The organism is Nocardia miyunensis NBRC 108239, assembly GCF_001613065.1.
GTDB lineage: Bacteria > Actinomycetota > Actinomycetes > Mycobacteriales > Mycobacteriaceae > Nocardia > Nocardia miyunensis.
Map to the genome: position 1 here is coordinate 1 of NZ_BDBQ01000110.1, position 49,721 is coordinate 49,721.

Below are 49,721 nucleotides of genomic sequence, written 5' to 3' on the forward strand. Positions count from 1 at the left end.
CAGGGGTACCCGAGATCAGCGATTGCCGGGCTCATGCCCATTGGAATCGCCAGGCCGGGCGTTTGACCAGACTTGCCGCATAGCTGTTGAGCGCGACCTCCTCCTGCCAGATGCTCGGACAGAATCCCGCATGCTCCAAGGTGATTCGCCGCGCCTCGGAGATTGTCGACGGTGGTGCGGCCACCGACAGTTCCAGCGTGGTGGCGCCGAGGCGGACCACTCGGATGCCGAACCTGTCCTCCCAGGTGCGCAATACCGCGGAGATCTTCTCGACGTCCCAGGTGTAATCCATCGCGCCGGTCCAGCCGATCAGCGCCGGAGTGTCGGCGCTGCGGACGCTGGGAACCAGTGCGAGCCGGGCCGTGTCGGCTCCCTCGGCGGCGAGGCGGGTCGCCGCGTATCCGGGATGTACTGCCAATCGCTTCGCCGGTGCGAATCCGGGCCATCCGCTGCCCGAATAGTCGAAGTACTCCCGGATGAGCTGGTCGCCCGGGACGCGTTCGATGGCGTCGACCGTCGGGGCGGCGCCCAGCAGTTGGACGTCCACCGATTCATCGAGCAGCAGCGGGTACAGACCGGTCCGTGAGTGGTCGTCGAACATCGGCTCCCACCACTTCCGGAGCGCGGGCCCGGCTTCCTGGGACACCCACATGACCGGCCTGCCGCGCCCGCCCTCGGCGCAGACGACGTGTCCGGCCGGGAAGTCCGTGGGCAAGGTGTTGAACGAATAGTTGGAGCACATGGCGTATGACCCCCTGGAGTCTGTCGGCTACTCGATCGAATCTGTCCGGCGAAGCTAATCCGGACCACCGACAGACATCACCTCCGGAATGCATATCCAAGGTGAGAGATATGTGCAGGCTGGCCGTGGTGATTGCGGACGGCTCATGCCAGGTGGTGACTCGGGGGTTTCGGCTCAGCGGACCGATTCGATGTAGCCGTCGGGGCGGGCCAGGAGCTCGGGAGCCCCTCCAATCGGACATTGGTCGGCTGGACGGCATCGTCGGGGATTGCCGCCAAAGCCGCTGCGGGGCGTACGACCGTGCGCTGATGGCATGTCTGCGTCACGACGGCCGGGCAGGCCATGTGGCGCTTCAGGCGGCCGTGGGATTGTCCGAGCCGAGCATTCGTCGGCGGATCGATCGGCTCCGGGCGACCGGTGTGCTCTATTTCGACGTGCAACTCGATCCCGGTCGACGCACCATCGCGTTGCTGTGGTTGACCACCGCACCCTCGGCACTGGACGACGCCGGACGGGCGCTCGGGCGGCACCCCGAGGTGGCCTCGCCGCGGCGACGACAGGGGCCAGCAACCTCGTCGCCGCGGTCGTGTGCACCACCGCGGATGATCTCTACACCTACCTCACCGATCGGATCCCCAGCTTGCCAGGGCTCCACCATGTCGAGACGGTTCCTGTCATCACTCAGGTCAAGCAACGCATTCCTTGAAGCCGGTGCGTGGCTCACCGAACGTGTACCGCGGTACCCGAAGGGACAGTGGCACGCCCGGCGGCCGAGGTCCGTTCGGTCCGCTGACGCCGGGCGGGGCACGGCTATGCCGGGCGGACGGCCTGGTAGTAGACGATATGGCCCATGCGGGGGTGGGGTTCGGAGCTGACGAGGGTGTGGTCGAAACCCGCGGATTCCAGGAGGCGGGGGAGAGCGAGGTTCGCCTTGACGTGGCCGTTGCGGAGCATCTGGCGGGACAGGAAGGTATTCGCCCGGGTGGTATCGCCGCCGATGTCCAGTATCTCGAGGCGGCCGCCGGGGCGTAGGACGCGCAGGGCCTCGGTGAGGGCGGCGGCTTTGATATCGGTGGGCAGGTGGTGCAGCATCAGAGCCGACAGGACTCGGTCGAATCCGCCGTCCGGGTGGGGGAGGTTCTGCGCGTATCCGTGTTCGAAGCGTAATCCGGCCGAGCCCTTGGCTTTTCGCTCCGCGCGGGCCAGTGCTCGCGGATCGGGGTCGGAGCCGATCACGTCGGCCCGGGGCTGGGCTCGTATTGCTTTGATGACGAGATTGCCGGTACCGCAGCCGATTTCGATCACACGATGTCCGGGCTCGAGTTCGGCCTGCTCGATGAGGCGGTCGTGGAGTGCGGGAGTGCCCACTACCCGGGAGATCAGATCGAAGGCGGGCAGCAGCAGATCGTGCCCGGCCGCGGGGAGATAGTCGTGTCGCCCGAGAACCGAATGTGGATGATTTTCGCTCATGAGTCCCATGGTGAGACTGGTTGCGGTGCGGAAGTGGGGTGATTATCGACAGGAATTGGACTATTTTCGGTTGATGAGCGAGCCTACGCGGGTGGTGCGCCATCAGCGCGGCGTGCCCGTTTACGACTACCGAAGCGATCCGGCCACACCGCCGGTGTCGACCATGCGGTATCCCGGCTCCGCGCCCAGCCGACAACGGCACATCCACGATTTCCCGGCGCTGTGGTACGTGTCGACGACCGGCGCGGTCCACGTGGTCGCGGCGGGGCAGGTGGTCGACGGCGCGATGATCGACACTCTCGGCTCCGGTGTCGGAGTGTTCTTCGATCCGGGGGCGCTGGGCGATGACGCGCGGGCGCCGTGGCCGGTATGGCGTTCGCATCCGCTGCTCTATCCGTTCCTGCACGCACAGCGGGACGGACTGTTGGAGCTCACCGTGCCCCGGGCACGACGTCCGTTGTGGGACAGCACGATCGAGGCCATCGAGACCGAGCTGTCGCAGCGGCAGGACGGTTACCGGCAGGCGGCCTGCGCGCACCTGACGCTGCTGCTCATCGATCTGGCGCGGCTGGCCGCCGATGTGGTGGGTGACCTGCGCCGCAGCGGTGAGCCCCTGCTGGCCGAGGTGTTCGAGGTGATCGATGAGCGTTATGCCGACCAGTTGTCGCTGCGCGATGTCGCGCAGGCGGTCGGCATGACGCCCGGCTACCTGACCACGGTGGTCCGTCGTCGCACCGGCCGCACTGTGCAGGACTGGATTCTGCAGCGCCGCATGGACCAGGCGCGCCGACTGCTGTCCGGCACGGATCTTCCGATCGCCGAAATCGCCCGTCGCACAGGTGTTTCCGATCCTGGATACTTCAGCCGCCAGTTCCGCCGCACCTTCGGCACGCCGCCCCGAGCCTGGCGTGCGTCGCCGCCGCGCTGAACTGCCGAAACTACAACCAGGTGTCGAGAGTGGTTGTGGTGAGGAAGTGTTCGAGGTCGGCGCGCCAGGGGGCGGGAGTGGTCTTCTCCGGCTCGATGGCGGTGTACTGGCCTCGGTAGAACAGCAACGGCCTGCCGGAGTCGGTGGACTCCGACAGGGCCTGTACTCGGCCCATCACGACGTAGTGATCGCCGCCGTCGAGCACGTTGTCCACTGTGCACTGGATCGTGGCCAACGCGCCGTCCAGGGCGGGTAGGTCCAGGTCCGTTGTGTGCCAATCGATGCCGGCGAACTTGTCGGGTTCGCGGGAGCCGAAGCGGGCACAGACGGGCTGCTGTTCCTCGGCGAGCATGTTGACGCAGAAGCTGCCGTTGCGCTCGATCGCCTTCCAGGAGCGGGACTCCTTGGTGGGACAGAACAGTACCAGCGGCGGATCCAGCGACAGCGCGGCGAAGGACTGGCAGGCGAAGCCGATCGGCGCGGCGTCCTCACCGAAGGTGGTGATCACGGTGATGCCGGTGCAGAACTGCCCCAGCACATTCCGGAACTGGCGCGGGTCGATCGCGGGTTGCTCACTCGTGGTCATGCGCGGCCCTCTACTTGAATCCCACCGAGAAGTCGTGACCCCACAGGCTCACCGCGGTGGACTCCCGGGCGATCCAGGAGTGATCGTCGACTTCCAGTCCCTCGCAACCGTATTCGATGTCGAAGCCGCCCGGGGTCTTCATGTAGAACGACAGCATCTTGTCGTTGATGTGCCGGCCGAGGGTGGCGGACATCTTGACCTTCTTGCGGATCGCGCGATCCAGGCACAGCCCGACGTCGTCGGAGTTCTCCACCTCGACCATCAGATGCACGATGCCGGTCGAATTCGGCATCGGCATGAACGCCAGCGCGTGATGGCGCGGGTTGCAGCCGTAGAACCGCAGCCAGGCCGGATCGCCGTCGGCGGGACGCCCGACCGCCTGCGGGGGCAGCCGCATCGAATCGCGCAGCCGGAAGCCCAGCACATCCTGGTAGAACGCCTGTGCCGCAGCGTCATCGGTGCAGGTCAGCACGACGTGGCCGAGGCCCTGCTCGGCGGTGACGAACTTGTGCCCGTAGGGGCTGACGAACCGGCGGCCGAGGAACTGCGCGCCGTAGAACGCCTCGAGCGTGTTGTCGGAGGGATCCTGGAAACGGATCAGACCCTCGACGCGGCGGTCGGCGCGCTCTTCCTTGGTGCCTTCGGTGAAGGGCACCCCGGCCTTGGACAACGTCTCCCGAAGGCGTTGCAGCGCAGGGGCGTCGGTGACCTCCCAGCCGGAGACCTGCAACCGGTCCCGCTCGCCGGGCACGATCACCAGGCGGGCCGGGAAATCGTCCATGCGCAGGTAGAGGGCATCGGGATCGGGCCCGTCGCCCGCCATCATGCCGAGCACCTTGAGCCCGTACTCGCGCCAGGCCGCCATATCGGTGGCCTCGATGCGCATGTATCCGAGCGCACGAATACTCATATCACCTCTCCTGTGACTTGCGGGACAGCCCGAGCAGGAAATCCGTTGTCAGACGGTTGAATTCGTTGAACTTCTCCGCCTGGGCCCAGTGACCGCAGCCGCCGAACACATGCAGTTGTACCCGGGGAATGGACTTGACCGCCACCAGTGCGCCGTCGAGCGGGTTGACCCGGTCCTCGCGTCCCCAGATCAACAGTACGGGCTGGCGCAGCTTGTAGGCGTCGCGCCAGAGCATGCCCTTCTCGAAGTCGGCCGAGGCGAAGGATCTGCCCATCGCGCGCATGGCCGCGAGGGATTCGGGGGTGCGGGCGAGTTCGAACCGCTCGTCGATCAGTTCATCGGTGACGAGCTTCTGGTCGAAAACCATGATCCGGATGAACTTCTCGATGTTCTCCCGGGTCGGCTCGCCGACGAAGGTGCTCAGCGCCTTGACGCCCTCGGTGGGGTCGGGTGCGAACAGGTTGTTACTCACCCCGCCCGGACCCATCAGCACGAGTTTGCCCGCGCGGTCGGGGTAGTCGAGCGCGAAGCGCACCGCCGCGCCGCCGCCGAGCGAGTTGCCGAGAATGTGTACCCGGTCGGTGATTTCGAGCGTGTCGAGCAGATCCTTCAGCGCCGAGGCGCTGTGCACGAAGTACTGCGGATGTTCGGTCGGCTTGTCGGACCGCCCGAATCCGGGCTGGTCGACGGCCAGCACGTGGAAATCCTCGGCCAGCACGGGGATGTTGCGCGCGAAGTTGGCCCAGGACGACGCGCCCGGACCGCCGCCGTGCAGCAGCACGATCGTGGGACCGTTGCCCACGCCCGCCTCGTGGTAGTGCAGCTTCAGATCCGGCCGCACCTGCGCGTAGCGGGAGGTGGACTCGAAGGTGATCTCCGAAACCGTCGTCATCACACCATCCCGTCGGTGACCGGCAGGCCGAACGCGTGGGTGCCGTACATCATGTAGGCGCGCTCGGGATCGTTGGCGGCGTGCACCCGGCCGGCGTGCGCGTCACGCCAGAACCGTTGCAGCGGAGTGCCGTTCGCCAGTGCGGTGGCGCCGGAGCTCTCGAACATCTTGTCGATCGAGGCGATGGCGCGGCCGGTCGCGCGGACCTGGTCGCGGCGGGCGCTCACGCGCAGCTCGAACGGGATCTCCTCGCCCGCGACGAGCAGCTTGTATTCGTCGGCGACGTTGCCCGAGAGCTGCCGCCAGGCGGCGTCGATATCGCTGGCGGCCTCGGCGATGCGGACCTTGGCGAACGGGTCGTCCTTGGCCTTCTCACCGGCGTAGGCGGCGCGCAGGCGCTTGCCCTGGTGCTCGACGTGCGCCTCCAGCGCGCCATAGGCCATGCCGACGATCGGGGTGGAGATGGTGGTGGGATGGATTGTGCCCCAAGGCATCTTGTAAACCGGATCGGTGTTCTGCTGCAGCCCGGGCGCGGTCAGATCGTTCATGCTCTTGTAGCTCAGGAACCGGTGCCGCGGCACGAAGACGTTCTCCAGTACCAGGGTGTTCGAGCCGGTTCCCTTGAGGCCCACCACATTCCACACGTCGTCGATGCGGTAGTCGGTGCGCGGGACCAGGAAGCTGCCGAAGTCGACCGGTTTGCCGTCCTTGATCACCGGACCGCCGACGAAGGTCCAGTTGGCGTGATCGCTGCCCGAGGACCAGGCCCACGAACCGTTGACGATGTAGCCGTCGCCGCTCTCGGTCACCACGCCCGCGCCCATCGGGGCGTAGGAGGAGGAGATCCGCACCGAGGTGTCCTCGCCCCAGACCTCTTCCTGGGTCTGCTGGCTGAACAGCGCCAGATGCCAGTTGTGCACGCCGATGATGCCGGAAACCCAGCCGGTGGAGCCGCAGGCGCTGGCGATCTTGCGCACGGTGTCGTAGAAGACCACCGGGTCGCACGCGTATCCGCCCCACTGGCGCGGCTGTAGCAGCTTGAAGAAACCGGTCTCCTGTAGCGCCTTCATGGTCTCGTCGGGGATGCGGCGCAGATCCTCTGCCTCCTGCGCCTGTTCGCGCAGCTTCGGCAACAGCGCTTCGACCCGGTCGGTCACTTCTTGCGTCATCTCGGTGGCTGCTCCTGGCTCGATCGGTGCGGGGACCCGATGCCCCCGGGACTGATACTTACTCTGAGACTAGAACACGTTCTTGTTCATGTCGAGAACGGGTGTTCGCCGAGGGCGTGCACCGGCCCGTGCCTGGTAGTAGCGGGAATGACTGGCGCGCGGCCGGACAATTTTGTAACGTGTTCTAGTAATCGTAGAGGAGGGATCGCAATGGCAGTAACCCCACGGGGCGGTAAGGTCCGCGAGATCGATGTCGGCACCGCACCCACCCGGTATGCGCGGGGATGGCATTGCCTCGGCCTGGCCGCACCGTTCCGGGACGGCAAGCCGCACGCCATCTCGGTGTTCGGCACCAAACTGGTGATCTTCGCCGACAGCAACGGCGAGTTGCAGGTGCTGGACGCGTACTGCCGGCACATGGGCGGCGACCTGAGCATGGGCGAGATCAAGGGCGATTCGGTCGCCTGCCCGTTCCACGACTGGCGCTGGGGCGGTAACGGCCGCTGCACCGAGATTCCGTACGGACGACGGGTGCCGCCGCTGGCTCGCACTCGTTCGTGGGTGACGCTCGAGCGCAACGGACAGCTGTTCGTCTGGAACGACCACGAGGGCAATCCGCCGCCCGAGGACGTCACCATCCCGCACATCGAGGGCCCGTACACCGACGCCGACGGCAACGCGACCGAGACCCTCGACGACGGCTGGACCGAGTGGACCTGGAACTCGATGCTGATCGAGGGCGCCAACTGCCGCGAGATCATCGACAACGTGGTCGACATGGCGCACTTCTTCTACATCCACTTCGCCTATCCGACGTTCTTCAAGAACGTCTTCGAAGGGCATGTGGCCTCGCAGTTCCTGGAAACCAAGTCCCGCCCAGACGTGGGTATGGGCTCGCAGTACGGTGATTCGCTGCTCAAGTCGGTAGCCGCCTACTACGGTCCCTCGTACATGATCAATCCGCTGCACAACTTCTACGGCGGGTTCGAGGTCAAGAGCGTCCTGATCAACTGCCACTATCCGGTGTCGCAGGATTCGTTCGTGCTGCAGTACGGCATCACGGTGCAGAAGCCCAAGGGGCTGGACGACGAGTCCTCCAAGAAACTCGCCGCGAAGATGACCGAGGGCATCGGCGTCGGCTTCCTGCAGGACGTGGAGATCTGGAAGCACAAGTCCAAGATCGAGAATCCGCTGCTGTGCGAGGAGGACGGGCCGGTCTATCAGCTGCGTCGCTGGTACGACCAGTTCTACGTCGATGTCGCCGACGTCGATCCCAAGAGCACGCAGCGCTTCGAATTCGAGGTCGACACGACCAAGGCGAACGAGGCGTGGGAGGCGGAGGTCGCCGAAAACCTGCGTCGCAAGCGGGAATCCGACGAGGCGGCCGCCGCGGAGGCGGGTGTCTGATGACCATCTGGGCGAAAGCACCCGATTTCGCGGACCGTCCGGAGCGGCGGGCGCAGGTGCGCGCCCAGACGGTCGCGGACAAGCAGCGCTATCTCGAGGAGGGGATGGCGCCGGTCTCGTGCCTGACCTGTGGGACGAAAGTCCTTGTGCGCAAGTCCAGTTCGCAGCAGACCTCGGTGCAGTGGACGGTGAATCCGGCGGACCACTGCCCGGTGTTCCGGGAGCTGGCAGGCGGGCCGGGGCGCCCCGAGGGGTGCCCGAACCTGCATCGCGCGATCGAGCACGCCGTGCACGAGGGGATCATCGCCTTCGAGGAGTAGTCGCAGATCCATTGTGCGAGAACGCACCTCGCCCGTACATTCGGGCGAGGTGCGTTCTCGTATATGCGACGCGACGCGATTGTTTGTCGTGCGCCCGAGGCCGAGGTGGCTCAGTCGGCGCAGATGCTGCCCACCGGAGCGGCGCGGCGCGCCGAGTGAGTCGACCGTGTCGGAGGCGACGACCGTTCAGTCGAGATGAAAGTCTGCGAAGTCGAATCCGGGGGCGACGATGCAGCTGACCAGGACGTGCTCGTCGGTGGCGGGCTTGGCGGACTGGCTGACGCCGCCGGGGACGACGGCCTGAAGCAGTTGTCCGCCTTCGACATCCGGGCCGAGGGTGATCTCGTCGCCGCCGATGTTCAGCAGCAGCGGGCCGCCGCGCTGCCACAGCCAGATCTCGTCCGAGCGGACCGTATGCGGGGCGGAGTGTTCGTGCGGCAGGAGCAGGAAGTGGATCGCGGTCGCCGCCGAGCGTCGGCCGACGTAGCCTTCGGGGGCGAATTCGACTGGGCTGCGGTAGGTTTCGCGGAACCAGCCGCCCTCGGGGTGGGGTTGCAGGTCGAGGGCGCGGGCGAGTTCGGGGCGGTCGGTCACGGATGCTCCTGATCGGCGTATGCGGTCCATCGGGACGATCGTTGCGAAATGGTACGCGCGCAAGCGGGGCGGGCGGGTTTCACCCGAGGTCGTGCGGTCGGCTGTAGGCGAGGGCGACGTGGGTGAACAGGTCGACGCGCTGGCTGCGGGCGGTGCGGCTGCCGGGTTCGAGGAGGCATTGCGTCGCGGTGCCGTCGTGGACGGCGACGAGGGCGCGGCCCAGCGCCCGCGGATCGGGCACCGTGCGGCCCGCGCGGTCCAGCAGGGCATCCAGCACCGGCAGCAGGGCGGCGACGATCGCCTCCTCGCGCGCGGCCATCACCCGCCGCAGTGCGGGATTGCGCAGGGCGTGCGCGGTGAATTCGTAGGTGATGCGAAACCACTTGTCGTCCAAGGGAATCGCATCCAGAACTCGTTCGACTCCGGCATGCAGGTCGTCCACTTCGGCGACCTGGTCGAGGACGGCGGACAAGTCGCGCAGCATATTCGCCGAGCGCTGCTCCCACATCGCCAGGAACAACTCCTCGAGCGAGGTGAAATTCGAGTAGAACGCCCCGCGCGTATATCCGGCCCGCTCACAGATCTGCTCGACGGTGCAGCGCCCGAAACCCTCCTGCGCGAACGCCTCGAAGGCGGCATCGAGCAACCGCTGCCGAGTCTGCGCCCGCCGCTTGGTGACCCGAGGCGTACGCGTTGTCGACGCGCCGGTCTCGTCTGCCTGCACGGACATCGTCACCTCCTACCGCATCGGATACACGACCGTATCAAATTTGGATTCGCGCTGGTCGGTCGCGTGACAGCTCGGCACGTCGGTGGCGAAGGAGTGCAGGGCGGCGTACCGCGCGGGAAACAGGGCGTCTGCGGGCCACGCCGGCGGCACGGCATCCTCGGTGATGATCCACATACCGAGGCCGCCGCGGGACGAGCCGATCGCTCGTGATCGTTGTGGGGCCGCGGGTGTTCCCCGTACGGGTTAGTGTGTGCGGTATGAGCTGGCGGCGGCGTGGCGGCTCGGTCGGGGTGCTGACCGGCGCGGGGATTTCGACCGATTCCGGAATTCCGGACTTTCGCGGGCCGCGCGGGGTGTGGACCGAGGATCCGATCGCCGAATTGCTCTCCACCTACGACAACTACATGGCCGATCCCGAACTGCGACAACGTGCCTGGATCGCGCGCCGGGACAATCCGGCCTGGCAGGCGCGGCCCAATGCGGCGCATCGCGCGCTGGTCCGGCTGGGGGAATCCCGCACGGTCAACATCGTCACCCAGAACATCGACCGGCTACATCAGCGCGCCGGATCGCCGCCGGAATCGGTGGTCGAGATCCACGGCAACATGTTCGAGGTCGAATGCACCGTCTGTGATTTCCGCACGACCATGTCCGCGACGCTGGAGCGGGTGGCCGCAGGTGAGCCGGACCCGCCCTGCCCCGAATGCGGCGGCATCCTCAAGGCCGCGGTCATCATGTTCGGCCAGCAATTGAATCTGCGCAGTATGCTCACCGCCCAGCTCGTCGCCGAAACCTCGGAAGTCTTTCTTGCCGTGGGCACTTCCCTCCAGGTCGAACCCGCCGCGTCGCTGTGCGCCATCGCCGTGGAACACGGCGCGGACTTGATCATCGTCAACGCCGATCCCACCCCGTACGACCTCATGGCCACCGAGGTCATTCGCGACCCCATCGGCGACGCCCTGCCCCAACTCGTCGCCGACCTGCTCGCCGCCTCGTAGCCGGATCGCGGCAGGCGGCCGGGGCTCAGGTGACGTGAAAATCCGGACCGCACAACCGATATCGTGCGCCTGGATCACGTGACTCTTCGAGCCCCGCCCGCACGATGAGATCCGCATCGAGCGCATGTGCCGGCCGCTGGAGTACAGCCGGACTCGGCACAGTCCTGTCCGCTTCGAGCCAGATCGCCGACCGCGTCCGCCCGCACCGCTCGCGCGTCTCCCGGACGGTCCGCACAGATTCGTTGGCAAGCCGGCGCTGCGTATGCCTCGGCGGGTCCCCGGCTCACGCATCGGACGGCCCATGATCTCCGTTCACTCGGACCGCTCAGCCACCGGCCTCGTCCTCGGCGCCCTCGTTTTCATCGCATGAGTGCGATATCCGCTGATCGAAGCAGGTGGTGCCGGTCCGTGTGTCGAGCTGGGCGTCTCCGGTCCCGGTTCAGGCGAACGGGGATTCGGGGCGGGGCTGGAGTTCCTCGTCGAGGTAGATGTCGACTTTTTCGTTGTAGAAGCAGACCAGGCCGGTGACCTTCTGGCTTTCGGGCAGGGGCGTTCGGTAGATCCAGACGAGGTCCTTGTGTTCGGTGCCGTCGATTTCGAGGTTGAAATACCCGGCGGTGCCCTTGTAGGGGCAATGGCTCTGGGTGTCCGAGGGAGTGAACAGGTCCTGGCGGGTGTCGGTGAGGGGGAGGTAGTAGCGCGGCGGGAGGCCGGTCTCGAACAGGATGTGTGGCGAGTGCGAATCTGCCACGGTGACGCCGTCCACCACGATCCGCACGTGCCGTGAGCTGCTCAGGATGTCCACGCGGGTGTAAGGGTTGCGCGGGTGGACGTAGACGGGTTCGTCCTCCTCGAACCATTCGTCCATCGCGCTCCATTCGAGCCGGACCAGATCACGCAGCTCCGGGATCGGTGAATCCGGATAACGCAGGGCCGCAGCGGATTTGACGATTCCGTCGGCGACGACATCGTGAATCTGCCCGTCGCCGCGGCTGGGGGAATGCTTGGTCTCGCCGGTCGGCTTCAACTCGGCGCGCACATCGGCCAGCGGCACGTAGTAGGTGGGGTAGTACGGAATCTCCCAGACCAGAGTGGGATGGATGGTGTCGGCGATGAGCCGACCGGCGGCGTAAGCGCGCACACGCTTGTGTCCGGGTTCGGTCCCGACCCGGCCCCGATTCGTCTCGCTCATACTCGCCCAAGGTACTCCGGCGGTATGACATCCCGGTGCTGGTCAATCGGGCCGATCGGTGACGAGGAAGTCGCGGGCGGCGGTGAGGATCCGATCGGACACGTCGTCGCCCGCGGTGGCTCGGGCGAGCATCACCGCGCCCGCCATCACGGCGAGTTCGACCAGGATGTCCCGGTCGTCTTCGGGAGCGAGGCGGTGCAGGTCGTCGATCATGTTCCGCAGGCCGTCGCGGTATGCCTCGCGCAGGGGGCTGTCGGGGGCGGTTCGGGCGACGTCGCCCGCGAGGGCGGCGATGCCGCAGCCCTGTGCGGGGGTGTCGCGGTGGGCGGGGGACAGGTAGCGCTCGAGGAAGGCGCGGCGTGCGGCGCGTTCGTCGGGACCGGCCTCGAGCAGATCCGCTCGTTCGCGTTCCTTCTCCGCGCACGCGGTCGAACAGGCTTGTGCCACAAGGTCTTCCTTGGATCGGAAGTGCCTGTAGAAGCCGCCGTGGGTGAGTCCGGCCGCGGCCATCACCTCCGGCACCGTGACGCCGCCGACGCCCTCGCGGCGCACCAGTGCCGAGGCCGCGTCGAGGACCTCCTTGCGGTGGGTCTCGGCCTGGGCGCGCGATGCCCGTGGCATGGCATCCCCTCTCCGTCGTTCGTGTGTGACCTCTTCAGTCTTGCGCATTGGAATAGATGATGACAATAATCTAAATGAGCGCAGGATGCGCCCGACGTGCCCGAATCCGATCGGAAGGACATCGCATGACGACAATCGAAGGGGCGACCGCGCTCGTGACCGGCGGGCAGCGCGGTCTGGGTCGCGCATTCGCCGATGAGTTGCTGCGTCGCGGCGCGAGGAAGGTCTACGTCACCGCGCGGCGGCCGGTCCCGGCCGAGGACCCTCGCATCGAACCGCTCGCGCTGGAGGTCACCGACCAGGATTCGGTCGCCGCGGTCGCCGCGCGGGCCGATGATGTGAACATCGTGATCAACAACGCCGGAGTGCTGTACCCCGGGCCGCTGCTGACGGCCGAGATCGCCGATGTCGCAGCAACTTTCGACACGAACGTCTTCGGCCCGCTGCGCATCGTGCAGGCGTTCGCGCCGATTCTGGCGGCCAACGGCGGCGGCGCGCTGGTGGACATCCATTCGGTGCTGTCGTGGGGGTCCGGTGCGGCGGCCTACGGCGCGTCCAAGGCGGCGTTCTGGTCGCTGACCAATTCGCTGCGCACCGAACTGGCCGCGCAGCGCACCCAGGTGGTCGGGGTGCATCTGGGATTCGCCGACACCGATATGGTCAAGGCCCTCCCAACCGAGAAGATCAGTCCCCGGCAGGTTGCCGAGGCCGTCGCGGACGGTCTGGAAAAGGGTGAGAACGAGGTGCTGGTGGACGATCTGACCAAGCGCGTCAAGGCCGCGCTGGCCGGGCCCGTGGAAAATCTCGCATTGCCGATCGGTGGCTGATCGCCACCACGATCCGTGTTTCGCACAGTAAGGATTCACCCATGCCGCTGTGGCAGATCTACCATCCCGTCGGCGTCTATTCCGATCAGGCCAAGCAGGATTTCGCCGCCGATATCACCAGGCATTACACCGGTGTCGGGCTCCCGGCGTTCTACGTCGTCGTTCAATTCCAGGAACTCGGGGAATCCGATTTCCTGGTTGGTGGCAAACCATCGGCGAACACCGTGCGCATCGTCGTGTCACATCTGGCGAGGCATATCGACGAACCGCGGCGCCGCAGGCGGATGACCGAATTCGTCAACGCGATCATTGTGCCCTACACCGCTGATCGCGGACTGCACTGCGAATTCCACATCGAGGAGAGTGCGCGGGATCTGTGGATGATCGACGGGCTGTGGCCGCCCGATGCGGGCAGCGAAGCGGAGAAGGCCTGGGCCGCAGCGAATTCACCGATACCCCCCGACGCGTAATCCCCCGGGAAACGAAACGGCCGCCGCGGCATCTCGAACGAGAATGCCGCGGCGGCCGCGTCGGGTGCTACCGGGTCAGTTGCCCTGGAGCAGACGGAAGAAGGTGGCGTTGATCTGGTTGCCGTTGGGGCTGCCGATCGTGCCGCCGATGGCCGCGCCGATCGCGCAGCCGGGCAGGACGAAGAACCAGAAGCCCAGCAGGCAGCCGATGATCGCGCCGACCGCGCCGCCGTGCTGCACGCCCCAGACCCACTCGTTGACGAGCTGGTTGCCGGTGTCGGTGAAGCCGATCTGCTTCAGGGTCATCGAGCGGCCGTTGTTGCTGATGTCGGCCGCGACCGGAATGCTCTTGCCGTGCATCGTCATCGGGATGGACTCGGTGGTCTTACCCGCGGCATCGATGATGTCGATCGAGTGGGCGGCCGCGTTGGAGACGAACTTGCCCGCGGGGAGCGTCGCGGTGATGGTGTGCGCGGACGTGTCGTTCGTGGCGGAGACCAGCTGGGTCTGCACGTTCTGCGGCTGCTTCGGAGCCGGGGCCGCACCCGAGGTGCTGGAACCGATCATCACTGCGCCCGCGGTGAGGACGGCGAGGGCCACGCTGCGGCCGAGGGTCTGGATCGAAACTGACACGAGGATTCCTTCATCAGCTAAAGATTGTCGGGTTATGCCGAAAGGACATCTCGAAAAAATCTCCGCCCCTCGACATTGCGAACACACTATGTGGAAATCGGCCGCATGTAAATTGCCTTTGCGGCTGTGCCCGAATCGATGGGCGTACCAATCGACGTTCTCGTCCAACGGTTGTCGCAAATGTGCCATGAATTCGCTGAGGGCCGCTCCGAGATGGAGCGGCCCACGGATTCGCGCCTCACGAAAATGCCCGGATCAGTCGTCCCCGGCGCTGATCGCCTGTGCCTCCTCGACGCTGTGCGGCTCGGGATCGTGATCATCCACATGGGCCAGGTACGAACGCCCGGCCAGCAGGACGATCACGCCGACCGCGGTGCACGCCGCGCCGACCCAGAACGGCAGGGCCATGTGGTCCTCGCCGAGTTTGCCGGCCAGGTACGGGGCCGCCGCGCCGCCGACGAACCGGACGAAGCTGTACGCGGCCGAGGCGGTCGAACGCTCCACCGGTGCGGAGATCATCACGGCCTCGGTGATCAGGGTGTTGTTCACGCCCAGGAACAGTCCGGCCAGTACGGTGCCGACGATCAGCACGATCTTCTGGTCGGCGAAGATCGCCATCACCGCGAGGTCCGCGGCGAACAGGGCCAGCGCCAGTGCGATCATCCGCACGGTGCCGAACCGGCGTTGCAGCCTCGGCGCGAGGAACACCGAGGACAGCGCCAGCATCAGACCCCAGCCGAAGAAGATGAACCCGATCGCGTAGGTGCCCATGTTCAGCGGGAACGGGGTGTAGGCGAGCAGGGTGAAGAAGCCGTAGTTGTACAGCAGTGCGGTGATGCTCACCAGCAGCAGGCCGCGGTGCCGTAATGCCTTGAACGGCGCGGTGATCGAGGTGTGCTGAGCGGGTTTCGGAGTTTCCGGAAGCAGGGTGATGATCGCGACGAAGGCCACGGCCATCAGCACCGAGACGCCGAAGAACGGTGCGCGCCAGCTGATTCCGCCCAGCACGCCGCCGACCAGCGGTCCGGCCGCGATGCCGATGCCCAGGGCGGCCTCGTAGAGGATGATGGAGCGCGCGACGCCGCCGGTGGCCGCGCCGACGATGGTGGCCAGTGCGGTCGCGATGAACAGCGCGTTGCCCAGGCCCCACCCTGCCCGGAAGCCCACGATCTGCCCGACGGTGCTCGAGCTACCGGCCAGCGCGGCGAATACGACGATGATCGCCAGGCCCGCCAGCAGCGTCTTCTTCGCGCCGAAGCGGCTGGACACCACGCCGGTGATCAGCATGGCCACGCCGGTCACCAGCATGTAGCTGGTGAACAGCAACGTCACCTGTGAGGTGGAGGCGTGCAGTTGTTCGCCGATCGGTTTCAGAATCGGGTCGACCAGGCCGATGCCCATGAAGGCGATGACCGAGGCGAAGGCGACGGCCCAGACCGATTTGGGCTGTTTCGCTCGGGCCGGGCGGGTGGTGTTCGGTGCGTCGGCGGTGTCGGCGCGCGGAGACAGAGTGATGCTCATCAGAGACGCTCCTGGGGAATCTGCTTGTTACGCGGCCGATTTCAGGGCCGCGAGCAGCTCGCCGAGCTCGCCGCGCAGTTGCGCGAGCCGGGCGGCGTCGAAGCCGGGCAATCGTGTCGTGAGGGCGTTGCCGATCGCGCGGCGGGACACGGCCAACCGGCCGCGTCCCGCCGACGTCAGCGCGACGACCACAGCTCTGGAGTCGCCGGGATCTGCTGTGCGGCTGACCAGTCCGGCTGCCGCCATTCTGCCGATCAGCGCCGTTGCCGTCGGCTGGGAGCAGCCGTCGATCCGGGCGAACTCGCTGACCCGCAACGCACCCTGCTCGTCCAGGACGGACATCGCACGCAACATCGCGTTCGGGAGGTCGTCCACGCGGAGTGTGCGGGCCAGGCGGGTCAGCTGTGCCGCGGCCGCGACGATGTCGACCACGTGCTGCTCGTCCCCGGTGAGGGCTTCGGATTCGGCTGGCTGGTTCAACTGCACTCCTAACAATTTACATAGGCTAACTAATAAAGTACATAGGTTGCCTATGTAAATGGCTGTGAGATCCCCCACGGACGAGCCCGGGCTGGGCTTGTCGCGATGGGCCGGGAGCGTGCCGAACGGATCGGCTGTGGATGCAGATTTCGCGCATCGTCCCCAGGAGTGGCGGGTTCGTGCGGGCGGTGGCGGGCGGCGGCGTCTTCCGCCGTCCCTGATGTCGTCGACAGTTCGTCCGGTGGCAGCGGTGACGGTGGTGGTCAGTCGGATTCCGATGGGGCCCAGGGAGGTTCGGCGACGGGCGACGCCGTGCCCAACGACAGCGGCAACCCCGATTCGGGGGTGCATGTCGACCCGGACGGTCTCATACATCCCACCGCGGTAGTCACCCAAGCAGCATCCACCTACCACGCGGCGGACGGCCTTCGGGCTGTCATTCCCCGAGAACGACGACAACGACACCCCGGACGGGATCGGGCGGCCGGTCGGCGACGATGAAGTCCGCGAGGCGGCACAGGAAGCGGTCCGCTCCGGCATCTCGGTCCGCCCAGGAGTGATCGGCTCTGGCAGTGCCGCGATCGACGACGGGGCGCCGCACTCCATGAGGGTGGCATCGTGATCGACGAAACGCGTGTCGGGAACCCGCCCGACCAGGACCGCCGCTGAGGCGGTGCGTGCCGTCGAGCGGGACTGTGCCGGGGCGTTGGTTTCGCATCGCGATGGCTGGTTTGTGTCCAGGGGGCGATACGTCACCGACAGTGCGCTGGGAGCGACCGCCGTGGCCGATGGCCCACCGGCGTGCAGCCGGTTCGCCCAGGTCGGCTTCCGTTTACGAGCCTACGGCGTTCCGGCGGCACGTATCGGCGGGGTGAGCGTTCCCGTACGGCAGGAGCGAAAAACCTTGTTTGAACATGGGACGCCCGGGAATTGCGAGTTCATTGCATCCAACAACGTTGGGATACACCATGATTGCACTCGTCGGTTTGATCGTATTGATTGCTGCGGTGGTCGCCGGAGTCGCGGCAGTCACCGGAAATATCGGCCAAAGTCATCTTCTGGCAACGGATTTCACCATTTTCAACCAGCACTACACGGGCTCGGCGGGGGAGGTGTTCGCCGCGGGTATCGTCGTTGGCGCGGTCGGCGCGATCGGGCTGGCCCTGCTGCTGGCGGGGTCTTTGACGACGACCCGCCGGCACTGGGCGACCCGCCGCGAGCTGCGCCGGTCACGGCGTGAGGTCACCGCCACGCGGCGGGATCTCGACCGTGCCACGCCCGAGAAGTCCCGGACCGGGACGTCGCGCCGGGCTCAGCCACAAGGCTGACGCGCGGGGCCGCGGTGAGCGGCGGCCCCGAGATCTCATCCAGCTGCCGTCGCGGACGGCAGCTTCGGTAAAACGAGCGAGGGGTGTCCCCACGGCCGTGGGGACACCCCTCCCCCGTGTCCGGGCCGAACCTACGCCGGGCGGGCCAGTGGACGGGCCGGTCGGCCGAAGAGCTGGGCGTCGCCGTGGGCGCGTTTGAAGAACAGGTGGGCGTCGTGTTCCCAGGTGATGGCGATGCCGCCGTGCATCTGGACGGTTTCGCCGACGATCGCGGAGAAGGCGTGCGAACAGTGGATGCGGGCGGCGGCGATGTCCAGGGGATCGGCGATGCCCTGAGCTAGGTCGGCGATCACGGCGTAGGCGGCCGAGCGGGCCGATTCCACCAGGACGTACATATCGGCCATGCGGTGTTTGAGGGCCTGGAAGCTGCCGATCGGGCGACCGAACTGCACCCGGGACTTGCTGTATTCGACGGTCATCTGCAGGCACGCGTCGGCCGCGCCGACCTGTTCGGCCGCGATTGCGGCCCAGGCGATTTCGCGCAGGCGGGTGATCGTGGCGGCATCTCCGCCGAGGGCGCGGGCCGGTGCGGCGGTGAAGGTGATCTCGGTCAGTCGGCGGCTCGGGTCCATCACCGGTGCGGCGGTGCGGGTGAGTTCCGGTGCGGCGGCGTCGATTTCGTACAGGCCGTCGGCGGTGACCACGATCAGGGTGTCTGCCGTCGCCCCGTCGAGGACGTAATGTGCTGTGCCGGTGAGGTTTCCGTCTTCGGCGCGAACGCCGGGCTCGTCCCAGCCCGCCGCGCTCGCCCAGCAGAGCGCCAGTGTGCGGCCGCCCTCGGCGACGTCGGGCAGCAGCCGCTCGCACGCCTCGGTGTCGCCCGAGAGCAGCAGTGCCTGCACACCGAGTACCGCGGAGCCGAGCATGGGCGGCGTGTGCAGGGTGCGCCCGAGTTCCTCGACCACCGTGAGCGCCTCGACGAGTCCGGCCCCGATCCCGCCGTACTCCTCCGGAACGGCCAGCGCCGCGACCCCGACCTGCTCACACAGCAGCGACCAGAGCGCGGGGTCGTACCCGGCCTCGCTGTCGATCGCCCGGCGCAGCACATCGCGATCGCCGTGCTTGGTCAGCACCGCGCGCACGGTGCTCGCCAGTTCCTGCAGTTCGGCCGTGCTGCTCACGGTGTTCCTCCTGTGTTCTCGGCGTGGGAGACCGAATCTCGCCGTGCCGACGGCAGATCCGCCGCGCCGCCGGTGAGCGATGCGGTGATACCACGGCATCCGGTCTGCCGGATGGTCGGCGCGCTGGTGGCCAGGTCGGCGGTCGCAGCGGTGCCCGCCCGCTGTGCCGGGATCGGCGCGGCGGCTTCGGAGCTGACGGTCTCGCGCGGCGCGGTGATCCTCATGCGACACCCGGGGTGCGCAGGGCAGCTGCAACCCGCGCCCGATGGAAACCTGTTGTTCCCCAGGCAGATTGCAGAGCATTGACCTTGGTTATCCACAGGGACAGGTCGCATTCGGCGGTGTAGCCGATGGCACCGTGGACCTGAAGGGCGATGCGGGCGGTGCGGTAGGCGGCTTCGGCGCAGGCGATCTTGGCGGCCGAGATGTCGCGCGGGGTGGGCTCGAGTGCGGCGCGGTAGAGCAGCGGCTGAGCCATTTCCAGGCCGATCAGGGCGTTGGCCAGATGGTGTTTGATCGCCTGGTACTGGCCGATCGGCTTGCCGAACTGGTGCCGCTGCTTGACGTAGGCGACGCTGGTGTCCAGCATCGCCCGGCCCGCGCCGAGCAGGACCGCCGCGGTCGCCAGGGCGCCGGCGTCGAAGGCCGCCGCGGCGGCCGTACGTACCGAATCGCCTTCGGCGAGAAGCTCGCCGGGGGATACGGAGAACAACCGGCGGGCCCGGTCGACGGACCGGATGCTCGCCGTGCGATGCGCGGTGAACAGCCGGTCGCCGTCCACCACCAGGATCACCTCGGCGGCGTCGGCGTCCACCGCGGGGGCCTCGGGGTACAGCGCCAGGGTGCCCAGGGCCCGGCCCTCGGCGAGCGCGCCCAGCCAGCGTCCGGCCAACGCGCTGTCCGGAAGTGCTTGCAGCAGTGCGGGAATCGCGGCGGCGGTCTCGACCAGCGGTCCGGGCACGGCGGCGCGGCCGAACTCGGTGAAGGCGACCACCGAGTCGATCGTCTCCGCGCCCATGCCGTCGTGCGCCTCGTCGATCGCCAGGCCCAGGGCGCCCGCACCGGCGAGCTGGCGGATCAGCCCGCGCCCGCCGTTGTGGTCGCCCTCGCCCCAGGCGCGGATGATGCCGGGCGTCCCGGCCGCATCGCTCATCTTGCGCAGGCTGTCGGCGAAGTCGCGCTGTTCGGGGGAAAGTGCAAATCTCATCGATCGGTCCAATCCGGGTCGGGCGAGTTCAGCGGGGCAGGCCGAGCAGGCGTTCGGCGATGATGTTGCGCTGAATCTCGTTGGTGCCCGCGTAGATCGGGCCCGCGAGGGAGAACAGGTAGCCGTCGGTCCAGGCGCTCTCCTGTTCGGCGGCGGGGCCGAGCAGTTCCAGGGCCGTCTCGTGCATGGCGATGTCCAGGTCGGACCAGAACACCTTGTTGACCGAGGATTCCGCGCCGAGCTTGCCGCCCTCGGACAGCCGGGTGACGGTCGCGAGCGTGTTGAGCCGATATGCCTCGGCCCCGATCCAGGCGTCCACCACGCGATTTCGCGACGCGGTGTCACCGGACTCGGTATTCGAACGCCACAGTTCGATCAACCGGTCCGCGGTCGCGCTGAACCGTCCCGGACTGCGCAGCGACAGGCCGCGCTCATTGCTGGAGGTCGCCATCGCCACCCGCCAGCCGTCGTTCGGCTCCCCGATGACGTCGCGATCCGGCACGAAGACGTTGTCCAGGAAGATCTCCGCGAATCCGGGCTCACCGTCCAGCTGCGGAATCGGCCGCACCGTGACCCCGTCCGCGGACAGCGGGAACATCACGTAGGTCAGCCCGCGATGACGTTCGGCCTCGGGATCGCTGCGGAACAGCCCGAAACCCCAGTCCGCGAAGGAGGCTCGCGAACTCCAGGTCTTCTGCCCGTTGAGCACCCAGCCGCCCTCGACGCGTTTCGCGCTGGACCGGATTCCGGCCAGATCGCTGCCCGCCTCGGGCTCGGACCACGCTTGGGCCCAGATATCTTCTCCCCGAGCCATTCTCGGCAGGATTCGCTCGTGCTGCTCGGGCGTGCCGTGTTCGAACAACGTCGGCGCGAGCAGGAAGATGCCGTTCTGGCTGACCCGTCCGGGCGCGCCGGCCGCGTAGTATTCCTGCTCGAACAGAACCCATTCCAGCAGCGAGACATCGCGTCCGCCGTATTCGCGCGGCCAGGCGACCACCGACAGCCGGGCATCGGCCATGGTGGCCTCCCAGCGCCGGTGCGCCTCGAAGCCCTCCTTGGTGTCCATCGACGGCAACGGCGTCGCCGGGACGTTGGCGCGCAGGAAGTCACGCACTTCCAGCTGGAATTGCTCTGCGGCGGAATCGAGTTCGAGATCCATCTACATCGCCCTGTTCTCTGCGGTGCTTGCGTCACGCCGGGTGGCACCGGCCTTCATCGACTCGGCGTTCATGCCGCCGAGTGAATCCGCGCCGACCTCGGCATTGTGGGCGTGCGCGAAATGGTGCAGTCCGAAGACCGAATCCATTCCCGAGCGCAGCCCCATCTGGTCCTCGCACTGGTTGACGGCCTTCTTGGTCAGCGCCAACCCGAATTGCGGCATGGTGGAGATCTTCTCGGCCAGGGCGAAGGTCTCGGCCGCCAGTTCCTCGTTGGCCACGACCCGGTTCACCATGCCCCACTCGTATGCCTGCGCCGCGCTGAAGCGGTCGCCGGTGTACAGCACCTCCTTGGCCCGGCGCGGTCCGAGCACCCACGGGTGGGCGAAATACTCCACACCCGGAATACCCATGCGCACAACGGGATCGGAGAAGAACGCGTCCTGCGCCGCGACGATCAGGTCGCAGACCCAGGCCAGCATGAGCCCACCGGCGATGCACGCGCCCTGCACCATCGCGATGGTCGGCTTGGGAATCTCACGCCAGCGGCGGCACATGCCGAGATACACCTCGACCTCGCGGGCGTATCGCTGGTCGCCGCCGGGGCGGTCGAGGTGGTCCCACCACAGCGCGGCCTTGTTCTCGTACCGCACGTGGTGGTCGCGGCCGGGCGTGCCGATGTCGTGCCCGGCGCTGAAGTGTTTTCCGTTGCCCGCCAACACGATTACCTGCACGTCGGCGTCCTCGACCGCGCGCGTGAACGCCGCGTCCAGGGCGTAGGTCATCACCGAGTTCTGCGCGTTGCGGTAGTCCGGCCGGTTCATCGTGACGACCGCGATCGGACCGCGCCGCTCGTAGGTGACGACCTCACCCTCGTCGGGCACCGCGCCCGGAGCCTGTGCGCCGGTCACGAATTCTCCTCGCGTAGTTGCCGTTTGAGCACTTTTCCGGCGGCGCTGTAGGGCAGCTCGTCGCGGAATTCCACGAAGCGCGGGACCTTGAAGTTGGCGAGTGTCCGCTTCGCGTGGGCGATCACGTCCTCGACGGTGAGGGCCGAGCCCGGACGGCGGACGATGAATGCCTTGCCGACCTCACCCATGCGCTCGTCCGGCGCGCCGATGACCGCGGAGTCCGCGACGCCGTCCAGACGGGCCAGGGCCTGTTCGACCTCGGCGGGATAGACGTTGAATCCACCGCTGATGTAGAGGTCCTTGAGCCGGTCGGTGATCTTCAGATAGCCGCGCTCGTCAAGGACGCCGACGTCACCGGTGTGCAGCCAGCCGTCGGAATCGATCGTCTTGGCGGTGTTCTCGGGATCGTCCAGATAGCCGAGCATCACGTTCGGGCCGCGCAGCAGCACCTCGCCGTGGTCGCCGATGCGGACCTCGAAGTCGGCGATCGGGCCGCCGGAGGTGTTGGCGACGGTTTCCGCGTCGTCGTCGGGCAGGCACATGGTGCCGAATCCGGCCGATTCGGACAGGCCGTAGGCGGTGACCACGACGTCGAATTCCAGTTCCCCGCGCATTCTTTCGATCAGCACCACGGGAACGGTCGCCGCGCCGGTGACCGCCACCCGCAGGCTGCTCAGATCGAAATCGGCGCGGGCGGGGTGGTCCAGGATGGTCTGATAGATCGTCGGCGGACCCGTCAGCACGGTGATCCGCAGGTCGTTGACCATCCGCATCGCCTGCGGCACATCGAAGCTCGCCTGCGGGACGATGGTCGCGCCGGTCACCAGGCAGGCGAGCATCGCGGCCTTGTAGCCGAAGTTGTGGAAGAACGGCGGGATGACCAGGTACCGGTCGTCGCTGTGCAACGTCGAGCAGGCCACCCACGCGCGCACCACGCTCAGTGCCTGGCGATGCGCGACGAGCGTGCCCTTGCTGCGGCCGGTGGTGCCGGAGGTGAATAAGATGTCCGAAATATCCTCGGGGTCAACCGATTCCCCGCGAGCGATGATGTCCGCACGCGGTGTCCGCGCGGAAATTCCGGCCAGTTCGGACCAGGCGACGACCGCCTCGTCCGCGCGGCCGGTGGACGTTGCGCCGTCGCGCGGTGCTGATCCGCTCGCTGATTCCGCGAAGGATTCGGCTCCGGAGCCCGCCGTAACGCCGGAGAGGGCTTCGACCGGCATGACGATGATCGTCTCGATGTCCAGATCCGGTGCGGCAGTGCGCAATTCGGCCAGTCGATCGCGTCCCAGGAACGGGCCGGAGATGAACAGGGCCTTGGCGTGCACCCGCTCGAGCACGTCAACGGCCTCGTCGGCGACGTAGCGGGTGTTCAGCGGGACCAGGGCGGCGCCGGTGTAGTGCGAGGCCAGGGCGGCCACGACCCAGTGGTAGGTGTTCGGGGCCCAGATCGAGATTCGGTCGCCGCGCCGCACGCCCCGGGCGATGAGCGCGCCCGCGACCTGTTGTACCTGGTCGAGCAGTTGAGTCCAGCTCAGCTGCACCTCGCCGTCGTGGACGGCCGGTGCGTCGCCGTAGGCGCGCGCCGCATCGTGCAGGGCCCGGGGGGTGGTCTGCGAAAGGGTGGTCACGGGCGTCCTCCCGCGGCGAGCCGCGATTCGAAACTGTCGGTCTACAAAGCAAGTGCTTGGTAGGTTACTCTACCGGAGTGAGTGTGATCCAGACCCCCGATGCCGCGGCCGGCGCCGACACGTCCGCGGATGTGAAGTTCCGCGCCGACGTGCGCGAATGGCTGGTCGAGAACCTCGAGGGCGAGTTCCGGGAGCTGCGTGGACTGGGCGGTCCCGGCCGCGAGCACGAGGCGTTCGACGAGCGGCTCGAATGGGACCGCCACCTGGCCGCGGCCGGTTGGACCTGCCTGGGCTGGCCCGAACAGTACGGTGGCCGCGACGCGACGCTGCGCCAGCAGGTGATCTTCCACGAGGAGTACGCCAAGGCCGATGCGCCGAGCCGCGTGTCGCACCTGGGCGAGGAGCTGCTGGGCCCGACGCTGCTGGCGTTCGGCACCGAGGAACAGAAACAGCGCTTCCTGCCCGGCATCCGCTCGGTCACCGAACTATGGTGCCAGGGTTATTCCGAGCCGGGGGCCGGTTCGGACCTGGCGGCGGTGACCACGTCGGCCCGGCTCGAGGGCGACGAGTGGCGGATCAACGGCCAGAAGATCTGGACCTCACTGGCGCATCTGGCCGACTGGTGTTTCGTCATCGCCCGCACCGAGCCGGGGTCGAGCCGGCATCACGGTCTGTCGTATCTGCTGGTGCCGATGAAGCAGCAGGGCGTCGAGGTTCGCCCGATCATCCAGCTCACCGGCACGGCCGAATTCAACGAGGTGTTCTTCGACGACGCGCGCACCGAGGCGAGTCTGGTTGTCGGCGAGCCGGGTAAGGGCTGGGGCGTGGCCATGGGCACCCTCACCTTCGAGCGCGGCATTTCCACTGTCGGCCAGCAGATCCGGTTCGCCCGGGAACTGGCGGACCTCGAAGCGGTCGCCAAAGACAATGGCGCACTGGATAATCCGGTCATCGCCGAACGTATCGATCAGGCCTGGGTGGGTCTGCGTGTGCTGCGCGCGCATGCGTTGCGCACCTTGGCATCCGCGCACGGCAATGTCGACGCCCGCACCGCCGCCGGACAGGCGTCGGTCTCGAAGCTGTTGTGGGCCAACTGGCATCGCGATCTCGGCGAACTCGCCATGGACGTCCTCGGCGCACCGGGCCTGATCTCCCTGCCGGACGATCTGAACGAATGGCAGCGCCTGTTCCTGTTCAGCCGCGCGGACACCATCTACGGCGGTTCGAACGAGGTGCAGCGCAACATCATCTCCGAACGCGTGCTCGGCCTGCCGCGCGAGGCTCGTTAACCCTTGACCGGATCGGCCGCACACGGCCGGATCGACCGATCGGACGCCAAGCTCCGATCAGACCTGGAGGAATCACAGTGACCGATCTTTCTGTTGCGCCGCAGCCGGTTTCGGGACACGGTCTGCTTGCCGGGAGGATTGCGGTGATCACCGCCGCGGCGGGGACCGGGATCGGGTCGGCCACGGCGCGCCGCATGCTCGACGAGGGCGCCAACGTCGTCGTATCCGATTGGCACGAGCGGCGTTTGAAGCAGACCGAGGAGGAGTTGGCCGCTGCTTTTCCGGAGCGCCGGGTGGCCTCGGTGGTCTGCGACGTCACCAGCACCGACCAGGTGGGCGAGCTGATCGCCGGGGCCGCGAAAGCGTTGGGGCGCATCGACATCCTGGTCAACAATGCCGGGCTGGGCGGTGAGACACCGGTTGTCGACATGACCGACGAGCAGTGGGATCGCGTCCTGGACATCACCCTCAACGGCACGTTCCGCTGCACCCGCGCGGCCCTGAAGTACTTCCGCGAGGCCGGGCACGGCGGCGTCATCGTCAACAACGCCAGCGTCCTGGGCTGGCGCGCCCAGCACGGCCAGGCTCATTACGCCGCCGCCAAGGCAGGCGTCATGGCCCTGACCCGCTGTAGCGCGGTGGAGGCCGCCGACCTGGGCGTTCGCATCAACGCCGTGGCACCCAGCATCGCCCGCCACCCCTTCCTCGACAAGGTCTCCTCCACCGAACTCCTCGACCGCCTCTCCGCCGGAGAAGCCTTCGGCCGCGCAGCCGAACCCTGGGAAGTGGCCGCCACCATCGCCATGCTCGCCAGCGACTACACCTCGTACATGACCGGCGAGGTGGTCTCGGTCAGCAGCCAGCGGGCGTAGCTGTTCGGACCCTGCGGCCCGTGATGGAAACGATCCGGGTCGCGCCGATGGCGGCTGCCCGAGCGACCGGAATTCCCCTGCATACCGAAGACCGCCCGGTCCCTTCTTCGTTATGATCGGACGTGCTCCTCGAGGTTTCGCTGCCGGTGCGGCGTGCTCGATCCGGCGTCGCGGTGGCAGCAGTGATGGCATATCGGCCGCGTCATGCGGAGTAATCGCGTTTCGAACAGCGGTCGCAAACGAATTCGCACATACGGAACGGAGAAATCCATGCCTCTGCGCGATACGCCCTGGCCGGAGGGGACCCCGTGTTGGGTCGACTGCCAGGTGGACGACCCGGCCAAGGCGGGCGAGTTCTACTCCGCCCTGTTCGGCTGGGAGGTTCGGGACAGTGGCCCGGATACGGGCGGATATCTCATGGCCTCGCAGGGCGGCGCGGCCGTCGCCGGGATCGGTCCCAAGCCGCAGCCCGGAATGCTCTCGGTGTGGACCACGTACTTCGCCGCAGATGACAGCGACAATGTCGCCGGTAAGGTCAGCGCGGCGGGCGGTCAGGTGCTGATGCCCCCGTTCGACGTACTCGACCAGGGCCGCATGGCGGTTCTGGCGGACACCACCGGCGGTGTGTTCGGCATCTGGGAGGCACGCGCGCACCACGGCGCCGCCGTCTACAACGAGCACGGTGCGTACTGCTGGAACGAATTGCACACCCGTCAGCTCGACGACGCGAAGAAGTTCTATGCCGACGTCTTCGGCTACACGTACACCGACGTCGGCGACGGTACGAACATGCGATATGTGATGTTCACTCCGCCCGGCGGCACGGAGGGGGTGGGCGGCATGAACGACGACACCCTCACGCCCGGCGACCCGATGCCCACCTACTGGCTGACCTGGTTCCAGTTCGACGGTGTCGACACCGCGGCGGAACGGGTGGCCGAACTGGGCGGCACGGTGCTGATGCCCCCGTCCGATTCACCGTTCGGCAGGATGACGATGGTTGTGGGGCCACAGGGTGAGACGTTCGGCGTGATCGACACGAACGTTCGCACGGGCTGACGCCCCGTAGTTCGGTTGGGGGCCAGTCCGGTGAATCCGGCTGGCCCTCAATCATTTTCGTCTCGGAGGGGGCGACTACGGCACTTCGGCCGTGGCGATGGGCCGGCCGGCGGACCGGCAGGGTCAGCAGCAGTCGTCCCCGCGCCAGGACCGCACGCCCTGCCAGACGGCCGCGCCTGCTACGCCGAGGCCGACGATGGAGTCGAACCACCAGCCACCGCTCCACACGGCGGTGAGCGCCAGGGAGACCAGGACGGCAGCGGCTTGGATCGCGCACAAATAGTTCTGGGTTCCCTCCCCGGCGGTTGCCGCTGAATCCAGGCGAGCGGCCAGGTGGTGTTTCGCCCGGCCCAGCAGAGGCATCGCCACCAGTGACAGTGCGGTGACGACTATTCCGAGCGCTGTGGTCTCGGATCGGTGTTCGCCCAGCAGATCTCGTACGGATTCGACGGCGACGTATGGCGCGATCAGCCAAAACGATACGGCCACAAGCTTTTGCGCGGTCCGCTCGGCCGTCTCGGAGACGGTTCGATCACCGGTGAACCGCCACACCACGATCACACTGGCCATACCTTCGACGACGCTGCCCAGCGCCCAGCCGATCAGCGCGATCGATCCCGCCGCGACACCCTGCCACAGCCCGATCGCGCCCTCGGCGAGCATCCACACCAGGCTCACCCAGGCCAGACAGCGCGCCCATCGAGCGGCGCGATGCCACGCCGCATCCCTGGTGACCGGCGCGGCGCACGAGCCCCCGCAGCAGTCCTGGGCCGCCACCAGATTCGGCCGCGCACCCGCATCGGTCACGACGCCGCCTCCGAGCAGCACGAATCGATGCCGTATTCGGGGCACAGCGCGACCGCATTCCCGGTCGCGGCCAGTACCGCCTCCGCCGAGGACAACATCTGCACCAGCTCCGGGCGAGTCAACCGGAACAGCGACGCCCGCCCGACCGGCTCGGAATCGACCAACCCGCAATCACGCAGGCAGGCAAGATGTTTCGACACCGTCGACTGCGCCAACCCGACAGCCTGGACCAGATCCGTCACGCGTGTGGGCCCCGCTGCCAACCGCCGCACGATCGCCAGCCTCGCCGGATCGCCCAGTGACCGGAACAGTGCCGCAGCCGGGATCAACTCCACCCGCTCGACATCGATATCGGACGCTTTCATCGCCATAGAGCGATGCTATCTCGATGCCGATGCCGATGCCGATGCCGATGCCGATGCCGATGCCGATGCCGATGCCGATGCCGATGCCGATGCCGATGCCGATGCCGATGCCGATGCCGATGCCGATGCCGATGCCGATGCCGATGCCGATGCCGATGCCGATGCCGATGCCGATGCCGATGCCGATGCCGATGCCGATGGCGATTGCGCTCTCACTGCTGTTGTCACTGCACCGAAGTCGCTATTCGGGAAAGCGCGAATCACCGCTCGTCCGGGCGGTCTTCCTCATTCCGGATCCGTGAAGTGCGATTGGCGTTGATCTCCTCGCGGTGCGCCATGGCCCATTCGGCGAGGGAGATCACCATCGGTAGCAGTGTTCGTCCCAGTTCGGTCAGTTCGTATTCGACCCGGGGCGGCACCTCCGCATAGGCCGTGCGGCTGATGAGGCCGTCCTCGACCAAGTGTCCGAGCGTCAGGGTGAGCATTCGTTGCGAGATGCCCGCAACCGCATCCTTCAGCTCGCCGAACCGCAGCGGCCCCTCGCGCAGGGTGCCGATGACCAGCAGACTCCACTTGTCGCCGATGCGATCGAGTACTTCGCGGACCGCGCCGCCCTCGGGTATCCGCACCGGCTTTCGTGTGACTTGCGCCATACTCGAGCGTCCTTCCTGGACACATACATCGCTGTGCCTTTTGTCGCCACACCGACATTCACACACGATATGACCACGCGTCATCAGTGAGGATTGGGGAATACGGTGAACATCACCCTCTGGATCGTGCAGGGCCTGCTCGCGGTCGTCTATCTCGTCGCGGGCGGACTGAAACTGGTCCGGTCGCGCGAGCAACTCGTGGCGACGGGTCGGCTCGACTGGATGAAGGACAACTCGGATACGGTCGTGCGGGCGGTCGGTGCTGTCGAGGTTCTCGGCGCACTCGGCCTGATCCTGCCCGAGGCGACCGGCATCGCCCGCATTCTGACGCCGATCGCGGCGGTCGGCCTGGTCATCGTGCAGATCGGCGCACTGCGCGTGCACCTGACCCGCAACGAGCGAGAACCGTTGCCCGCCAACGTGGTTCTCCTGCTGCTCGCCGCCTTCGTCGCGATCGGGCGCTTCGTGGGCTGAGTTGTGCGCGCAGCTTCGGCACACGGATGCCGATGACGCTTCGGTTCGACTCGGCAGGTGAGCCGGTCGAGGCAGCACCGGCTCACCAGGTGTCCGGTTCGTCTTCGCGCAGGCGTTGCATGGCTCGTTCGATCCAGTTTTCGAAGGTGGTGGTGAGGTACCGCGGCGGCGATTGTCCGGTGCGGCGACAACTTCGCGGTGAGTTCGATTCGGTGGGAACCGAATCCGGTCGAGGTGCGTCCTAGCACTACGATCGAGCCGATCGATTCCGGGGAGAGGGCAACTGTGGATACGTCCGAATACGACCGACTCCGTGCGCGTACCGATGCATTGCAGATCGAGGTCGACGCGATGCTGGAGGGTTATCAAGAGCGGATGGAGAGCATCGCCGAGGCGCGGGACAAGCTGGCGGTGGCCACCACTCAGGCGTGGTCGTCGGACAATCTGGTCCGGGTCACCAGCAATGCCGCCGGAGTGCCGATCGAGGTGTGGGTGGATCCGCAGGCGTACAAGCGTTTGACGCCGCAGAAGCTCGGTGCGTCGGTCACCGAGGCATCGCAGGCCGCGGCGCGCGGAGCGAAGGCGCAGATCGCCGAGGCTCTGCAGCCGATCACCGCCGAGACGGAGTTCGTCCTGGAGAATCCCTTGGACGACAGCGATATTCCGGGCACGCCGGTCGGCGTCGAGAGCATTCTCCCGCCGCCGCCCGCGCCGCGTGAGCCGCAGGAACAGCCGGGGTACGGGCAGGCTGCGCAGCCGTCGTTCGACGCCGTGCCGCCGCCCCAGCCCGGCCGGGCGCAACCGCCGTCCTACAGCCAGCAGCCCGGTTCCGGCCAACCGGCTTCCATGCACCAGCCACCTCGCCAACCGAAGACCAAACCCTCCTATGCACCCGCCTGGGAACAGGACGAGGACGACACTCCGCACTGGAAGGGTTGGTAAACCGATGAGCGGCAACGACTTCCAGATCGAACTCGAGGAATTCCGCAAGCACGTCCCGCGCTTCGAGGAGCTGAGCAAGGAACTCGAAACCGAAGTGCGGCAGCTGGTCAGCGATGTCGGCGCACTCTTCGGGAAAGTCGGTGACGACGACTTGGGCACGGCGTTCTCGGACAATTACCTGCCCATGGCCCAGAAGGCGGTCGAGGAGTTCGGCAAGGTGGTGAAGAATCTGTCGGGGCTGTCCACGAACACCGCAACCGTCGCGAATTCGCTCGAATCGGTCGACGAATCGCTCTCCGAGGCGCTGACCAAGATGAAATCGGTGATGGATGGGGGAAGAAGTAACCGATGACCATCGAGATACCCAGCTACCTCGAGCCGGTGGCGACGCTCGTCGGATGTCGTTGGCCCAAATGCGATGAAGATGCCTTGGCCACCATGGGAACCCACTGGGAGGACATGGCCGGAACTCTCCAGAAGATCAAGGACAGCGGAGACGAGGCCGCCACATCGCTGGCCCGGCACATCGACGGCGAGACGCACGATTCCTTCCAGGATTACTGGACGGGTGCGAGCAAGCACATGGAGCAGCTCGTCGAACTGTGTCAGGGGCTGGGCAGAGCCTGCAAGATCATGAGCGTGCTGATCAAGGGCTACAAGCTCTTTGCGATCGCCGCGATGGCCGAGCTCGCCGTGAATCTCGCGATCGCCGCCGCGACCGCGATCGAGACACTCGGCGCGAGTATGGCCGAGGCCGCCGGCGCCGAGGCGGTCACTCGGGTGATCATCCAGCAGGCGGTCAAGAAGCTGCTGATGAAGATCATCAAAGATACGGTGATCGAGGCATTCAAGGGGCTCGCCAAGGGGCTGGGTGAGGAACTCGCATGGGAGGTCGCCGAGAAGGAACTCGGTTTGCGGGACAGTATCGACTGGACGAAGGTCGGCGAAGCTGGTGCGCACACGGCGATTTCGAGTGCTGTCGCTGGTGAGGCGAAGAAGGCGCTGAAGGAGGTCGGCGTCGACGAGCAGCACAAGTGGAACCCGTTGACCAGTACGCACAAGGACGGCCACGCCAAGGACGACTCGACGTCGGAGCATTCCGACGGGTCGAAGAGCGACAGCCACCACAAGGACGACGAGAAGAGCAAGAAGGACGAGGGCAAGAGCGACGAGGAGAAGAAGAAGGACAAGGAGGCGAAGAAGAAGTTCGACGACAAGCTCGGCAAGGTCGGGGACGGGGTCGCCGACGAGGCCGTGGACGGTCCGGACAGCCGGGCGAAGCGACTGCTCCAGGATGTGCAGAAGCTGCATAAGAATTCCGCCGCGAACGGTGCGCAGGCTCAGCAGACCATGAACAGCCTCGACTTGCCGCCGATCTGACCCTCGAGCCCGTCTGCGGGATTTCCGCCCGCTCCCGAGGAGCAATTGATCCGAGTCGCAACAAGATTCGTTCACCGGCTCGGTGAGCTCGCTGGGTGATCATCCGGACCGCCGAGTACCAGGACGGATCCTTTCATGCCGCTGTATCCGCAACCGGGGACGATCGGGGCGACAATTTCGGCATGCGGTCGATATCCCGATTATCCGCGACACGCACAGCGCATCTCCTGTCCCCGCAGCAGCATTCAGTCGATGCTGGGGCTGCGTCGCTCGATGAGGATGACATCGCGCCAGCGGCCATGGTGCCGGCCGATACGTTCACGGGTGCCGATGACGCGGAAGCCCGCCCTCCTGTGCAGGGCCAGGCTGGCGGTGTTCTCGGGGAAGATGCCCGACTGCACTGTCCAGATGCCCGCGGTGTCAGTGGATTTCAGCAGTGTGGTCATCAGCGCCAGGCCGACTCCTCGGCCGCGGGCGTCGGGATGGACGTAGACTGAGTGCTCGACCACGCCCGCATAAGCGCGGCGGTCCGACACCCGGACGACCGCTACCCAGCCGAGCACGCGGTCGCCGTCCAGGGCGGTGTAGCGGTGTTCGGTCAGTTTGGTGGTATCGAACTTCTCCCAGGTCGGGGCGTGGGTTTCGAAGGTGGCGTCGCCGCTGTCGATGCCGAGTCGGTAGATCTCCAGCACCTGGGTTGCGTGCTCGGGGCGCATCGCTTCGATTCGGATGCCGTGGCTCATGACGCCGACGGTATGCCCAATTCGTGGAGCAGGGCGCGGATGCGATGTTCGATCTCGTCGCGGATGGGGCGGACCGCGTCGATGCCCTGCCCGGCGGGGTCGTCGAGTTTCCAGTCCAGGTAACGCTTTCCGGGGAAGAACGGGCAGGCGTCACCGCAGCCCATGGTGATCACCACATCGGAAGACTCGACCGCGTCCGCGGTGAGGACCTTGGGGATTTCGGTGGAGATGTCGATGCCGATCTCGGCCATGGCCCGCACTGCGGCGGGGTTGACCTGGTCGGCGGGCTCGGAACCCGCGGAGCGGACCTGGACACGGCCCGCGGCGAGGTGGGTCAGGAATGCGGCGGCCATCTGAGAGCGCCCGGCGTTGTGGACGCATACGAACAGCACGCTGGGTGTGGAAAGCATCGGCGGGGTGCGCTTTCAGTCGTGGACAGCGGCACTGAGCTGGGCAGGGTTGCGAGGGAACCGATTTCGCCACGCCAGGGAGACGCGGACGAGGCCGACCAGGACGGGGACCTCGATGAGCGGACCCACGACTCCGGCGAGAGCTTGGCCGGAGCTGACGCCGTAGGTGGCGATCGCGACGGCGATGGCGAGCTCGAAGTTGTTGCCCGCGGCGGTGAATGCGAGGGTGGTGGTGCGCTCGTAGCTCAGACCGATCATGCGGCCGTAGAGGTAACCTCCGCCCCACATGATCGCGAAGTACGCCAGCAGCGGGACCGCGATGCGCACGACATCCCATGGGCGAGCAGTGATCTGGTGTCCTTGCAGCGCGAACAGGATCACGATCGTGAACAGCAGTCCGTACAGCGCCCACGGTCCGATACGCGGGAGCAGGGTGTGTTCGTACCAGTCACGGCCACGGACCCGCTCTCCGAATCGGCGGGTGAGGAATCCGGCGACCAGGGGGATACCGAGGAAGATCAGTACCGATTTCGCGACCTGCCACGGTGAAGTGTGGATCGTGGTCTGCGGCAGGCCCAGCCAGCCGGGCAGCACCGAGAGGTAGAACCAGCCCAGTACGGCGAACATGACGACCTGGAAGATCGAGTTCAACGCGACCAGGACCGCGGCGGCCTCACGGTCGCCGCAGGCCAGGTCGTTCCAGATGATCACCATCGCGATACATCTGGCCAGGCCGACGATGATCAGTCCCGTTCGGTATTCGGGCAGGTCCGGTAGTAGCAGCCAGGCCAGGGCGAACATCAGTGCGGGACCGATCAGCCAGTTCAGGACCAGGGAGCCGAGCAGCAGACGGCGGTCGCCGGTCACGGTGCCGAGGCGGTCGTAGCGGACCTTGGCCAGCGCCGGGTACATCATGATCAGCAGGCCGATCGCGATCGGTAGCGAAATCCCGTCCACCCGCACCGCGGACAGTCCGTTGCCGAGGCCGGGGATCAGGCGGCCGAGCAGGAGTCCGGCGGCCATGGCCACGCCGATCCAGACGGGGAGGAATCTGTCCAGGGTGGACAGTTTTCTCGCTACTTCTGGATGAGCGTTCGTGGTGGTCATCGCGGATTACCTCGGCGCCTCGGCCTCGGTGCCGGTGCCGCAGCACGAACTCCCGGTACTGCAACACGCTTGCGCCGCCGCGGCATCATCGGCGGCGAATTCCGGTGCGGCGCCGAAGTTCTCGGTATCGGCGAGGACGGTGTAGACCTCCCACTTCTCCGCGTTCGGGCCGGTCACCCACACCTTGTCCTGGGTGGCGAAACAGCATGTGGTTGCCATCTGCTCCTCGGTGAACAACCCCGCCTGCGACAGCCGGGCGATCTCGCCGTGGACCCGCTCGGAGGATTCGACCTCGACGCCGAGGTGGTTGATCGTGCCGCCCTGGCCGGTGTTCTCGAGCAGCACCAGTTTCAACGGTGGCTCGGCGATGGCGAAGTTGGCATAGCCGGGCTTGCGCTTGGCCGGTTCGGTGTCGAACAGCGTGGAATAGAACGTGATCGCCTGCTCGAGGTCGTCGACGTTGAGTGCTAGTTGGATGCGCGACATCAGAACCTCCATAGTGAGACATATGTCGAAAAACTAGGGCATCCCCGAGTCTTGCACCTTTTCGACATATGTCAACACAGTAGGTACCGTGGGAGTCATGCCCAAGGCTCTGCCCGTGATCGATATGTCCGCACCCGTGTGCTGCGCGCCGGTGGCCGCGGGCCCGATCGACGATGCCGCCGCGCTCGAAGTCGCCCTGCGCCTCAAAGCCCTCGCCGATCCGGTCCGGGTGAAACTGATGTCGCTACTGCTGGCCACTCCCGAGACCGGCGAGAACGGCGGCGACCTTGCCGCCGCGGTCGGGCTGTCCGAATCGACGGTCAGCCACCACCTCGGGCAGCTTCGCAAGGCCGGGCTCGTCGACTCCGAACGCATCGGCATGAACGTCGTCCATCGGCCCAAGCGTGACGCGCTCTCCGCGCTGTGCGTCGTGCTCGACCCCAACTGCTGCTGCTGACCAGGGGAACAGGTATGGCCACCATTGTCGAAACCGCGATCGTCGCCGCTACCGCGGAGCAGGTGAAGGCGCGTTCCGCCTGAGCCCGGGGAGGCGCGCTCGTCGGCGGTGAGGCGGACTCGGTCGAGGTCGCCGGAGCGAGGCCGGGTGTTCGAAAATCAGTGGCGCTGACCACCCCGGATTGTGCGATCCTGAAGTAGGCCGGTTCGGCGAAGATTTTTCGAAGGGACCACGGCCATGGGTCTGGACCACCGTGACAACGAAGAGCTGGAACTCGAGCTGGTGCGTGAAGTGGTACTGGCCCGAAGGCGGCTGGACGGCAAGGTGATGGCCGCGCTGGCGCTGGGCGCGGAACTTCTCGATCACGAATCGGATGATGTCGCCGCGATGCGGGCTGCGCAGATTCTCGAGGAGTACGCGGTGGATGAGGACGAGGTCGCCCGCGATCCACGGTGTGCGTTGCGGGCCGATATGGCTCGTGATCGGGCGCGGGCGGCGCGGATCGAGCTGTTGGCCGGGCCCGGGGGAGCGGAGTCGGAGGAGGATCGGCGGCGACGTCAGCGCACGCTGCTGCTGTGCGAGGTGCGATCGGATCTGCTCGCGGTGGTGCGGCGGTGTCGCAAATTCCGGTACGACCACGTGGCCTTCGCCGACGGTATCGCCGAGGGGTTGTGTGCGGCGACGGACAAATTGGTGGACGGCGCGGATATGGACACCTATCGGGCCTGGCAGCGGGGGATGGTGCTGAAACTGATCGAGGAGCCCGTCGCGAGCGGGCCGCCGCGGGTGCTGGCGACGGTCGACGCGGGGCCGGGACGCGGCGCGCTGACCGTCGAATGGGACAGTTGCGAACGGCGGTTGGCGATGGTCGCGCGGATGGCGCGGGCGGGAGTTTCGCCGGTGGCGATCTGCGATCGGCTGCTCGCGGACCTGTCGGTATCCTCGCCGCTGCGCTATTCGGTGCGATGAACCATCGGGCGATGCGGACGTAGCGTCGGACAGCCGGAACGAAGCGGAGGCCGAAGGCGCCATGGACCAAGCAAATGCTTGGTTGTACTATGAGCGGGTGCCCGCACCCGACGCATCCAAATCCGCACGTCGCAACGAACTGCTCGCCATCGCGGCAGCTCTGTTCGCCGAGCGTGGGTTGCGTGCGACCACGGTCCGCGATATCGCCGACGCCGCCGGAATCCTGTCCGGCAGTCTCTACCACCACTTCGATTCCAAGGAATCCATGGTGGACGAGATCCTGCGCGGCTTCCTCGACGAGCTGTTCGCGCGGTATCGGGAGATCGACGCGGCCGGTCTGCCCGCGCGTGACACGCTCGAGGCGTTGGTCATCGCATCCTTCGAATCGTTCGACCGGTCGCATGCCGCGGTGGCCATCTATCAGGCCGAGGCCAAAAGGCTCAGTGGCGCAGCACGTTTCGAATACATCGACCAGTACAACCGGGAGTTCCGGGAGCTGTGGCGGCGAGTGCTCGAAAAGGGCGTGCAGGACGGCGATTTCCGTCCCGAGCTCGATACCGAACTGGCCCTTCGCTTTCTGCGCGACACCGTCTGGGTGTCCGTGCGCTGGTACAAGCCCGGCGGCCGCATCACCGTGGACAATCTGGCCAAGCAGTATCTGACCATTGTTCTGGATGGTCTCACCAATCCCGAACCCGGCGCGAAATCCACACTCCAGCAAGGCAAGTAGGAGCCCTCCATGTCAGCACCGTCCCGTCGCCAGTACTCGCCCGTGCGGGAGGCGTATGTCGTCGATGCCGTGCGCACGCCGGTCGGTAAGCGCGGTGGTGCGCTCTCGGGTGTGCACCCGGCCGATCTCGGCGCCGCGGTATTGCAGGGTCTGTTGGGGCGCAACGCGATCGACCCCGGTGCGGTGGACGACGTGATCGTCGGCTGTGTGGACAATATCGGCCCGCAGGCGGGAAATATCGGCCGCACCATCTGGCTGGCCGCCGGATATCCCGAGCACGTGCCGGGCGTCACGGTGGACCGGCAGTGCGGATCCAGCCAGCAGGCAATCAATTTCGGCGCTCAGGCGATCATGAGCGGCACCGCGGAGGTCATCGTCGCGGGCGGCGTGCAGAACATGAGCGCGATTCCGATCTCCGCGGCCATGCTCGCCGGTAAGGAGTACGGGTTCGACTCGCCGTTCGTCGGCGCGCAGGGCTGGGACCACCGGTACGGCACCGGTGAGGTGTCGCAGTTCAACGGCGCGCAGCTGATCGCCGAGAAGTGGGATATCAGCCGCGAGGATATGGAGCGCTGGGCGCTGCGCAGCCACGAGCGGGCCCGAAAGGCCATCGCGGAGGGCACTTTCGACCGCGAGATCGTCCCGGTCGGCGACTTCTGGATCGACGAGGGCCCGCGCGAGACGACGCTGGAGAAGATGGCCGGGCTCAAGCCGCTGAGCGAGGGCAGCCGCCTGACCGCCGCGGTCGCCAGCCAGATCTCCGACGGCGCCAGCGCGACCCTGCTCGCCTCGGACTGGGCCGTCGCCGAATACGGGCTGAAGCCGAGGGCGCGGATCCACCACGTCAGCGCGCGCGGCGCGGACCCGATCTACATGCTCACCGCACCGATCCCGGCGACCAAGTGGGCGCTGGAGAAGACCGGGCTGAGCATCGAGGACATCGACGTCATCGAGATCAACGAGGCGTTCGCCTCGGTCGTGCTGGCCTGGTTGAAGGAGACCGGAGCCGACCCGGACAAGGTGAACGTCAACGGCGGCGCGATCGCCCTCGGCCACCCGCTCGGCGCGACCGGGGCGAAGCTGTTCGCGACGCTGCTGAACGAGCTCGAGCGGGTCAACGGGCGATACGGGCTGCTGACCATTTGTGAGGGCGGCGGCACCGCCAACGTCACCATTATCGAGCGGCTGAGCTGAGATTCATCGGGCGGCCCGGTCTCGGACCGGGCCGCCCGGTGCCATGAGTTCTGGCGGACAACACATTTCGTCGAGCCGATTTTCCGGCGGACCGGCTCGAATCAGGTCTATGGCGATCCGGTGTGAATAGTCGGACTCGATTCCCGAGGGCGGTATCTTAAACTCCCTCGTCCGAGGGCTCTCGCAGTGAAAAATACTCCAGCGGTGTGTATCTGCGGGCATGCTCGATCTGTTCACTCTTCACGAGGGTGATTTTGTCGACCGTCAGGGGCTCGAGGTCCGCATTCATGGCCTCGCGCAGCGGTGGTGTGTGGGATCCGGTCAGTCGTCCCAGCGTTATATGCGGTGCGTAAGGGCGTTTCTCCCGGGCGAAACCCGCACTCCTGGCGGTCTTTTCCAGGGCGGCCGCGAGTTCGAGGAGTTCCGAGCTGGGAGTGATGTTCGCGACGACGGCGCGCGGCGACTTTCGTGACGGGAAAGGCGCGATAGTGTCCACCTGCACGTGGAACGGTCCTATTTTTCCGGTTGCGGTGCGGATGAGGCTGCTTATTCCGGTGACGTCCTCGGTCGCGACCGCACCGAGGAATCGCAACGTGAGGTGCAGATTTTCCGATCGCACCCACCGAACGTGATCTCCCCGCGGTTCTCGTTTCAGCTCGTCGATTATCCGGGAGAGACCTCGGCGTAATTCCGGATCGGGCTCGACGGCCAGGAAAAGACGTAAAGATTCCGACATCGCGGGCAACCTCGCTTTCCGGATTTCGATCATGCTACAGCGACGTGTGACCGCACTCCCGCCGTTCCGGGGGCGCGTGTGGCCGGAGTGGTACTCGATGTCGGGCTCAGCGGGAATCGAACTCGTTCCCGCGCGTCCCGGACCAGGTGAACGGGCCGATCATGCCCGGTGCGTGGGCTCGGGGGCGAACAGCGTGGCCGATCTGCTCGCTACGATCGATCGAATGAAGGTGCTCGGGGCGTGTTCGCTCGATTGTCCCGACGGCTGCTCGTGGGAAGTGACCGTCGAGGACGGCGTCGCGGTCGCTATGCGGGGCAACAAGGCGCATCCGGTGACCCGGGGTGCGCTGTGTGTGAAGGTCAATCGGTATCTCGAGCAGTTGAACGCGCCGGATCGGATCCGCTATCCGATGCGGCGGGTCGGGCGCAAGGGGGAGGGGCGATTCGAGCGGATCGGGTGGGACGAGGCGCTGGACGAGATCGCCGAGCGGCTGCACGGAATCATCGACGAGTATGGGGGAGAAGCGATCTGGCCGTTCCTGGGGACCGGGAATCTGGGCTACATCCAGGGCACGGAGGGATTCGCGGTACGGCGGCTGTTCAATGTGCTGGGCGCCTCGCTGCACGATCCGACGATCTGCTCGGCGGCGGGGTCGGCGGGGCTGAAGTACACGCTCGGCACGGCCGGGGGGATGGATCCGGAGGATTTCGCGCATTCGGAACTGGTGCTGCTGTGGGGGACCAATCCGCTGACCTCGGGGCATCACATCTGGAAGTTCATCCAGGACAGCGGGGCGTACACGGTGGCGATCGATCCGGTGCGCAGCCGGACCGCCGAACGGTGCGACGAGCACCTCGCGCCGATGCCGGGTACCGACGCGGCGCTGGCGCTCGGGTTGATGAACGTCATCGTATCGATGGGGGCGCACGATGCGGGCTATCTCGCCGAAAACACCGTGGGATGGGATGAATTCCACAGTCGCATAATGGAATTCACGCCGGATCGAGTCGCCGGGATCACCGGGCTGCCGGTCGAGCGGATCGTGGAACTGGGTGCGCGGATCGCGCGCACCCGGCCCACCGCGATCCGGGCGTCACAGGGGATCCAGCGGCATGCCGGTGGCGGGATGGCGCTGCGCACCATGGCGTGCCTGCCCGCGGTCACCGGCGATTGGGCGATTCGCGGTGGGGGACTGCATTATTCGACGTCGGGGCATTTCCAGCTCGACGTGCCGAGTCTGGCGCGGTTCGATCTGCTGCCGAATCCGGTGCGGACGTTATCGCAGACGCGGGTGGGCGCGGGGCTGCTCGAGGCAGCCGATCCACCGGTCAAGGCGTTGTTCGTGATCGCGGCCAACCCGGTGGGATCCAATCCCGAACAGCGCGCGGTGATCGAGGGCCTCTCGCGCGAGGACCTGTTCACCGTTGTGCTGGAACACTTTCCGACCGATACCGTCGACTACGCCGATATCGTGCTGCCCGCCACCATGCAGCCCGAGCACACGGATTTCGTGGCGGCCTACGGGAATCTGTACCTGGTGTGGAACGAGAAGGCGGTCGAGCCGCCCGGCGAATGTCTGTCCACGACGGAGACGTTCCGCAGGCTCGCGCGGCGCATGGGGCTGACCGAACCGGCGCTGTACGACTCGGACGAGGAACTGCTCCGAATCGTGTTGCAGGGCTACGATATCGACCGCCTGCGATCGGATGGTTTCCTCAAGATCGAGCCTCGCCCGGTTCCCATCGAGAAGATCAACTTCACCTCCCCTCTCGCCGAACGAGCCGGGCACGACCCGCTACCCACCTACACCCCACCCGCCGACCCAGGAACCGGTCTGGTGCTGATATCCGCCGCGCCACACTACTTTCTGAACACCACGTTCGGCTCGAACCCCGAATTGCGCCGCCGCGCGGGCGAATCGCGCATCACCATTCACCCGAACGACGCGGCCGCACGCGATATCGCCGACGGCACACCGGTCCTGGTCGCCAACGCCCGCGGCGCCTTCGAAGCCGTAGCGGAGGTCTCCGACCGAGTCCGACCCGGCGTCGCGGCCACCACCAAGGGTCGCTGGGCCAAGTTCACCAACGGCTCGACCGTGAATGCGACCATCGCCGAACGGGATTCGGATTTCGCCGGTGGAGCTGTGTTCCACGACAACCGGGTGGAGATCACGCGCCGCTGAGCCGTCACACCCCTGCGGTGAGGGCCCGGTGCGCTACCTGCTCGGCGTCGTAGGTCCGCAGTTCCAATTGGTCGTAGATGGCGACGATCCGGTCGCCCTGCTGCCCCGGCGAGAGCTGGGTCGAGCGGTATAGCTGCCCGGCCTCCCGGGCGCCCTCGCGGACCTGCCGATTGCGTTCGATACGCAGCTCCTCGTAGCGGCGCAACCGCGCTGGAATATCTGCGGCACAGGCATTTTCGAGTAGCACGGCGAGCGTGACGGCGTCCTCGACGGACTGGTTCGCGCCCTGCCCGAGGTGCGGGGTCACCGCGTGGGCCGAGTCGCCCAGCAGCGTGATGCGGTCGGTGGACCAGCGCGCCATGGGCTCGCGGTCGTAGATTCCCCAGCGGAAGGTGCGGTCCATGACCGCGATGACGTCCCGGACCTGCCGGTGCCAGCCGTCGTAGGCCGCGGCGAGGGCGGCGACATCGCCCGGCGCACTCCAGCTTTCCTCGATGTCCAGGTCGGTGGGGACGAACGCGACGAGGTTGAGCAGCGCCCCGTCCGACACCGGATAGGTCAGGAAGCTCTGCCCGGGCCCGACCCACAGCGACCACAGGCCCATGTCGTAGATGCCGTCGAGGCGGTCGGCCGGGATGAGCCCGCGGTAGGCCATGATTCCCTCGCTGACCGGGTCGCTCTTCATGCCCACCAGCGGCTGGATCGCCGAGTGGATGCCGTCGGCGCCGATCAGCAGGTCCGCGCGCTCGTGTGAGCCGTCGGCGAAGTCGATCCGCACCCCGTGGTCGTCCTCGACTGCGGCCACGCACTCACGGCCGAGCCGGACCGTGCCGGGTGGCAACGCGGCCACCAGCAGGTTCTGGAATTCCGCCCGGTGCAGGGAATACGTCTCCGACGCCGGATACGGCGGCCGGTACCCGGGCAGCGGCTCGCCCTGCCAGGTCTGCATCGTCACCGTGGAGGCCTTTCCGGCGATGGCCGCGATGGAATCCAGCAGGCCCAGGCTGTCGTAGACCCGGGCGCCGTTGGCTCCGATCACGACCCCGGCGCCCAATTCCCGGAGTTCGCGCGCCTTCTCGTAGATCGTCACGTCGATTCCGCGCCGGTGCAGCGCGATCCCGGCCGTGAGACCGCCGATGCCGGCTCCCACGATCGCGACTCGTAGTCCACTCATGATCCGCAGCCTCTCTTTCCAGAACCCGTCCCGTCCCACTCAGCCTCTTCCCGCCGGCCCTGTCCACACCAGGACAGGTCGCTCCTAGGAGTACCGCACCCACGACAAACGGCCGGGCAGCGGAACCGGGCTAATATCGGCGCTGTGCCAGCGAACAGGTTGGGGGAGTTTCTTCGCGCCCGCCGCGCGGCCGTGCAGCCCCCGCCGGACCCGATGCACCGCAGACGGCAGACACCTGGGCTGCGTCGCGAGGAGGTGGCCACGCGCGCGGCCATCAGTTCGGACTATTACGTCCGGCTGGAGCAGGGCCGGGAACGGAACCCGTCGCCGCAGGTACTCGATGCCCTCGCGACCGCGCTGGAACTGTCGACGGCCGAGACCAGCTACCTGCACGGCCTGGTCACCCCGCCCCCGGCCACGCGAATCAAGCCGACCGGCGCTCGCGAGGAACTCAACGAATTCCTGTCGCTGGTCATGCACTCGTGGGAGTTGGGCCCGGCCTACATCGTGAATCACCGCAGCGATGTGCTGGCGAGCAATCGGTCGGCGCAGCAGCTCTTCGAACGTTTCGAGATCTCGGACAACATTCTGCGCATGCTGTTCCTGGATCCGGCCGCCCCGCGGATCTGGGCGGACTGGGACGAGTTCGCGCGGTTCTTCGTCGGCGGCATTCGCCGCATGATCGGCCCGGCCTCCGACAATGATCCGGTGACCACCGCGCTACTTGCGGACGTCTCGGCCAGGAACCCCGCGTTCGCCGAGCTGTGGAACCGGCACGAGATAGGCGTGCCCGAACAGAAGCAGAAGTGGATCCACCACGAGGAACTCGGCGAGATCAGGCTCGACTTCGAGCTGTTGGCGGCCTTGGACACTCCGCATCAGTATCTCGTGCTGCATCGAATCCAGCGGCAGTGACCGGCAGTCCGCAGACTCCTGGCCGGGGACTTGGCGTCGGTGGCGGGCATGGATGTGACGGTCCGCGCCGGGTTGTCATCGATCACGTGGCGGTGTCGAATCCGGATCGTGGTTGTGCGTCCGCGAAGTGCGGGCCGCCCCGCGAGAGGTGGTCGGGGCGGCCCGCGGTGATCGGTGAAAGGGCCGATCACGTTGTGGGGGTGGTGGTTTCCTGGTCGCGGAGGGCTGCGAGGGCGTCGATGCGGGCGAGGGCCTCGTCGATGATGCGGTCGATCAGGTCCGCCACCGTGGGCAGATCCTCGATGATGCCGGTGACCTGACCCGCGGCGAGCACGCCGGCTTGCGTATTGCCTTCGACCAGACCGGCTTTGAGCAGCATGGGGGTGTTGGCCGCCATGATGACCTGGGACCAGGTGAGGTCCTTCTGCTTACGCATGGTGAGGCCGTCGCGGATGATCGTGGACCACTTCATGCCCGTCATGGACTTGAACTTCGCGGCATTGCCGATCGCGGCGGTGAGGCCGCGCCAGCTGCCCGAATGTTCCAGGCGGTCAACGAGATCGGTGTTGAGCACGCGGTGCGGCATGCCGTCGACCTTGCGGGAGACGACCGTGTCCTGTAGGCCGCGGCGCAGGTACTCCTGCTTCACCGAATCGGGCACGCTGCTGTCCTGGGTGAGCAGGAAACGGGTGCCCATCGCGACGCCCGCCGCACCGTAGGACAGCGCCGCGGCCAGGCCGCGACCGTCGAAGAAACCGCCGCCCGCGATCACCGGGATATCGACCGCGTCCAGGACCGAGGGCAGCAGCAGGGTCGTGGCGACCGGGCCGGTGTGGCCGCCGCCCTCACCGCCCTGCACGATCACCGCGTCCGCGCCCCAGGAGGCGACCTTCACCGCGTGCTTGGCCGCGCCGATCGACGGGACGACCACCACGCCGTTGTCCTTCAGGCGCGCGATGAGCTCCTTCTTGGGCGCGAGCGCGAACGAGGCCACCTTGATACCCTCGCGGATCATCAGCTCGATCCGGTCGGGCGCGTCGGTGGCGTCGGCGCGGATGTTGACGCCGAAAGGCTTGTCCGTCTTGGCCTTCGTCTTGGCGATGGCCTCCTCGAGTTCGGCGAGGGTCATCGTCGCCGATGCCAGGATGCCCAGCCCGCCCGCGTTGGCGGTGCCCGCGACCAGGCTCGGACCGGCCACCCAGCCCATGCCGGTCTGCACGATCGGATGCTCGATACCGACCAGTTCGGTCAGCGGGGTCCGCAGCCGTGGCCGCGCCGGCCCGCTCACGACTGTACTTCCTTCTCGCGAATGCCCTTGGGGTCCAGGACATTCCGGATGATGTTCAGTTCCTCGTCGGTGGGCTGCCGGGTCTCGCCCGCCTCGGCCAGGCCCGCGATCTCGAACGAGGTGTTCTCCGCGACCTCCTCGGCGCTCACGCCGGGATGCAGCGACAGCGCGCGCAGCGTGTGGTCCGGACCGCCGAAGTCGAACACGCCCAGATTCGACACCACCCGGTGCAGGTGGTGGAACCGGTACGCCGGATTCTCGGGATCGACCTTGTCGTAACCGATTCCGGAGACGATATCCACGGTGTCGCAGAACACCCGCTTGGTGTGCCGGGGCACGAAATAGCTGGTGGGGTGGTTGACGGTATTGCCGGGAGCCCCGCGCACGCCGAACATCTGCCGCGTGGGCTGCTGCAGCGGGCCGAACGCGGACAGGTTCTGATTGCCGTAGCGGTCGATCTGGTTCGCGCCCATGACTACGTGGCGGCGACCGGAATTCACCACGTCGAACACCTTCGGGAACGGAATCCACCCCTCGACGGGAGCCTTGCCGCCGATCGGCGGCACCTCGGCGAAGAACAGCGCCTCACCGTCGGACAGCAGCAGGTCCGGTTCGAAGGTCAGCCGCGCGAGCCGGGCGCCGATGGTGGTGATGGTGGACATCGGCGAGGCCATGATTTCGCCTGCGCCACGGAAGATTTCGGCCGAGGCGATGACACAGATCTCGGCGCGGGTGACGGTGTTCGCCTCTATCACTGGTTCTGCTCCTCGTCGAAAGCCTTGACGGCGGCCTGGTATTCGTCCTCGGGCACGTCCAGATAGCGAGCCTTGAACTCGGCCCACGACTCGGGCGTCTTGGCGGCCTCCACGTAGTGGCGCTGGAACTTCTCGTCGCGCCGGTAACTGCCGGAGAAGGTGAAGTGCGCACCGCCGGGGGCCTCGACCACACCGTCGACCATCATGCGGTTGAGGATGAGTGCCTGCTGCGGAACGGTTTTCACCAATTCCTCGGTCTCCACGAGGCGATCCACCGACAGGTAGCGCTTGTCCGCCGCGAGCGCGTACAGATCGTCCATGTACGGGTCCACGCCGGTGTAGGCGGCATTGCCGTGTTTGTCGCCGAGATCCAGATGGAAGAACGCCGCGTCCAGATTCAGCGCGGGCATGGCGACGAGCGTCTCGGCCTTGCCGTCGGTGAGGTACGGCGAGGTGACCGTTTTCAGCTCACCCTCCCAGAAATCGATGACCGCGGAACCCAATCCGGCGCGCACCGGCAGGAACGGCAGCCGGGCCGCCGCGGCCTGCAGACCGGATTTGACCATGCCCTCGTCCATTTCGCGCACGGTGATCGCGCCCTCGGTGCGCGCCTTGGCGAACCACGGATCGTAGAACGGCGCGGAATCCAGGGATACGAAGCCGTAGTACGCCTTTCGTACCTTGCCCGCCGAGCACAGCAGACCCAGATCCGGGCCGCCGTAGGTGACGACGGTGAGATCGGTGACGTCCGAACGCAACAGCGCCCGCACGAAGGCCATCGGCTTGCGCCGCGAACCCCAGCCGCCGATGCCGATCGTCATACCGCTGCGCAGCTCGCCGACGGCCTCGTCGAGCGTAATTCGCTTGTCGCGCATGGTTTTCTACTTCTCCTTCTGCTGTGCTGAACTCTTCTGGGCGGCCAGATCGTCGTCGAACCGCGCCCGGATCTCATCGGCCACACCCGCCAGATTCAGCTCCATGGTGAAGCCCTGCTCGAAACGGTAGGAGCGGTGCACGTCCTGCACGTCGATCCCGTTCAGCGCGCGCTTGGCGGCGCGGATGACGCGCCCGTCCTTGTTCGCGATGTTTTTCGCGACTTCCATTGCGGCGGCGTCGAGTTCGGCCCGCGGCACGACCTTGTACACCGACCCGAAGTGATGCAGCTGCTGCGCGGTGAGCTTGCCCGCGGTGAAGAACATCGTGCGCATCAGATGCTGGGGGACCAGGCGCGCGAGATGGGTGGCCGCGCCGAGCGCACCGCGATCCACCTCGGGCAGGCCGAAGGTGGCGTCATCGGAGGCGACGATGACATCGGAGTTGCCGACCAGGCCGATGCCGCCGCCGAGGCAGAAGCCGTTGACCGCGGTGACGACGGGAACCTGGCAGTCGTACACGGCCGCGAATGCCTCGAAGCAGCCGTGATTGGCGCGGATCAGCGCGGTGTGCCCGGAATCGGCGTTCATCTCCTTGATATCCACGCCCGCGTTGAAACCGCGGCCCTCCGCGCGCAACACCACCACCCGGGTCTCCGGGACGCGCCCGGCCTCGCGGATCGCGTCCGCCAGGGCGAACCAGCCGTCGGACGGCAGGGCATTGACCGGCGGGTAGTCGACGGTGACGACCTCGACGCCCGCGGTTTCGGTGTGACGGTTGATCCCCATCCCAATGGTCCCATCGTTGGCAAAACAAGCAAGTGCTTGGTAGGTTATCACGGTGGCAATAGAAGTGGACCTCTCCGGATCCGTAGTTCTCGTGACGGGCGGCGTGCGGGGTGTGGGAGCCGGGATCAGCCGGGTCTTCCTGGACGCCGGGGCGACCGTGGTGACCTGCGCGCGACGCCCGGCCGACGCTCCGGTGGAGAGTTCGGGTCGTACGGCCGAATATCTGCCCTGCGATGTGCGCGACGGCGATGCGGTGACCGCGCTCGTCGACGCGATCGTGGCCCGCTACGGCCGCCTGGATCATGTGGTGAACAACGCCGGAGGCGCGCCGTTCGCCCCCGCCGCGACCGCCAGCAAGAACTTCCACTCCAAGATCGTCGATCTGAATCTGCTTGCCCCGCTGCTGGTTTCGCAGGCCGCCAACGCGGTCATGCAGAAGCAGGCCGAAGGCGGTTCGATCGTGATGGTCTCCAGTGTGAGCGGGCACCGGCCCTCGCCCGGCAGTGCGGCCTACGGTGCGGCGAAGGCGGGCATCGACAGCCTGGTCTCCTCGCTGGCCATCGAATGGGCGCCGAAGGTGCGGATCAATTCGGTGATCGTGGGCATGGTTCACACCGAGAGCAGTCATCTGCACTACGGCGATCAGGCCGGAATCGACGCGGTCGGCGCGACGGTGCCGCTGGGACGTCTGGCCACGCCCGAGGAGATCGGCCGCTGCGCGCTGTTCCTGGCCTCACCGCTGGCCTCCTACGTCACCGGCGGCACGCTGCTCGCACACGGCGGCGGTGAGCGACCGGCCTTCCTGGACGCCGCGACCGTCAACGAACCGACCGCCGCGCAGCGTTGAAATACACCGCACCACAAGGGAAATGAGAGCAGAAATTATGGCTGACCGAGACAAGCTCTGCGCTGGACGCACCGTCATCGTGACCGGGGCCGGTGGCGGCATCGGCCGGGCGCACGCGCTGGCCTTCGCGGCCGCCGGGGCCAATGTGGTGGTCAACGATATCGGCGCGGAACTCGACGGCACCCCGCGCACGGATTCCCCGGCCGCGCGGGTGGTGGAAGAGGTTGTCGAACTGGGCGGCAAGGCCGTGGTCAACGGTGACGACGTCGCGGACTGGGCGGGCGCGAAACGCCTGATCACCCAGGCCGTGGAAACCTTCGGCGGGCTGGACGTGCTGGTCAACAACGCCGGGATCGTCCGGGACCGGATGCTGGTGAACCTGTCCGAGCAGGAGTGGGACGCGGTCGTGCGGGTGCACCTCAAGGGCCATTTCGCGACCATGCGGCATGCCGCGGAGTACTGGCGCGGGGAGTCCAAGGCCGGGAACGCCGTGGACGCGCGCATCATCAACACCAGTTCGGGCGCGGGCCTGCAGGGCAGCGTCGGGCAGGGCAACTACGCCGCGGCCAAGGCCGGTATCGCCGCGCTGACCATCACCGCGTCGGCCGAATTCGGGCGTTACGGCGTCACCGTCAACGCGATCGCCCCCTCGGCGCGCACCCGGATGACCGAGACGGTGTTCGCCGACATGATGGCCAGGCCCGAGGACGGATTCGACGCCATGGCCCCGGAGAACATCTCACCGCTGGTGGTCTGGTTGGGCAGCGCGGATTCGGCGGGTGTGACGGGCCGGATGTTCGAGGTCGAGGGCGGTAAGGTCGCGCTCGCGGATGGCTGGCGGCACGGCGTTCCGCGCGATCGCGGCGCGCGCTGGGAACCGGCCGAGGTCGGCGCCGCGGTGCGCGAGCTGATTGCCGAGGCGACGCCGCCGGAGGCTGTCTACGGCGCGTGAATCGCGCGTCACGTCTCGGGTCCGCGAGACCCGGGACGACAGCGCGGCCCGGATCGCGCGATGGCCGGACCCTTCCCCCGGCAACGATCCGGACACATTTCGGTGCCGAATATCCCTGTGCCAGTTGCGATAACTGACGGGGTCGCGACCCGCGCGGGTCGCCGGGCCCCTGGTACGCGCTCGCTGCCAGGGCCGTCGCCGCTCGGTGAACGCGGCGGCCGCCAAAACATATGCGGCGACCGGAACAAGTGGGATGTCTCACATGATCCCGCTGCGCGAGCAAACAACCCGCAGTTATGATGATCGGCATCCGTTGAGGTCCCGGATGATTCGCGACCGGGTGTAGATCTGCGCTGAACATGATGAGGGGAAGGCAAGCGCATGGCCATAGGTCGCATTCTGCGCGTCCTGACAGTAACCGGTATGGCTGCCGGTTACGGGCTGTTGGGGGCGTTCGCCGCCCAGGCGCAGCCCGCCCCGCCCTGTCCCCAGTGCAGTCCGTCGGCCCCGGGCAGTTCGGCAGACCCTGACCAGGGCATTCCCCTGAAGATCCCGGGCCGCGCCTCGACCGAGTCCCGCCCCGCGCCGCAGCCTTCCCCGCCCGTGCGGCAGTCGCCGTCGCAGTCGATCACCGCGCCGCGCCGTGCCGCGCCCGCTCATACCGCCGGTCCGGTACCGGGTCTGCCCGTGAAACCCACCCCGGCCGCCGGAGTCGAAGGTCTGGCGGGTCTGCTGGGCGTGGTGCTCGGCACGGGTTCGGCGGCGGTCGGTTCGGCCGCGGCGGGTCCCGCCGTGGGATTGGCCGGTACCGGGTCCGCGGCGGTCGGTTCGGCCGCGGCCACCACCGGTTCGGCGCTGGCCGGAACCGGGTCGGCGGCCGCGGGCGCGGGTGCCGGACTCGGCGCAACCGGTTCTGCCGCAGTGGGTTCCGCGGCCGCGGGCACCGGTGCGGCGCTGGCCGGAACCGGATCCGCCGCCACCGTGCTGCTCGCCACGTTGCTCGGAACCGGTTCCGCCGCAGTCGGTTCCGCGGGTGCGGCCACCGGCGCGACACTCCTGGGCACGGGTTCCGCCGCAGGTGCGGCGCTGCTGGGCACCGGTTCCGCCGTCGGGCCGACACTGGCCGCGATTCTCGGAACCGGTTCCGCCGCAACAGGTTCCGCATTCACCGGACTGGCCGGAACCGGTTCTGCCGCAACGGGTTCCGCGCTCGCCGGACTGGCCGGAACGGGTTCCGCCGCGACGGGTTCCGCGCTCGCCGCGCTGGCCGGAACGGGTTCCGCGCTGACCGGTTCGGCGGCGCTGGGTTCGGCCGCGGCCGCTTCCCCGCTGCTGCTTCTGCTGCTGTTGCAACCGCCGCCGTCCC

Annotated in this window: 56 protein-coding genes and 2 pseudogenes; 26 read left to right on the forward strand and 32 right to left on the reverse strand. The window is 67.1% G+C overall.

All coding sequences use genetic code 11. From position 1 onward, the window contains the following. Positions 1–31: 31 nt before the first annotated feature. Positions 32–742: a DUF4253 domain-containing protein gene (locus NM2_RS40465; RefSeq protein ID WP_067681192.1), complete on the reverse strand. Its 711-nt coding sequence runs from the start codon at positions 740–742 to the stop codon at positions 32–34. 110 nt (positions 743–852) lie between these two features. Here NM2_RS40465 and NM2_RS53530 point away from each other — a divergent pair. Together NM2_RS53530 and NM2_RS53535 are read left to right on the forward strand one after the other, a co-directional pair. Further along, a pseudogene (locus NM2_RS53530) lies at positions 853–1,152 on the forward strand (Lrp/AsnC family transcriptional regulator); the annotation flags it as partial. Continuing rightward, a complete protein-coding gene (locus NM2_RS53535) occupies positions 1,056–1,448 on the forward strand; it encodes an Lrp/AsnC ligand binding domain-containing protein (RefSeq protein ID WP_439956974.1) in 393 nt (130 codons plus the stop codon). The pseudogene NM2_RS53530 and the gene NM2_RS53535, both read left to right, overlap by 97 nt. A 104-nt stretch (positions 1,449–1,552) precedes the next feature. On the opposite strand, the gene NM2_RS40470 is transcribed toward NM2_RS53535, so the two are convergent. After that, a complete protein-coding gene (locus NM2_RS40470) occupies positions 1,553–2,212 on the reverse strand; it encodes a class I SAM-dependent methyltransferase (protein ID WP_067681332.1) in 660 nt (219 codons plus the stop codon). 73 nt (positions 2,213–2,285) lie between these two features. On the opposite strand from NM2_RS40470, the gene NM2_RS40475 reads away from it, so the two are divergent. Further along, a complete protein-coding gene (locus tag NM2_RS40475; protein ID WP_067681335.1) occupies positions 2,286–3,140 on the forward strand; it encodes a helix-turn-helix domain-containing protein in 855 nt (284 codons plus the stop codon). A gap of 10 nt (positions 3,141–3,150) precedes the next feature. On the opposite strand, the gene hsaB is transcribed toward NM2_RS40475, so the two are convergent. From hsaB to hsaA, 4 genes are read right to left on the reverse strand one after another with little or no spacing between them, the layout of a single operon-like run. Next, positions 3,151–3,726 (reverse strand): 3-hydroxy-9,10-secoandrosta-1,3,5(10)-triene-9,17-dione monooxygenase reductase subunit, encoded by a 576-nt coding sequence (hsaB, locus tag NM2_RS40480; protein ID WP_067681195.1) that lies wholly within the window; start codon positions 3,724–3,726, stop codon positions 3,151–3,153. A gap of 10 nt (positions 3,727–3,736) precedes the next feature. Further along, a complete protein-coding gene (gene hsaC, locus NM2_RS40485; RefSeq protein WP_067681198.1) occupies positions 3,737–4,636 on the reverse strand; it encodes an iron-dependent extradiol dioxygenase HsaC in 900 nt (299 codons plus the stop codon). A 1-nt stretch (position 4,637) separates the two neighbouring features. Beyond that, a complete protein-coding gene (gene hsaD, locus NM2_RS40490) occupies positions 4,638–5,528 on the reverse strand; it encodes a 4,5:9,10-diseco-3-hydroxy-5,9,17-trioxoandrosta-1(10),2-diene-4-oate hydrolase (protein ID WP_067681201.1) in 891 nt (296 codons plus the stop codon). Beyond that, positions 5,528–6,697, reverse strand: a complete 1,170-nt coding sequence (gene hsaA, locus NM2_RS40495; protein WP_067681204.1) for a 3-hydroxy-9,10-secoandrosta-1,3,5(10)-triene-9,17-dione monooxygenase oxygenase subunit — start codon at positions 6,695–6,697, stop codon at positions 5,528–5,530. Before hsaA ends, hsaD begins: the two co-directional genes overlap by 1 nt. Before the next feature lie 210 nt (positions 6,698–6,907). On the opposite strand from hsaA, the gene NM2_RS40500 reads away from it, so the two are divergent. Together NM2_RS40500 and NM2_RS40505 are read left to right on the forward strand one after the other, a co-directional pair. Next, complete coding sequence (locus NM2_RS40500; protein WP_067681207.1) at positions 6,908–8,104, forward strand: 3-ketosteroid-9-alpha-monooxygenase, oxygenase component; 1,197 nt, start codon at positions 6,908–6,910, stop codon at positions 8,102–8,104. After that, on the forward strand, positions 8,104–8,424 hold the full coding sequence (locus NM2_RS40505; RefSeq protein WP_067681210.1) for a hypothetical protein: 321 nt from the start codon (positions 8,104–8,106) through the stop codon (positions 8,422–8,424). The genes NM2_RS40500 and NM2_RS40505 overlap by 1 nt, the downstream gene beginning before the upstream one ends. A gap of 186 nt (positions 8,425–8,610) precedes the next feature. Here NM2_RS40505 and NM2_RS40510 read toward each other — a convergent pair whose 3' ends face one another. Both NM2_RS40510 and NM2_RS40515 read right to left on the reverse strand, forming a co-directional pair. After that, complete coding sequence (locus NM2_RS40510) at positions 8,611–9,048, reverse strand: cupin domain-containing protein (RefSeq protein ID WP_067681213.1); 438 nt, start codon at positions 9,046–9,048, stop codon at positions 8,611–8,613. Positions 9,049–9,097: 49 nt separating this feature from the next. Continuing rightward, positions 9,098–9,748, reverse strand: coding sequence for a TetR/AcrR family transcriptional regulator (locus NM2_RS40515; RefSeq protein WP_067681216.1), 651 nt, complete (start codon positions 9,746–9,748; stop codon positions 9,098–9,100). A 257-nt stretch (positions 9,749–10,005) separates the two neighbouring features. On the opposite strand from NM2_RS40515, the gene NM2_RS40520 reads away from it, so the two are divergent. Further along, positions 10,006–10,746: an SIR2 family NAD-dependent protein deacylase gene (locus NM2_RS40520; protein ID WP_067681219.1), complete on the forward strand. Its 741-nt coding sequence runs from the start codon at positions 10,006–10,008 to the stop codon at positions 10,744–10,746. A gap of 439 nt (positions 10,747–11,185) precedes the next feature. On the opposite strand, the gene NM2_RS40525 is transcribed toward NM2_RS40520, so the two are convergent. Next, entirely contained in the window at positions 11,186–11,938 is a 753-nt protein-coding gene (locus NM2_RS40525; RefSeq protein ID WP_067681222.1) for a DUF427 domain-containing protein, read from the reverse strand. 42 nt (positions 11,939–11,980) lie between these two features. Then, positions 11,981–12,559 carry a TetR/AcrR family transcriptional regulator gene (locus NM2_RS52725; protein ID WP_067681225.1) on the reverse strand — a complete coding sequence of 193 codons (579 nt, stop codon included), beginning with the start codon at positions 12,557–12,559 and terminating at the stop codon, positions 11,981–11,983. 125 nt (positions 12,560–12,684) lie between these two features. Between NM2_RS52725 and NM2_RS40535 the strand changes: the two genes are divergently transcribed. Together NM2_RS40535 and NM2_RS40540 are read left to right on the forward strand one after the other, a co-directional pair. Then, entirely contained in the window at positions 12,685–13,386 is a 702-nt protein-coding gene (locus NM2_RS40535) for an SDR family oxidoreductase (protein WP_067681228.1), read from the forward strand. A gap of 41 nt (positions 13,387–13,427) precedes the next feature. Further along, positions 13,428–13,856 carry a tautomerase family protein gene (locus NM2_RS40540; RefSeq protein WP_067681231.1) on the forward strand — a complete coding sequence of 143 codons (429 nt, stop codon included), beginning with the start codon at positions 13,428–13,430 and terminating at the stop codon, positions 13,854–13,856. Between the two features lie 75 nt (positions 13,857–13,931). On the opposite strand, the gene NM2_RS40545 is transcribed toward NM2_RS40540, so the two are convergent. From NM2_RS40545 to NM2_RS52205, 3 genes are all read right to left on the reverse strand, one after another. Then, on the reverse strand, positions 13,932–14,489 hold the full coding sequence (locus NM2_RS40545) for a DUF8020 domain-containing protein (RefSeq protein ID WP_157121707.1): 558 nt from the start codon (positions 14,487–14,489) through the stop codon (positions 13,932–13,934). Positions 14,490–14,744: 255 nt separating this feature from the next. Beyond that, the gene (locus tag NM2_RS40550) at positions 14,745–16,010 is read right to left on the reverse strand and encodes an MFS transporter (protein WP_067681237.1); all 1,266 of its coding nucleotides are present in this window, start codon (positions 16,008–16,010) and stop codon (positions 14,745–14,747) included. 27 nt (positions 16,011–16,037) lie between these two features. Next, a complete protein-coding gene (locus NM2_RS52205; RefSeq protein ID WP_067681240.1) occupies positions 16,038–16,496 on the reverse strand; it encodes a MarR family winged helix-turn-helix transcriptional regulator in 459 nt (152 codons plus the stop codon). Positions 16,497–17,458: 962 nt separating this feature from the next. Here NM2_RS52205 and NM2_RS40560 point away from each other — a divergent pair. Then, positions 17,459–17,818, forward strand: coding sequence for a hypothetical protein (locus NM2_RS40560; RefSeq protein WP_067681243.1), 360 nt, complete (start codon positions 17,459–17,461; stop codon positions 17,816–17,818). A 131-nt stretch (positions 17,819–17,949) separates the two neighbouring features. Here NM2_RS40560 and NM2_RS40565 read toward each other — a convergent pair whose 3' ends face one another. Genes NM2_RS40565 through NM2_RS40590 form a run of 6 tightly spaced genes read right to left on the reverse strand, consistent with a single transcriptional unit; the run spans position 17,950 to position 23,905 of the window. Next, complete coding sequence (locus tag NM2_RS40565; protein ID WP_067681245.1) at positions 17,950–18,999, reverse strand: acyl-CoA dehydrogenase family protein; 1,050 nt, start codon at positions 18,997–18,999, stop codon at positions 17,950–17,952. After that, a complete protein-coding gene (locus tag NM2_RS50480) occupies positions 18,996–19,223 on the reverse strand; it encodes a hypothetical protein (protein WP_067681248.1) in 228 nt (75 codons plus the stop codon). Before NM2_RS50480 ends, NM2_RS40565 begins: the two co-directional genes overlap by 4 nt. After that, positions 19,220–20,206 (reverse strand): acyl-CoA dehydrogenase family protein, encoded by a 987-nt coding sequence (locus NM2_RS40575; protein WP_067681251.1) that lies wholly within the window; start codon positions 20,204–20,206, stop codon positions 19,220–19,222. The genes NM2_RS50480 and NM2_RS40575 overlap by 4 nt, the downstream gene beginning before the upstream one ends. A gap of 28 nt (positions 20,207–20,234) precedes the next feature. Then, positions 20,235–21,365, reverse strand: coding sequence for an acyl-CoA dehydrogenase family protein (locus tag NM2_RS40580; protein WP_067681254.1), 1,131 nt, complete (start codon positions 21,363–21,365; stop codon positions 20,235–20,237). After that, on the reverse strand, positions 21,366–22,274 hold the full coding sequence (locus NM2_RS40585) for an enoyl-CoA hydratase (protein ID WP_281182824.1): 909 nt from the start codon (positions 22,272–22,274) through the stop codon (positions 21,366–21,368). Continuing rightward, a complete protein-coding gene (locus NM2_RS40590) occupies positions 22,271–23,905 on the reverse strand; it encodes a FadD3 family acyl-CoA ligase (protein WP_067681257.1) in 1,635 nt (544 codons plus the stop codon). The genes NM2_RS40585 and NM2_RS40590 overlap by 4 nt, the downstream gene beginning before the upstream one ends. An 86-nt stretch (positions 23,906–23,991) precedes the next feature. Here NM2_RS40590 and NM2_RS40595 point away from each other — a divergent pair, with 86 nt between their 5' ends. From NM2_RS40595 to NM2_RS40605, 3 genes are all read left to right on the forward strand, one after another. After that, positions 23,992–25,194, forward strand: coding sequence for an acyl-CoA dehydrogenase family protein (locus NM2_RS40595; protein ID WP_245718473.1), 1,203 nt, complete (start codon positions 23,992–23,994; stop codon positions 25,192–25,194). A 71-nt stretch (positions 25,195–25,265) separates the two neighbouring features. Continuing rightward, positions 25,266–26,066, forward strand: coding sequence for an SDR family oxidoreductase (locus tag NM2_RS40600; RefSeq protein WP_174575741.1), 801 nt, complete (start codon positions 25,266–25,268; stop codon positions 26,064–26,066). 270 nt (positions 26,067–26,336) lie between these two features. Next, positions 26,337–27,125 carry a VOC family protein gene (locus tag NM2_RS40605; protein ID WP_067681341.1) on the forward strand — a complete coding sequence of 263 codons (789 nt, stop codon included), beginning with the start codon at positions 26,337–26,339 and terminating at the stop codon, positions 27,123–27,125. Between the two features lie 123 nt (positions 27,126–27,248). Here NM2_RS40605 and NM2_RS40610 read toward each other — a convergent pair whose 3' ends face one another. After that, positions 27,249–27,905 carry a cation efflux transmembrane domain-containing protein gene (locus tag NM2_RS40610; RefSeq protein WP_067681344.1) on the reverse strand — a complete coding sequence of 219 codons (657 nt, stop codon included), beginning with the start codon at positions 27,903–27,905 and terminating at the stop codon, positions 27,249–27,251. A gap of 23 nt (positions 27,906–27,928) precedes the next feature. Continuing rightward, complete coding sequence (locus tag NM2_RS40615) at positions 27,929–28,297, reverse strand: ArsR/SmtB family transcription factor (RefSeq protein ID WP_067681347.1); 369 nt, start codon at positions 28,295–28,297, stop codon at positions 27,929–27,931. Between NM2_RS40615 and NM2_RS52210 the strand changes: the two genes are divergently transcribed. Beyond that, positions 28,179–28,616 (forward strand): hypothetical protein, encoded by a 438-nt coding sequence (locus NM2_RS52210; protein ID WP_245718474.1) that lies wholly within the window; start codon positions 28,179–28,181, stop codon positions 28,614–28,616. The two genes, NM2_RS40615 and NM2_RS52210, sit on opposite strands and share 119 nt — an antisense overlap. Here the strand turns inward: NM2_RS52210 and NM2_RS40625 are convergent. Then, a complete protein-coding gene (locus NM2_RS40625) occupies positions 28,558–28,950 on the reverse strand; it encodes a winged helix-turn-helix transcriptional regulator (protein ID WP_067681270.1) in 393 nt (130 codons plus the stop codon). The two genes, NM2_RS52210 and NM2_RS40625, sit on opposite strands and share 59 nt — an antisense overlap. 105 nt (positions 28,951–29,055) lie before the next feature. Here NM2_RS40625 and NM2_RS40630 point away from each other — a divergent pair, with 105 nt between their 5' ends. From NM2_RS40630 to NM2_RS40645, 4 genes are all read left to right on the forward strand, one after another. Continuing rightward, positions 29,056–29,424, forward strand: a complete 369-nt coding sequence (locus NM2_RS40630; protein WP_067681274.1) for a DoxX family protein — start codon at positions 29,056–29,058, stop codon at positions 29,422–29,424. Between the two features lie 285 nt (positions 29,425–29,709). Then, positions 29,710–30,366 (forward strand): YbaB/EbfC family nucleoid-associated protein, encoded by a 657-nt coding sequence (locus tag NM2_RS40635; RefSeq protein ID WP_067681277.1) that lies wholly within the window; start codon positions 29,710–29,712, stop codon positions 30,364–30,366. A gap of 4 nt (positions 30,367–30,370) precedes the next feature. Further along, positions 30,371–30,718 (forward strand): hypothetical protein, encoded by a 348-nt coding sequence (locus NM2_RS40640; RefSeq protein ID WP_067681280.1) that lies wholly within the window; start codon positions 30,371–30,373, stop codon positions 30,716–30,718. Beyond that, on the forward strand, positions 30,715–31,746 hold the full coding sequence (locus NM2_RS40645) for a WXG100-like domain-containing protein (protein WP_067681283.1): 1,032 nt from the start codon (positions 30,715–30,717) through the stop codon (positions 31,744–31,746). Before NM2_RS40640 ends, NM2_RS40645 begins: the two co-directional genes overlap by 4 nt. A gap of 245 nt (positions 31,747–31,991) precedes the next feature. On the opposite strand, the gene NM2_RS40650 is transcribed toward NM2_RS40645, so the two are convergent. From NM2_RS40650 to NM2_RS40665, 4 genes are read right to left on the reverse strand one after another with little or no spacing between them, the layout of a single operon-like run. Further along, a complete protein-coding gene (locus NM2_RS40650) occupies positions 31,992–32,489 on the reverse strand; it encodes a GNAT family N-acetyltransferase (protein ID WP_067681287.1) in 498 nt (165 codons plus the stop codon). Then, positions 32,486–32,899 carry an arsenate reductase ArsC gene (locus NM2_RS40655; protein WP_067681290.1) on the reverse strand — a complete coding sequence of 138 codons (414 nt, stop codon included), beginning with the start codon at positions 32,897–32,899 and terminating at the stop codon, positions 32,486–32,488. Before NM2_RS40655 ends, NM2_RS40650 begins: the two co-directional genes overlap by 4 nt. A gap of 15 nt (positions 32,900–32,914) precedes the next feature. Further along, positions 32,915–34,006: an ACR3 family arsenite efflux transporter gene (gene arsB, locus NM2_RS40660; RefSeq protein WP_067681293.1), complete on the reverse strand. Its 1,092-nt coding sequence runs from the start codon at positions 34,004–34,006 to the stop codon at positions 32,915–32,917. Positions 34,007–34,012: 6 nt separating this feature from the next. Beyond that, on the reverse strand, positions 34,013–34,492 hold the full coding sequence (locus tag NM2_RS40665) for an ArsI/CadI family heavy metal resistance metalloenzyme (RefSeq protein WP_084532057.1): 480 nt from the start codon (positions 34,490–34,492) through the stop codon (positions 34,013–34,015). A gap of 97 nt (positions 34,493–34,589) precedes the next feature. Between NM2_RS40665 and NM2_RS40670 the strand changes: the two genes are divergently transcribed. From NM2_RS40670 to NM2_RS40685, 4 genes are all read left to right on the forward strand, one after another. Next, positions 34,590–34,949, forward strand: a complete 360-nt coding sequence (locus tag NM2_RS40670) for an Rv2640c family ArsR-like transcriptional regulator (protein WP_067681299.1) — start codon at positions 34,590–34,592, stop codon at positions 34,947–34,949. A 237-nt stretch (positions 34,950–35,186) separates the two neighbouring features. Continuing rightward, entirely contained in the window at positions 35,187–35,918 is a 732-nt protein-coding gene (locus NM2_RS40675) for a hypothetical protein (protein WP_067681302.1), read from the forward strand. Positions 35,919–35,979: 61 nt separating this feature from the next. After that, positions 35,980–36,648 (forward strand): TetR/AcrR family transcriptional regulator, encoded by a 669-nt coding sequence (locus NM2_RS40680; RefSeq protein WP_067681305.1) that lies wholly within the window; start codon positions 35,980–35,982, stop codon positions 36,646–36,648. Between the two features lie 42 nt (positions 36,649–36,690). Then, positions 36,691–37,842, forward strand: a complete 1,152-nt coding sequence (locus tag NM2_RS40685; protein WP_067681309.1) for an acetyl-CoA C-acetyltransferase — start codon at positions 36,691–36,693, stop codon at positions 37,840–37,842. 157 nt (positions 37,843–37,999) lie between these two features. Here the strand turns inward: NM2_RS40685 and thpR are convergent, their stop codons facing one another. After that, positions 38,000–38,611, reverse strand: coding sequence for an RNA 2',3'-cyclic phosphodiesterase (thpR, locus tag NM2_RS40690; protein WP_369690361.1), 612 nt, complete (start codon positions 38,609–38,611; stop codon positions 38,000–38,002). 190 nt (positions 38,612–38,801) lie between these two features. Between thpR and NM2_RS40695 the strand changes: the two genes are divergently transcribed. Continuing rightward, on the forward strand, positions 38,802–40,763 hold the full coding sequence (locus tag NM2_RS40695; RefSeq protein WP_067681349.1) for a molybdopterin-containing oxidoreductase family protein: 1,962 nt from the start codon (positions 38,802–38,804) through the stop codon (positions 40,761–40,763). A 4-nt stretch (positions 40,764–40,767) separates the two neighbouring features. On the opposite strand, the gene NM2_RS40700 is transcribed toward NM2_RS40695, so the two are convergent. Then, complete coding sequence (locus NM2_RS40700; RefSeq protein WP_067681352.1) at positions 40,768–41,937, reverse strand: FAD-dependent monooxygenase; 1,170 nt, start codon at positions 41,935–41,937, stop codon at positions 40,768–40,770. A gap of 144 nt (positions 41,938–42,081) precedes the next feature. Between NM2_RS40700 and NM2_RS40705 the strand changes: the two genes are divergently transcribed. Next, positions 42,082–42,852 (forward strand): helix-turn-helix transcriptional regulator, encoded by a 771-nt coding sequence (locus NM2_RS40705; protein WP_067681315.1) that lies wholly within the window; start codon positions 42,082–42,084, stop codon positions 42,850–42,852. Between the two features lie 187 nt (positions 42,853–43,039). On the opposite strand, the gene NM2_RS40710 is transcribed toward NM2_RS40705, so the two are convergent. From NM2_RS40710 to NM2_RS40725, 4 genes are read right to left on the reverse strand one after another with little or no spacing between them, the layout of a single operon-like run. Beyond that, complete coding sequence (locus NM2_RS40710; RefSeq protein ID WP_067681318.1) at positions 43,040–44,140, reverse strand: NAD(P)H-dependent flavin oxidoreductase; 1,101 nt, start codon at positions 44,138–44,140, stop codon at positions 43,040–43,042. Further along, the gene (locus NM2_RS40715; protein ID WP_067681321.1) at positions 44,137–44,895 is read right to left on the reverse strand and encodes a CoA-transferase subunit beta; all 759 of its coding nucleotides are present in this window, start codon (positions 44,893–44,895) and stop codon (positions 44,137–44,139) included. Before NM2_RS40715 ends, NM2_RS40710 begins: the two co-directional genes overlap by 4 nt. Beyond that, positions 44,892–45,770 (reverse strand): CoA transferase subunit A, encoded by an 879-nt coding sequence (locus tag NM2_RS40720; RefSeq protein ID WP_067681324.1) that lies wholly within the window; start codon positions 45,768–45,770, stop codon positions 44,892–44,894. Before NM2_RS40720 ends, NM2_RS40715 begins: the two co-directional genes overlap by 4 nt. 6 nt (positions 45,771–45,776) lie before the next feature. Next, the gene (locus tag NM2_RS40725) at positions 45,777–46,556 is read right to left on the reverse strand and encodes an enoyl-CoA hydratase family protein (protein ID WP_067681327.1); all 780 of its coding nucleotides are present in this window, start codon (positions 46,554–46,556) and stop codon (positions 45,777–45,779) included. A 52-nt stretch (positions 46,557–46,608) separates the two neighbouring features. On the opposite strand from NM2_RS40725, the gene NM2_RS40730 reads away from it, so the two are divergent. The 3 genes and pseudogenes from NM2_RS40730 to NM2_RS40740 all read left to right on the forward strand — a co-directional run. Further along, complete coding sequence (locus NM2_RS40730) at positions 46,609–47,403, forward strand: SDR family oxidoreductase (RefSeq protein WP_439956975.1); 795 nt, start codon at positions 46,609–46,611, stop codon at positions 47,401–47,403. Positions 47,404–47,440: 37 nt separating this feature from the next. Next, positions 47,441–48,355, forward strand: a complete 915-nt coding sequence (locus NM2_RS40735; protein WP_067681329.1) for an SDR family oxidoreductase — start codon at positions 47,441–47,443, stop codon at positions 48,353–48,355. Positions 48,356–48,736: 381 nt separating this feature from the next. Further along, positions 48,737–49,721 (forward strand): annotated as a pseudogene (locus NM2_RS40740) (hypothetical protein); the annotation flags it as partial.

Excerpts from the sequence above, each read along its gene's own strand:
- NM2_RS40465 (WP_067681192.1), bottom strand. The coding sequence starts at position 742 with ATGTGCTCCAACTATTCGTTCAACACCTTGCCCACGGACTTCCCGGCC.
- NM2_RS53535 (WP_439956974.1), top strand. The coding sequence starts at position 1,056 with ATGTCTGCGTCACGACGGCCGGGCAGGCCATGTGGCGCTTCAGGCGGC.
- NM2_RS40470 (WP_067681332.1), bottom strand. The coding sequence starts at position 2,212 with ATGAGCGAAAATCATCCACATTCGGTTCTCGGGCGACACGACTATCTC.
- NM2_RS40475 (WP_067681335.1), top strand. The coding sequence starts at position 2,286 with ATGAGCGAGCCTACGCGGGTGGTGCGCCATCAGCGCGGCGTGCCCGTT.
- hsaB (WP_067681195.1), bottom strand. The coding sequence starts at position 3,726 with ATGACCACGAGTGAGCAACCCGCGATCGACCCGCGCCAGTTCCGGAAT.
- hsaC (WP_067681198.1), bottom strand. The coding sequence starts at position 4,636 with ATGAGTATTCGTGCGCTCGGATACATGCGCATCGAGGCCACCGATATG.
- hsaD (WP_067681201.1), bottom strand. The coding sequence starts at position 5,528 with ATGACGACGGTTTCGGAGATCACCTTCGAGTCCACCTCCCGCTACGCG.
- hsaA (WP_067681204.1), bottom strand. The coding sequence starts at position 6,697 with ATGACGCAAGAAGTGACCGACCGGGTCGAAGCGCTGTTGCCGAAGCTG.
- NM2_RS40500 (WP_067681207.1), top strand. The coding sequence starts at position 6,908 with ATGGCAGTAACCCCACGGGGCGGTAAGGTCCGCGAGATCGATGTCGGC.
- NM2_RS40505 (WP_067681210.1), top strand. The coding sequence starts at position 8,104 with ATGACCATCTGGGCGAAAGCACCCGATTTCGCGGACCGTCCGGAGCGG.
- NM2_RS40510 (WP_067681213.1), bottom strand. The coding sequence starts at position 9,048 with ATGGACCGCATACGCCGATCAGGAGCATCCGTGACCGACCGCCCCGAA.
- NM2_RS40515 (WP_067681216.1), bottom strand. The coding sequence starts at position 9,748 with ATGTCCGTGCAGGCAGACGAGACCGGCGCGTCGACAACGCGTACGCCT.
- NM2_RS40520 (WP_067681219.1), top strand. The coding sequence starts at position 10,006 with ATGAGCTGGCGGCGGCGTGGCGGCTCGGTCGGGGTGCTGACCGGCGCG.
- NM2_RS40525 (WP_067681222.1), bottom strand. The coding sequence starts at position 11,938 with ATGAGCGAGACGAATCGGGGCCGGGTCGGGACCGAACCCGGACACAAG.
- NM2_RS52725 (WP_067681225.1), bottom strand. The coding sequence starts at position 12,559 with ATGCCACGGGCATCGCGCGCCCAGGCCGAGACCCACCGCAAGGAGGTC.
- NM2_RS40535 (WP_067681228.1), top strand. The coding sequence starts at position 12,685 with ATGACGACAATCGAAGGGGCGACCGCGCTCGTGACCGGCGGGCAGCGC.
- NM2_RS40540 (WP_067681231.1), top strand. The coding sequence starts at position 13,428 with ATGCCGCTGTGGCAGATCTACCATCCCGTCGGCGTCTATTCCGATCAG.
- NM2_RS40550 (WP_067681237.1), bottom strand. The coding sequence starts at position 16,010 with ATGAGCATCACTCTGTCTCCGCGCGCCGACACCGCCGACGCACCGAAC.
- NM2_RS40560 (WP_067681243.1), top strand. The coding sequence starts at position 17,459 with ATGATTGCACTCGTCGGTTTGATCGTATTGATTGCTGCGGTGGTCGCC.
- NM2_RS50480 (WP_067681248.1), bottom strand. The coding sequence starts at position 19,223 with ATGAGGATCACCGCGCCGCGCGAGACCGTCAGCTCCGAAGCCGCCGCG.
- NM2_RS40575 (WP_067681251.1), bottom strand. The coding sequence starts at position 20,206 with ATGAGATTTGCACTTTCCCCCGAACAGCGCGACTTCGCCGACAGCCTG.
- NM2_RS40580 (WP_067681254.1), bottom strand. The coding sequence starts at position 21,365 with ATGGATCTCGAACTCGATTCCGCCGCAGAGCAATTCCAGCTGGAAGTG.
- NM2_RS40605 (WP_067681341.1), top strand. The coding sequence starts at position 26,337 with ATGCCTCTGCGCGATACGCCCTGGCCGGAGGGGACCCCGTGTTGGGTC.
- NM2_RS40615 (WP_067681347.1), bottom strand. The coding sequence starts at position 28,297 with ATGAAAGCGTCCGATATCGATGTCGAGCGGGTGGAGTTGATCCCGGCT.
- NM2_RS40625 (WP_067681270.1), bottom strand. The coding sequence starts at position 28,950 with ATGGCGCAAGTCACACGAAAGCCGGTGCGGATACCCGAGGGCGGCGCG.
- NM2_RS40640 (WP_067681280.1), top strand. The coding sequence starts at position 30,371 with ATGAGCGGCAACGACTTCCAGATCGAACTCGAGGAATTCCGCAAGCAC.
- NM2_RS40645 (WP_067681283.1), top strand. The coding sequence starts at position 30,715 with ATGACCATCGAGATACCCAGCTACCTCGAGCCGGTGGCGACGCTCGTC.
- NM2_RS40650 (WP_067681287.1), bottom strand. The coding sequence starts at position 32,489 with ATGAGCCACGGCATCCGAATCGAAGCGATGCGCCCCGAGCACGCAACC.
- NM2_RS40655 (WP_067681290.1), bottom strand. The coding sequence starts at position 32,899 with ATGCTTTCCACACCCAGCGTGCTGTTCGTATGCGTCCACAACGCCGGG.
- arsB (WP_067681293.1), bottom strand. The coding sequence starts at position 34,006 with ATGACCACCACGAACGCTCATCCAGAAGTAGCGAGAAAACTGTCCACC.
- NM2_RS40665 (WP_084532057.1), bottom strand. The coding sequence starts at position 34,492 with ATGTCGCGCATCCAACTAGCACTCAACGTCGACGACCTCGAGCAGGCG.
- NM2_RS40670 (WP_067681299.1), top strand. The coding sequence starts at position 34,590 with ATGCCCAAGGCTCTGCCCGTGATCGATATGTCCGCACCCGTGTGCTGC.
- NM2_RS40675 (WP_067681302.1), top strand. The coding sequence starts at position 35,187 with ATGGGTCTGGACCACCGTGACAACGAAGAGCTGGAACTCGAGCTGGTG.
- NM2_RS40680 (WP_067681305.1), top strand. The coding sequence starts at position 35,980 with ATGGACCAAGCAAATGCTTGGTTGTACTATGAGCGGGTGCCCGCACCC.
- thpR (WP_369690361.1), bottom strand. The coding sequence starts at position 38,611 with ATGATCGAAATCCGGAAAGCGAGGTTGCCCGCGATGTCGGAATCTTTA.
- NM2_RS40695 (WP_067681349.1), top strand. The coding sequence starts at position 38,802 with ATGAAGGTGCTCGGGGCGTGTTCGCTCGATTGTCCCGACGGCTGCTCG.
- NM2_RS40700 (WP_067681352.1), bottom strand. The coding sequence starts at position 41,937 with ATGAGTGGACTACGAGTCGCGATCGTGGGAGCCGGCATCGGCGGTCTC.
- NM2_RS40720 (WP_067681324.1), bottom strand. The coding sequence starts at position 45,770 with ATGCGCGACAAGCGAATTACGCTCGACGAGGCCGTCGGCGAGCTGCGC.
- NM2_RS40725 (WP_067681327.1), bottom strand. The coding sequence starts at position 46,556 with ATGGGGATCAACCGTCACACCGAAACCGCGGGCGTCGAGGTCGTCACC.
- NM2_RS40735 (WP_067681329.1), top strand. The coding sequence starts at position 47,441 with ATGGCTGACCGAGACAAGCTCTGCGCTGGACGCACCGTCATCGTGACC.